Genomic DNA, 57671 nt, shown 5'->3' with positions numbered 1-57671 from the left:
CGGCAGGCTTACAGTAGTTCGAACGATCCTTGTTTAACGCGAGCGGAATCCACGCCGATAAAGACGTTGAACTTGCCGGGTTCCGCGTCATATTTCATCTGCTGATTCCAGAACTTCAACGCCTCGATATCAATCGGGAAACTCACGGTTTTACGTTCGCCGGGTTTGAGGGTGATTTTTTCAAAGCCTTTTAATTGCTTCACCGGGCGGCTCATTGACGCCGTGACATCCTGTAAGTACATCTGGATGACCGTTGCCCCTTCGCGTTTACCGGTGTTCGTGACCTCTACGCTGGCCGTGACTTTGCCGTCGCGTTGCATTGTCGGTGAGGAGAGCGTGACGTCAGACACCGTAAATGTGGTGTAGCTCAGACCGTAACCAAACGGATAGAGCGGGCCATTCGCTTCGTCAAAATAGCGTGAGGTATATTTGTTTGGCTTTTCAGGATTATACGGGCGTCCCGTATTGAGATGGCTGTAATAGACCGGAATTTGTCCCACCGAACGCGGGAAAGATATCGGCAGTTTCCCTGACGGGTTGTAATCGCCAAACAGCACATCGGCAATGGCGTTACCGCCTTCCGTCCCGGCAAACCAGGTCTCCAGAATCGCATCGGCCTGTTGATCTTCTTTTACCAGCGCCAGCGGTCTGCCGTTCATTAATACCAGTACCAGCGGCTTACCGGTGGCTTTCAGAGCGGTGATTAAGTCGCGCTGACTCTGCGGAATGGTGATATTGGTACGGCTGGAGGCTTCATGCGCCATCCCCTGCGACTCGCCTACCACTGCGACCACCACATCGGCCTGTTTCGCCGCCTGTACGGCCTCATCAATCATCGCCTGCGGTGAGCGCGGATCGATTTTCACCGCCTCTTCATACAGGTTTAAGAAATCGACGATGTCTTTATCGTTAGTGATATTCGCCCCTTTGGCATAGAGGATCTTCGCCCCGTCGCCGACGGCATTTTGAATACCCGCCAGCACCGTCACCGACTGATTCGCAACCCCAGCAGCAGACCAGCTCCCCATGACATCACGTTGACTGTCGGCCAGCGGCCCAACAACGGCAATGGTGCCCGATTTTTTCAGCGGCAGCGTTTCCAGCCGGTTTTTCAGCAGTACCACACTTTCCCGCGCCACTTCCCGCGCCTCTTTACGATGCAGGCGGCTTTCGGCATTGGTGTCCACCGGGTCGCTCTCTTTCGGCCCCAGATGGCTATAGGGGTCGTTAAACAATCCCATGTCATATTTTACGTTGAGCACATGGCGCGTCGCGTCGTCCAGTTCCGCCATCGTCACTTTGCCCGATTTAATCAGACCCGGCAGATATTTGCTGTAATACTCATCCGCCATGCTCATATCCACCCCTGCCTTTAGCGCCACGCGCACCGCATCTTCCGGGTCGGCCGCGGTACCGTGTTTAATCAGTTCTTTAATAGCGCCGTGGTCGGAAACGGTAATTCCCTTAAAGCCCCACTCATCGCGCAGGACATCTTTCAATAGCCAGGAATCTGACGTCGCAGGCGTACCGTTCAGCGAGTTCAGCGCCACCATCACCGCACCGCTCCCCGCATCCAGCCCCGCTTTGTACGGCGGCATGTAGTCATTAAACAGACGCTGGGAACTCATATCCACGGTGTTGTATTCTTTACCGCCTTCAACGGCGCCATAGGCGGCAAAATGTTTCACGCTGGTCATCACCGAATAGCGATCCGCCGGACTTTTGCCCTGCATCGCTTTCACCATGGTTTCGCCCATGATGGAGGTTAAATATGTATCTTCGCCAAAGCCTTCGGAGGCGCGTCCCCAACGCGGATCGCGGGAGACATCCACCATCGGTGCCCAGGTCATATTCAGACCGTCGTCCGCCGCTTCATACGCCGATACGCGTCCTACGGTTCTTACCGCATCCAGATTAAAAGAAGAAGCCAGACCGAGGCTTATTGGGAAGACGGTTCGCTGGCCGTGTACCACGTCATAGGCAAAAAAGAGAGGAATTTTCAGGCGGCTCAATGCCATCACCTGATCCTGCATTTGACGGATATCCTGGCGGGTGACGGTATTGAAAATCGCCCCTACCTGCCCGTCTTTGATCATCTCGCGGATCGCTTCTTTCGGGTTATCAGGGCCGACGCTAATCAGACGTAACTGACCAATTTTTTCATCGACAGTCATTTTCTTGAGTAAATCCGTGACGAACGCGTCGCGCGCTTCGGGCGTCAGCGGGTGATTGCCAAACAGGTTTTCCGCCAATGCTGGCTGCATCGCCAGACTCACAGCAACACCTACTGAACATAACCATTTCATGTTGAGTCTCTCTTTATCTTTATCCCGACGAGGCGGTAAAAACAGAATAAAAACCGCAGTTTGCCATAAGCCTAAACGCGAGAGGAGAAGAAAGCGAAGGTTATTCTCCTAATTTTCCGCACAGTCGAATACGCAACCGCCAGCAAATGGTATCAAGGCGGCAAATGAATACTACCAACACAGAGACAATTTGAATGAGAAAGCGTATTGTCATACAAAGCGCTATGCTTAACGCTGATATTTTGTCCCACCACAAGGAGTGGAGAATGTCTTCCATAACAATGACTGATAATAAAACGTTCCTGAATGAGCTGGCCCGCCTGGTAGGCCATTCTCACCTGCTGACAGACCCCGCCAAAACCGCCCGCTATCGCAAGGGTTTCCGTTCCGGTCAGGGCGACGCGCTGGCCGTTGTTTTCCCGGGTTCATTACTGGAACTGTGGCGTGTGCTCAACGCCTGCGTTAACGCTGACAAAATTATTCTGATGCAGGCCGCCAACACCGGTCTGACGGAAGGCTCCACGCCGAACGGCAACGACTACGATCGCGATATTGTGATTATCAGCACCCAGCGGCTGGATAAGCTGCACTTACTGGATAACGGCCAACAGGTTCTGGCCTGGCCCGGTACGACGCTCTATGCGCTGGAAAAAGCGCTTAAACCGCTGGGCCGTGAACCGCACTCGGTGATTGGTTCGTCGTGTATCGGCGCGTCGGTCATCGGCGGCATCTGTAATAACTCCGGCGGCTCGCTGGTGCAGCGCGGCCCGGCCTATACCGAGATGTCGCTCTTTGCCCGTATTGACGAGCAAGGCAAACTGCAACTGGTCAATCATCTGGGTATCGATCTTGGGCATACGCCGGAGCAGATCCTGAGCAAGCTGGATGACGAACGGATTAAAGATGAGGATGTGCGTCACGATGGTCGTCATGCGCACGATCACGACTACGTGACGCGGGTACGAGATATCAACGCCGATACGCCCGCCCGCTATAACGCCGACCCGGACCGTTTGTTTGAATCTTCCGGCTGCGCCGGAAAACTGGCGGTTTTTGCCGTTCGCCTTGATACCTTTGCAGCGGAAAAAAATCAGCAGGTTTTTTATATCGGCACCAATCAGCCCGCGGTACTGACTGAAATCCGTCGGCATATTCTGGCGAACTTCGACAATCTGCCAGTGGCGGGAGAATATATGCATCGCGATATCTACGATATTGCGGAGCAGTACGGTAAAGATACCTTTCTGATGATCGATAAACTCGGCACCGACAAGATGCCATTCTTTTTCACGCTAAAAGGCCGAACCGATGCGATGCTGGAAAAAGTAAAATTTTTCCGTCCGCATTTCACCGACCGCGCGATGCAGAAATTCGGCCATCTGTTTCCCAGCCATCTGCCGCCGCGAATGAAAAACTGGCGCGATAAATATGAGCATCATCTGCTGTTAAAAATGGCGGGAGACGGCGTCGCAGAAGCGCAACGCTGGCTGAATGAATTTTTTAAATCCGCTGAGGGCGGTTTCTTCACCTGTACGCCGGAAGAAGGCAGCAAAGCCTTCCTGCACCGCTTCGCCGCTGCTGGCGCGGCGATTCGTTATCAGGCCGTACACTCTGATGAAGTGGAAGATATCCTGGCGCTGGATATCGCTCTGCGCCGCAACGATACCGACTGGTTCGAGCATCTGCCGCCGGAAATCGACAGCCAACTGGTACATAAACTCTATTACGGTCACTTTATATGCCACGTTTTTCATCAGGACTATATCGTGAAGAAAGGCGTCGACGTCCATGCGCTGAAAGCGCAAATGCTGGAGCTATTGCAGGCGCGCGGGGCGCAGTACCCGGCGGAGCACAACGTGGGACATCTGTATAAAGCGCCGGAAACGCTGACGCGTTTTTATCGGCAAAATGACCCGACCAACAGTATGAACCCCGGTATCGGCAAAACGAGTAAGCGGAAATTCTGGCAGGAAAATACGCCCGACGAAGCGCATTAACACCGTGCGGTTTACCGTGAATGCCCGGCGGCGCGATGCCTGCCGGGCCTACGGCGATTTAATCGTTCTGTGCGGTTTGCGCCCCGGCACTGGCGCTGGCTGCCGCCATTTGCGCGGCTTTTTGCTTTTTATAGCTCAGCGCGGCAGCCGGAACGGGCATGACTTTACCGGTTTCAATCCATGTACGCAGGCGACTGGCGTCCGCAAAGTGGGTATATTTGCCGAACGCGTCCATGACCACCAGCGCGACCGGTTTGTTATTGATCACGGTACGCATCACCAGGCAATGCCCCGCCGCATTGGTAAAGCCGGTTTTCGTTAACTGGATATTCCAGTTATCACGGTAGACCAAATGGTTGGTATTGCGAAACGGCAGCGTATACGCCGGATGCGAGAATGTCGCCATGTCTTCGCGCGTGGTGCTTAGCTGGCCAATCAGCGGGTATTGCTTCGTGGCAATCAGCAGTTTTGTTAAATCCCGCGCGGTCGAGACGTTATGAATCGACAGCCCCGTCGGCTCAACGAAGCGGGTATGCGTCATGCCCAGCGCTTTCGCCTTCGCATTCATCGCTTTAATAAACGCGTTATAACCGCCAGGATAATAGTGTGCCAGGCTTGCCGCCGCACGGTTTTCGGATGACATCAACGCCAGCAGCAACATATTTTTGCGACTAATTTCGCTGTTCAGGCGCACGCGGGAGTAAACCCCTTTCATTTCCGGCGTCTGGCTGATATCGACCTTCAGTATTTCATCCAGCGGCAATCGCGCGTCGAGCACGACCATCGCCGTCATTAATTTGGTTATTGAGGCAATCGGACGCACCAGATCCGGGTGGTTCGAATAGATCACTTTATTGGTGTTGAGATCAACAATCATTGCGCTACCGGAGGCAATCTCAGGTTGAGACGCCGCGGTTGTCGCTGCCGTTTTCGCCACGGCCTGCGAGGCAAAAGGTACGGCCAACATCAGAGCAAGGCTCAGGAATGAAGCTCGGAATTTCAGCATGATGAGATTTCTGATAATGATTCACGCGCGTCGTAACGCACACCGCCTGAGCTAAGATTATACTCAAGCTAGCAGTGGCATCATAGCGGCACGCCAGCGTTGCCGCTACAGAAGAATCGTCAGCAAATGCTGCATTGCTGGCTTTTGCGCCAGCCCTTTTTCGCATCAGAACAGGCGGTAGCCGTATCCCCACAGGATCACGGTGATCGCCAGTAGCACCTCCAGGACCAGCACGCCGATAGCGAGCGTCGAACTGGAGAAGCTTAATCCTTCCTCTCTATTAATGTTAAGGAAAGTCGGAATACCCAAATACAGCAAATAGCCGGTGTAAAAGAGCGCGACAGCGCCGACCAAAGCGCATAGCCATACCAGGGGATAGAGCGCCACCAGACCACTTAAAAACAGCGGCGTCGCGACATAGCCGGCAAAAACCATACAGCGCGCAAGCGATGGCCGTTGCGGATAGTTTCGCGCCATCCACCAGATGACGCGTCCCATCACCGCGACGCCCGCCAGCATCACGCCGTAGAACAAGACCGCCAGCGCAAAAGCGGTAAACAGCGAGAGTTGTAACACGTTGCCGTCGCCAAAATTCCAGCCGATTTGCGTCGTGCCGATAAAGGCGCAGACGACGGGAATCGCCGCCATCAGCAAAACATGGTGCGTATAGTGATGCGAAACGGTTTCGTTTTCGCTTTTGATCACCTGCATTTCCCGATCGGGATGGGAAAAAAGCCCCCATACATGGTTCATACTACCCCCTTCTGCTGCCTCAGATGCCAGTATGTTCAAGTATAATTCAGTTTCTGGTTATTTTATGAGCAATGGCAAAATAGTCTTCGGCAAAACGTCGGCTTTGCCGCGCACGCCTCTTGCCAGGGTGTATGCTTAATGCCGGAGGTGGTTTACGCATGGATATCAACACGCTTATTACGCATTATGGCTATGCGGCGCTGGTTATCGGCAGTATGGCCGAAGGTGAAACCGTTACCCTGTTGGGGGGCGTCGCGGCGCATCAGGGATTGCTCAAGTTTCCGCTGGTGGCGGCGGCCGTCGCGCTGGGAGGGATGATGGGCGATCAGCTACTTTACCTGTTAGGACGATGCTATGGCGGGAAGATCCTGCGTCGTTTCCCGCGTTATCATACGAAGATTCGTCGCGCGCAGAAAATGATCCAACGCCATCCGTATCTGTTTGTGATCGGCACGCGTTTTATGTATGGCTTCCGGGTGGTTGGCCCGTTGCTGATTGGCGCCAGCCGCCTGCCGCCTAAAATTTTTCTGCCGCTGAATATTATAGGCGCGCTGGTCTGGGCGCTGCTGTTTACCACGCTGGGATATCTTGGCGGCGAGGTGATCGCGCCATGGCTGCACGACCTCGATCAGCATCTCAGGCACGGGGTCTGGCTGATTCTGGCCATCGTCCTGGTGGTGGGCGTGCGCTGGTGGCTGAAAAGACGCGGCAAAGCGGAGGCCCGTTAAACCCGATGGTATCCGGATGGCATAACGCCGCCATCCGGCACCCGGCGTTTATTTTGCGTTGAATTGCGGATTTGCCAGCATAAACCCGCCGTCGACAATCAGCGACTGACCGGTGGTATAGCTTGCTCCTTCCGAACACAGCCAGGCGACGAGGCTGGCTATTTCATGCGTAGAACCCGGTCGGGCGATAGGGATCGAGGGTTCCGATCCCGGCTCAATATCGCTGTCATCCATATCATTCATCGGCGTGGCGATAGCGCCTGGCGCGACGGCGTTGACCAAAATATGATGCTCAATCAGTTCCAGCGCCATGGATTTAGTCAATCCGCCCAGCGCATGTTTCGCCGCGGTATAGGCGCTGGCTTGCGGAAGCGGCGTATGCTCATGGACGGAGGTGATGTTGATAATGCGCCCTCCCTCTCCTTGTTTAATCATATGCCGGGCGGCGATCTGCGCGCAGAGAAACGCGCCGTCGACATCCACAGTAAAAATTTGCCGCCACTGCGTAAACGGCATATCAATAAACGCGGATTTGGTCATCGCCCCGGCATTATTGACCAGCACGTCAACGCGCCCCAGGCGCTGAATAAGATGTTCAATGGCCTGCGCGCCCTCGGGTAACTGGCTCAGGTCAAGATGAATGGTCTCTGCCCGCACACCAAACTGCGCCGCTTTTTTCGCCGTCTCCTGCGCGCCGCGTTCATCGGAATGCCAGGTGATACCAATATCAAAACCGTTTTGTGCTAATAACAACGCACACGCTTTGCCAATTCCCGAATCTGATGCCGTTACAATTGCGACTTTGGTCATATTCCTCTCCGGATGATTCATACACAGCCTAAGTATAGGAACCCTGTCTGAATCATTCGGAAAAATCAGGAATGATAACCGCCGCCCAGCGCGCTGGTAAGCTGAATAGAGGCATCCAGCCACTGGCCCTGCAACAGCAAGCCGTTACACTGCTCGCGCAGTGCCGGGATTTTGGCCTCGCTCACGCGGGAACCCGCAATAATGCCGGCATTAAAGCGCGCTTGCGCCAGACCGACCACACGCTGCGCATCATGCTCAATCTGCTTCTGATGCTGGTTTTTCTGCGCCAGCGTCTCTACCTGACTGGCGGCGCGCGCCACATCATTAACCGCATCTACCACCGCTTTGTTGTAGTTGGCGATAGAAAGGTTGCTTTGCGCTTTGGCGATATCGAGGTTGGCATTCAGCCTGCCGCTGTCGAAAATCGGCAGCGTCAGCCCGCCGGTAATGCCATATTGCTGTGCGGAATGGCGGAACAGATCGCTCAGATGTAACGCATCCTGCTGTAAAAAAGCCATCAGATTGATATCGGGATAAAACGCGGCCTTCGCGGCGTCAATGCTGCTCAACGAGGATTCAATGTACCAGTGCGCGGCCTGTAGATCCGCCCGGCGCGCCAGCAACGAATACCCCAGTTGCGACGGTAACTGGCTTTCAACGGCGGGGAGACTCACCTGACGCAGCTTGAGCGCCGCCGATTGCGTATTGGTTAACGCGCTGAGCCGCGCTTCAATCACCTTCATTTTACCGTTAACGTCATTCAACTGCTGTTGGGTTTTGCTGGCGTCGATATCGGTCTCGACCCCTTCAACAGAAGAAGTAATACCGTGTTGATACAGCTCCCGGTTTACCGTCACCACGTTTTGCTGCTCTTGCTCGATTTGCATCAGCACATTTTTCAGCGCCGCCTGCGTCTGCCACTCCCAGTAGAGTCGCGCCACGCCGCTTGCCAGCAATTGTCGGGTCTGCTCCTGCTCCGCTTCGCGCGCTTTGACCGCCCCGATCCGCGCGGTAACTTCAGCGCGGTTTTTCCCCCATAAATCCAGATCCCAGCCCGCCGTCAGGCCGAATGTACCGTTGGTATACCACGGCCCGGTCGTTCCCGCCGCGGGGTCGGTAATCGCGAATGGCCCCATCAGTCCTTCCGCGGACATTCGCTGGCGCTCAATGTCGGCAGAAAAGTCGAGCTGCGGGCCGTCCTGCGCCTCAACCGCTTTCGCCTGCGCTTCCGCCAGTTGAATACGCTGTTCAGCCACCTGCATATCCGGCGAATGCTGTATGGCATTATCAATCAGCGCGTCAAGCTGCGCATCGTGATACGCCTTCCACCACTGGCTATCCGGCCAACCGTTTTTCAATGCCGCCGGCAGGCTGGAATCAACATGAGAAGAGGGCGTCTGCTGAGTCAGCGACTGGCGGGTATCGTGCATGGGGGCGCAGCCCGCCAGCAAAATAAAAAGCGGTAAGCTCGCTGTCGCGGCAAGGAAAGAATTACGATTCATGGAGGTGTTCTGATAAAAAAAGGTGCGCAGAGAGTACGTCTTACGACGATCTATTTTTTAGTTACGCGTGGCAATACATCATCAGACAACAAAAGACATATTTTGAAATTTATATGATTAGCAAATAATTTCATCTGATACATTTTTTGATGTAATGATTCAATGTAAAGTCCCATTAACCCGTTAATAAATGAACGATTTTGCTGCAATACCCGCCAGCAGCCTTCATGAGTTAAACGTCGCCGCGCCCAACAAGGCAGCAAATGGCTTAATACTTTCCTATACTTTGTTTGTATTTACCAATAAAGGGACAAACAATGAAAATTCTTCTATGGGCAATCTTAATTATTTTTCTGATTGGGCTGTTGGTGGTAACGAGCGTGTTTAAGATGATTTTCTGATTCCTGCGCCGGGCAGCGATAGTATCTGTCCGGCACACGTTCTGGACGCTATAGAGATTAGATTTTAATAGCCTGAATCGCCCGCGCAATCTCGGACGAACGGTTTAACGCCCGAATCGACTGAAAGAGCTCCGTCGCCTCAATATATTCCTTACGTAAATATCCCAACCACTGTTTAATACGCGCGACATGGTATAAACCGGTATCGCCCTGCTTTTCCAGTCGGGTATATTTTTGTAATAATGCAACCACTTCCGGCCACGGCATACGCGGATCGTTATACTTCACCACCCGGCTCAGGTTAGGAATATTTAACGCCCCACGGCCAATCATCACCGCATCGCAGCCGCTGGCCGCCATACATGCCTGCGCGCTCTGCCAGTCCCAGATTTCGCCATTCGCGATAACCGGAATAGTCAGACGCTGGCGTATTTCGCCGATCGCCTGCCAGTCGATATGCTCGGCGCGGTAGCCCTGCGCTTTAGTACGGCCATGCACCACCAGTTCACTGGCGCCGGCCTGCTGCACCGCATCGGCGATTTCAAATTTTCTATCGCCGCTATCCCAGCCGAGACGCACTTTTACCGTCACCGGCAGATGCGACGGTACCGCGGCCCGCATCGCTTTCGCGCCCTGATAGATGAGTTCGGGATCTTTGAGCAATGTCGCGCCGCCGCCGCTGCCGTTCACCACTTTTGACGGACAGCCGCAGTTCAGGTCCACGCCATACGATCCCAACGCCGTCGCCCGCGCGGCGTTTTCCGCCAGCCACTGCGGGTGCTGGCCCAGAAGCTGAATACGCACCGGCGTGCCGGACGGCGTGCGGCTGGCGTGATGCAACTCCGGGCAGATGCGATGAAACACTTTTACCGGCAGCAGCTGATCCACCACGCGCACAAATTCAGTGATGCAGAGATCGTAATCATTCACTTCGGTCAGCAGCTCGCGCACTAACGCGTCGAGCACGCCTTCCATCGGCGCCAGTAAAACACGCATATCGGTATCCACAGCAAAAAAAGAGGCGCTATCATAACGCCTCTCTGCGATGAGCAAAACTTTTTGCCGGGTGGCGGCACAAACGCCACGCTACGTCACGTAAAGTGCTCAACGCGGCTCAAGACAGTTATCTTCTTTCCAGCCGTACAGCCATTCGATACCGCGATAAAACGCCTCCTGCGATTTCCCTTTCCACAACAGATTACGCACCTGACGCTCCACCCCGGCGGCGTGATAGAGACGCCCCATCTCGCGGGTAGACCAGACGATACGCGCCGTGCGGGGAATACGCACCGACTCATACAGCGCAAATGCCTGCTGCGCGTCGCCGTCGCAGCGTTCCAGCGCTTTGCCTAGCGTGACGGCGTCTTCCAGCGCCATACAGGCGCCCTGGGCCATATATTGCGCCACCGGATGCGCGGCGTCGCCCACCAGAGTGATACGCTCGGTTCCCCATTTCGCGACCGGCTCGCGATCGGCGGTCGACCAGCGGCGCCAGGAGGTCGGCTTATCCAGCATCTGGCGCGGGCGGGGATGAATGCCGGCAAAATAAGAGAGCACCTCTTCTTTACTGCCGTCTTTCACGCCCCACTCTTCTTGCTGGCGGCTGTGGAATGTCACCACCAGATTGTACTGTTGGCCTCCGCGCAGCGGATAATGAACCAGGTGACAATGCGGGCCTGCCCACAGCACCGGTGCGTTAATACGTAAATCGTCCGGCATATCGTCGCAATCAATCACCGCCCGATAGACTACATGCCCCGTTACGCGCGGCGCGTCGCCGAGTAAACTTTGCCGCACGACCGATTTAACGCCGTCGCAGCCCACGAGAATATCCGCCGTCCAGCTATTTCCCTGCTCATCAAACACCGTAACGTCATCCGGCGTCTGGCGGATATCGACAATATGGGTCGAGGTACGATACTCCACGCCAGGGTGCGTCAGCACCGCTTCCCATACCGTTGCATGAATATCTACCCGGTGAATTACCGCATACGGCCCGCCAAAATGGTCGCGGAACGCCTGCCCGGTTTCAATGCATACCACTTCTTCGGCATTCACGGCATCCATCATGGTAATGTGATCGGTAAACACCGCACGCTGGCGGGCAACATCGCCCACACCGAGACTATCCAGCGCCGAAAAAGCGTTCGGCCCAAGCTGAATACCCGCGCCAATCTCGCCAATTTCGTGCGCTTTTTCCAGCAGCATGACTTTTATTCCCTGGCGCGCCAGCGACAGCGCAGTCGCCGCGCCGCCGATTCCGCCACCTACAATAATTGCGCTTGTCACGTGAGTCATGGTCATTCTCCTTTTCAGGCCGGGATTTTATCTTGTTGATTTTCCGGCGCGGCGGCAATAAACGCCGGTAGCTGTACGCAGGCGTCATAAACGGCTTTACAGCGCGGATAGCCTGATAAATCGCAGTCCATCCTGAGCGCATTCGCCCACTGAGGAATCAGGCAGCAGTCCGCAAGGCCTGGCGCGTCGCCCACGCAGAATCGGCCGGACTGACTTTTACGCAATAGCTGCTCTACCGCGCTTAACCCTTGCTGTATCCAGTGGGCGTACCAGCGTTTTTTATCCTCTTCGCTAACCTTCAGCTCATCGGTCAGGTAGCGCAACACGCGCATGTTATTGATTGGGTGTATATCGCAGGCGATAGCGTAAACAATTTCCAGCGCCTGGCTGCGCGCCGGGTCGCTCGTCGGCAGCAGCGGCGTTTGCGGAAAATGTCGGTCCAGCCAGTCGACGATGGCCAGCGATTGCCCCAACGATTCGCCGTCATCAGTGACCAGCGTCGGCACCAGGCCTACCGGATTCATCCGTCGGTAGGCCAGCTCATTCTGCTGGCCGATACGAATATTGACGCCCACCGTCTGGTAATCAATCCCCTTTAACGCCAGCGCAATACGTACACGATAAGACGCCGAACTATTAAAGAAACTGTACAGCTTCATCGTTCACCTCAGACAATTTTCACAGCAATCGGCGTCAGACCTTCTACGTTCCCGGTGATGACATCCCCTTTCACCACGGCGCCCACCCCCTCTGGCGTACCGGTGAAAATCAAATCGCCTGGCTGCAATTCAAAAAAGCCGGACAAATAGCTGATGGTTTCATTCACCGACCAAATCAGATGACGAATATCGCTGCGCTGATGGTCTTCGCCGTTAACCTGTAGCCAAATAGGGGCGTTATCCACATTATGCGTTTCAGCGGCTTTGTGTAATGGCGCAATGGGCGCGGAGAGATCGAACGCTTTGCCAATTTCCCACGGGCGTCCCATCTGACGCATTTCCATCTGACGATCGCGACGCGTCATGTCCAGACCGGTGGCGTATCCCCAGACATATTCATGGGCTTTTTCCAGCGGGATATCGCTCCCCTTTTTACCAATCGCCACCACCAGCTCAATTTCATAATGGTAGTTATCGGTCTGCGCCGGATACGGCAGTTCCAGGGTATCCCCCGCCACTACCGGGACGACAGCGTCCGCTGGTTTACAAAAGAAGAACGGCGGTTCGCGATCGGGATCAAAGCCCATTTCACGGGCATGGGCGGCATAGTTGCGACCCACGCAGTAAACGCGACGTACCGGAAACTGCTCATCACTGCCCGCCACTGGTACTGTCACCGGGGCCTGCGGCTGGAATACATATTTGGTCATGTTCTCTCTCCCTAATTAATAACGTGCTTCGCGGAACAGCCCCAGGGCTTCCTGAACCGGCTTGTCCGAAAAGCTGAATAACACCGTGTCTTCGCTGCTACGAAACGACACCTCATGCCAGGTCGGCGCCACAAAAATGTCTTTTGCGGAAAAATGAAAAGTTCCGTTGCCGATAGTGACCTGCCCTGCCCCTTCAACGACGTGGTAGATAGTGCTGTCGGTGCTCCGCGCCACACGCGAGGCAAAGCCTTTTGGCAGCAGTTGCAGGAACGCGCCCATTGACGGCATCGGATAACCGCCGGTGACGGGATTAACGTAACGCAGCTTGTAACCTTCCCACTCATCCGGATCGCCCATACGGGTCAGATCGTGCAGCGCCTCGCGACTGCGGTCGTAACGGTAGTTGAAAATCGGCGACGAATTCCCGCGCTGGTGGCGCAGCGGCAGCATATTCGCTGCATAGCGCGGCAGATAATCGCCCTCTTTTCGCGTTACCGGCTGCTGATCTTCGGGATAGTCTTCCGCAAACCCACAGCCCAGGAGGTTGACTAACGGCAGATCCAGACCATCCAGCCATACCACCGGCTCTGACCCCGGATTACCATGATCGTGCCAGCGCCACTGCGGCGTCAGGATAAAATCGCCGGTATGCATTGGCGTGCGCTCGCCGTCCACCGCGGTAAATGCGCCTTTACCTTCGACGATAAAACGCAGCGCCGACTGGTTATGGCGATGACTCGGCGCGACTTCGCCGGGCAGGATCAGCTGTAAACCAGCGTATAAGGTCGCCGTGATCGACGACTGACCGCGCAATGCCGGATTTTCCAGCACCAGCACCCGGCGGATCGCCTCTTTCGCGCCAATGACATTGCCGCTTTCCATCAGTAGCGGACGAATTTCCTGATAATTCCAGTAGGCCGGCGCGCAGTTGGCGTTTGGCGTCTGCGGTACCAGGTGATGTAACGATTCCCACAGCGGCGTCAGATTCTGCCCAGAAATATGCTGGTAATACTGCTGACGGCTATCTTTTACGTTCTGATTTATTTCAGACATGGAGATTCTCCTTATTCGTTTACGACGCTGGCACGCGGCAGGTCGTCAGGTACAGAAATCGAAAGGCGGACAACCACCGTCAGCAGGGTAAGCATTACCGCGCTGATAGCCGCCGGAATAGCAATGACAAAAAACAACGTATCGAAAGAGAAATTGAGGGCCATCATCATGCCGCCGGAGAGCGAACCGACAATCGCCCCGCAGCGTCCAATGGCGTTCGACCAGCTCACGCCCGTCGCCCGGCTTTGGGTGGGGTACAGCGTCGCCGTCAGAGCATTCAGCCCTACCTGGGAACCGCTAATACCGATGCCAGTACCAAAAATCGCCAGCGCCATCAGCCAAAGGCCGTTTTCGCTCAGGCCTATCATGACAATGCAAACCGCGCCCAGCGCATAGCTCACCGCCAGTACCCGGAACGGGTTAAGCCGGTCCATCAACACGCCGAGTAACAGCGCGCCAAGCGTGCCGCCAACCTGGAATGCGGCAGTCACCCACGACGCCTGTTGCAGATCAATACCGCGATGGTTAAGTAACGTCGGCATCCAGCTGGAAAGCAGATAGATAATGAGCAGGCTCATAAAGAACACCACCCATAACATCAGGGTAATGACAAGCTGTCGCCCGGCAAAAAGCTGGCGAATACTGCCTTTGGCGACGGCTGCCGTCTCATGCAGAAAGAATTGCGTATCGTGATAGCGCTCGCCGGTAATGGCGCTGACCGTCCGGGCGACAACGGCTTGCGGTAGTTGGCGACGTACCTGCCAGCGGGGAGATTCCGGCAGCGCGAACAGCAGGCCGAAAAACAGCATCAAAGGCAAGATGCCGCCTAGCGCCAGAATTCCGTGCCAGCCAATCAGCGGCACCAGTTGCGCGCTCACAATCCCACCCATCGCCGACCCCAGGGTAAAACCGCAGAACATCAGCGTGACCAGCGCTCCGCGTCGACGAGCGGGAAGGTATTCCGACGTCATGGTGATGGTATTCGGCATCGCTCCACCCAGTCCCAGACCGGTTAAGAAGCGCAGCAACACCAGGGTTTCTATATCCGGCGAGAAAGCGGAAAGCAGGCTCAATGCGCCGAATAGCGCCACGCAAAGCTCAATGACCCGCTTGCGGCCAAAGCGATCCGCCAGCGGTCCGCATAGCAGCGCGCCGGCTGTAAGCCCCAGCAGCCCTGCGCCAAACAGCGGCGCAAGTTCGCTGGCGCTTAGCTGCCAGTGAGTACGAATATCCGGGGCGATGAAGCCAATCGCGGCGGTGTCAAAACCGTCGAGCATAACCACCAGAAAACAGCAGATGATAACGCGCCACTGCATTTTGCCGACGGGCGCGGCATCAATAAGGGCTTGTAGATCACGTCGTTGAGTCATAGCTAATGCCTCAGTGCAGGGAGATAGATGTTGTTTTTATGTTTGCTATGTTACGAGTTTGTAGAGTGAGCGATAAAATGTACAATGGCTTTTCAGGCAGAGACATAACCTGGAGGTTATAGCGAATGGCGAACTGGGCGCAGAAATTGAAATTACATCACCTGCAAACGCTGGTTGCGCTGGGCGAACAGGGCAACCTGACGCACGTCGCCCGGATGATGAATATCTCCCAGCCGGCGCTATCGAAGTGGTTATCTCAACTCGAAGATGAGATAGGCATCACGCTTTTTGAGCGCCACAGTAAAGGGCTACGCCCCTCAGAAGGCGGTAAATTACTGCTCCAGCACGCCCAGCGCCTAATTAACGATCTGGAGCGTTCACAGTATGAAATCGCCCGTTTCAAGCAGGGCGGCCTGGTTGGCAGCCTGAAGATCGGCTGTTCGCCCGTGGCGACTGACTGCGTATCACAGGCGATTCTGAGCCTGCTTAACGAAATGCCGACGCTGCATCTGAATATTGAAGAGAAGGTAATGACGCCGCTGCTGCACGATTTGCTTGCCGGTCAGGTGGATGTGGTGGTAGGGCGTGTCGGCGGCCGCGCCCTGCAACTGCCGCTTAATTATCAGGTACTTTATACCGAACCGGTCTGCTTTGTGGCGCGTCCGCACCATCCGCTGGCCGCGCGAGCGCAGATCGCCTGGAGCGATCTGGCGCACTGGCGGTGGATAGTCTGGCCAACCGGCACCCCTATTCGCATCAGTATTGATAACGCCCTCGTCGATAACGGCGTCATGCTCCCGGAAAACACCATTGAATCGGCGTCAATGAACGTCAGCACCAATTTGCTGCAAAGCAGCGATATGATCTCTATTCTTTCTTTACGGCTGGCGCAACGCTATGCCAGCCAGGGGCAACTGGCGATTTTAAACTTGCCAAAAATTGAGCAAAAAGGCAGCGTAGGGATGTTCTGGCGTAAGAATGAGACGCCGTCTTTGGCCCTGAGTCGCTTTTTGTATTTTTTAGCCCAGGTTTAACGCCGCCGACCAGGGGCATTGCCCGATGTTCCTGCTGTCTATACCCACTATGCTAAGAATTCATGATGTGATCGGTAGCACGTTTTAACGTTTAATTGTATGATGAATCCATCTCATCAAGGGCTTTAAACATGAGTAAGTCACTGAATATTATCTGGCAATATATACGCGCTTTTGTATTGATTTATGCCTGTTTGTACGCAGGCATTTTTCTTGCATCACTGCTTCCTATCACTATTCCCGGCAGCATTATCGGGATGTTAATTCTGTTTGTGTTGCTGGCGCTGCAAATTCTGCCGGCAAAGTGGGTTAACCCCGGCTGTTATGTGCTGATTCGTTATATGGCGTTGCTGTTTGTGCCGATTGGCGTTGGGGTCATGCAATATTTTGACTTACTGCGCGCGCAATTCGGCCCGGTGGTGGTCTCTTGCGCTATCAGTACGCTGGTCGTTTTTGTGGTCGTAAGCTGGAGTTCACATCTGATACACGGTGAGCGTAAAGTGGTTGGGCAGAAGGGAACGAAAAAATGATGACATATATCTGGTGGTCGTTACCGCTGACGCTGGCGGTATTTTTCGCCGCCCGCAGACTGGCGGCGCATTTTAAAATGCCGTTGCTGAATCCGCTGCTGGTGGCAATGGTAGTCATTATTCCTTTTCTGTTGCTGACCGGTATTCCCTACGAGCACTACTTCAAAGGCAGCGAAGTACTTAACGATCTGCTGCAACCGGCGGTGGTGGCGCTGGCCTATCCCCTTTATGAACAGTTGCACCAGATTCGCGCGCGTTGGAAATCCATTATTAGCATCTGTTTTGTCGGCAGTCTGGTAGCGATGATTACCGGGACATCCGTTGCCTTGCTGATGGGCGCAACGCCTGAAATCGCGGCATCGGTACTGCCTAAATCCGTGACTACGCCTATCGCGATGGCGGTGGGCGGCAGCATCGGCGGCATCCCTGCGATCAGCGCGGTATGCGTAATTTTTGTCGGTATTCTGGGCGCGGTGTTTGGCCACACGCTGTTAAACGCGATGCACATCCGTACTAAGGCCGCACGCGGGCTGGCAATGGGGACCGCCTCACATGCGCTCGGTACTGCGCGCTGCGCCGAGCTGGATTACCAGGAAGGCGCGTTTAGCTCCCTGGCGCTGGTGATCTGCGGCATTATTACCTCGCTGGTAGCGCCCTTTTTGTTTCCGCTCATTCTGGCGGTAATGCGCTAACGACGGGACAAAAGACCGGGTTAAAATTTGCGATACGTCGCGCATTTTTCATTTAAGTTTCACAAGTTGCATAAGCAATGAGATTTAGATCACATATTAAGACATAGCAGGCCCGTAAACTACGGTTCCATTACATTGTTATGAGGCAACGCCATGCATCCACGTTTTCAAACTGCTTTTGCCCAGCTTGCGGATAATTTGCAATCAGCGCTGGCCCCTATCCTGGCGGACCACCATTTTCCCGCCATGCTAACCGCAGAGCAGGTCTCGACGCTTAAAAATACGGCGGGACTGGACGAAGACGCGCTGGCTTTCGCACTGTTACCTCTGGCGGCGGCCTGCGCCCGTACCGATTTGTCCCATTTTAACGTCGGCGCGATTGCGCGCGGCGTTAGCGGCAACTGGTATTTCGGCGCGAATATGGAGTTCCTGGGCGCCACCATGCAACAAACTGTGCATGCTGAACAAAGCACGATTAGCCATGCCTGGCTACGCGGCGAAAAAGGGCTCGCCGCCGTCACCGTTAACTACACGCCTTGCGGCCACTGTCGCCAGTTTATGAACGAGCTGAACAGCGGTCTGGATCTGCGCATTCATCTGCCGGGCCGCGCGCCGCATACGTTACGCGATTATCTGCCTGACGCTTTCGGGCCAAAAGATCTGGAGATCAAAACGCTGCTGATGGACGAGCAGGATCATGGCTTTACGTTAACGGGCGATACGCTAACGCAAGCGGCGATTACGGCAGCCAATAAGAGCCATATGCCTTATAGCCACTCACCGAGCGGCGTGGCGCTGGAATGTAAAGATGGCCGTATTTTCACCGGCAGCTATGCGGAAAACGCCGCCTTTAACCCTACGCTTCCCCCACTGCAAGGCGCGCTAAACCTGCTGAGTCTCAATGGCTATGACTATGCGGATATTCAGCGCGCGATTCTGGCGGAAAAAGGCGATGCGGCATTAATTCAATGGGATGCCACCGCCGCAACGCTGAAAGCGTTAGGTTGCCATAATATTGACCGCGTGCTTCTCGGCTAAGCAAATGTGCCGGATAGCGACGCCCTGGCGTCTTATCCGGCCTGACTCTCCTCTCCCGCGACCCGATACAAGGGAAATCATGCTGAAAATCTCCGCAATCAGACGGCGGTTTCTTGCGCTACGTCTTCGGGTACAGTAGCCTGATCGTACTTTCATCCTGGTATCGAGTTTCCTGCATGTTAAAGCGCGTGTTTTACAGCCTGTTGGTCCTGGTAGGCTTGCTGCTGTTGACGGTGCTTGGCCTCGATCGGTGGATGAGCTGGAAAACAGCGCCCTATATCTATGACGAGCTACAGGATCTCCCCTACCGCCAGGTTGGCGTCGTGTTAGGGACAGCCAAATACTATCGCAAGGGTGTCATTAATCAGTACTATCGTTATCGTATCCAGGGCGCGTTAAACGCTTACAATAGCGGTAAAGTCAATTACCTGCTGCTCAGCGGCGACAATGCCCTGCAAAGCTATAACGAACCGATGACCATGCGCAAAGACCTTATCGCGGCGGGCGTCGATCCTGCGGACATTGTGCTTGATTACGCTGGCTTCCGTACGCTTGACTCCATTGTGCGTACCCGCAAAGTGTTTGATACCAACGACTTTATTATCATCACTCAGCGCTTCCACTGCGAGCGCGCCTTGTTTATTGCGTTGCATATGGGCATTCAGGCGCAGTGTTACGCGGTACCTTCGCCCAAAAATATGCTGACAGTGCGCCTGCGCGAATTTGGCGCCCGCTTTAGCGCGCTGGCGGATCTCTATATTTTTAAACGCGAACCGCGTTTTTTAGGCCCGCTGGTACCTATCCCCACGCAGCATCAGGTGCCAAATGACGCCCAGGGGTATCCGGCAGTTACGCCGGAACAATTGCTTGAACTGGAAAAGAAAAAAGGGAAATGATCATGGATGTACAGACGATATTTGTCATATTAGCCTTTCTGCTACTCCCGCTTTTTTGCTTCCGTGAGGCCTGGAAAGGCTGGCGAACCGGCGCGGTAGATAAAGTTGTCAAAAATGCGCGAAAACCGGTTTATGTTTATCGCCATGCCGATCCCGTACAATATTGGTCTTATCTTTTTCTTTATACCGGTTGCGGTTTTTTATTTACTGGAATGATTATTTATCTTCTTGTTTATCGTTAATCTATTTATTATCCCTTTAAAATTGAGAATAGTTATTATTATGATATAAGGAACAAATGCTGTTTTGCATTCTGGTTTCATTTTTTTGTGAATTCTTTCACAGAATACCCTTCTTTCAATGCTTAGGCTGGCGGTAGATTTTAGATCATTAAAACGCGTTATTTGCGTTTCGCCTTAATTTATTCAAGCATTAAGGAAGATTATATGCCGCAACAAAATTATCTGGATGAACTCACGCCTGGTTTTACGCCATTACTGGCAATAAAAGAGGCTTCACGTTGTTTATTATGTCACGATGCGCCCTGTAGTCAGGCTTGCCCGGCGCAAACCGATCCGGGGAAATTTATTCGTTCTATTTACTTTCGCAATTTTAAAGGCGCAGCGGAAACTATCCGGGAAAATAACGCGCTTGGCGCCGTCTGCGCCAGAGTCTGTCCGACGGAAAAATTGTGCCAGCGCGGATGTACACGTTCCGGAATAGATAAACCTATTGATATTGCACGCCTGCAACGTTTTATTACCGATTTTGAACAGCAGACTGCCATGCAGATTTATCAGCCCGGGAGTAAAACACGCGGGAAAGTCGCGATTATTGGCGCGGGTCCGGCAGGTTTGCAGGCAAGCGTGACGCTCACGCATTTAGGCTATGACGTCACCATTTACGAAAAACAGCCGCAGCCCGGCGGATGGCTGCGTCACGGCATCCCGGCATTTCGTCTGCCGCAAAGCGTACTCGATCAGGAAATTGCCCGCATTGTAGAAATGGGCGTCAATATTAAATGTAATTGTGAGGTGGGCGGGTCGCTATCGCTTGCGCAACTCAAAGCCGAATATCGCGCCGTGCTGATGACCGTCGGGATGTCCTGTGGTTCTGATTTACCGTTATTTGAGCAAGCCAGTCACGTAGAGATTGCCGTTGATTTTTTACAGCGCGCCCGTCAGGCCGACGGCGATATTAGCGTTCCGCGTAGCGCATTAATTATTGGCGGCGGCGACGTAGCGATGGATGTCGCCAGTACGTTAAAAATTCTCGGCTGTCCTTCCGTCACCTGCGTGGCGCGGGAAGAATTAGCCGAATTCCCCGCCAGCGAAAAAGAATTTACCAGCACGCAGGCATTAGACGTATCGATTATTGATGGTTTTACGCCTGTCGCCGTCAGCGGAAATAAAGTGACCTTCCACCATGTACGCCACTCAGGAGAACTGACGCTGGAAGCGGAAAATATTATTTTGGCCGTGGGTCAGCACGCGCGACTGGATACCTTTGCGGAGATAAAAGCGCAGCATAATATTATCGACACGCACAATTATCAAACCGACGACCCGGCGATCTTTGCCGCTGGCGATATTGTTAAAGGCGATAAGACCGTCGTTTATGCGGTAAAAACCGGAAAAGAAGCCGCTCAGGCTATTCATCATTATTTAGAGGAGGCCTGCTCATGTTAACAAAAGATTTGTCTGTTACCTTTTGCGGCGTTAAGTTTCCCAATCCGTTTTGTCTTTCTTCTTCTCCGGTAGGCAATTGTTATGAGATGTGCGCCAAAGCCTATGATACCGGCTGGGGCGGGATCGTTTTTAAAACCATTGGTTTTTTTATTGCCAACGAAGTCTCTCCACGTTTTGACCACCTGACGAAAGAAGATACCGGTTTTATTGGTTTCAAAAACATGGAGCAAATTGCTGAGCATCCGCTGGAAGAGAACCTGGCCGCCATTCGACGGCTAAAACAGGATTATCCGGATAAGGTGCTGATTGCTTCCATCATGGGGGAAAATGAGCAGCAGTGGCAGGAACTGGCGCGTCTGGTTGAAGAAGCCGGCGCGGATATGATTGAGTGTAACTTCTCTTGCCCGCAGATGACCTCGCACGCCATGGGAAGCGATGTAGGGCAAAGCCCGGAGCTGGTTGAAAAATACTGCCGCGCCGTAAAACGCGGTTCATCTTTGCCAATGCTGGCGAAAATGACGCCGAATATTGGCGATATGTGCGAAGTCGCGCTGGCCGCCAAACGCGGCGGAGCCGACGGTATCGCCACCATCAACACCGTGAAATCCATTACTAACATCGACCTGAACCGCAAAATCGGGATGCCGGTGGTTAACGGTAAATCCAGCATCTCCGGTTATTCAGGAAAAGCGGTGAAACCCATTGCGCTGCGTTTTATCCAGCAGTTGCGAATGCACCCTGAACTGCGCGATTTCCCGATTAGCGGTATCGGCGGCATTGAAACCTGGGAAGACGCTGCCGAATTTCTGCTGCTGGGCGCGGCGACCCTACAGGTGACGACAGGCATTATGCAATACGGTTACCGCATTGTAGAAGATATGGCGAGCGGCCTCAGCCACTATCTGGCCGATCAGGGATTTGCCTCATTACAGGAGATGATCGGGCTGGCGAATGGCAATATTATCCCGGCGGAAGACCTGGATCGCAGCTATATCGTCTATCCGCGGATTAATCAGGAGAAATGCGTCGGCTGCGGACGTTGCTATATCTCCTGCTATGACGGCGGTCATCAGGCGATGGAGTGGGATGAACACAGCCGCACGCCGCATTGCAATACGGAAAAATGCGTCGGTTGTCTGCTGTGCGGTCATGTCTGCCCGGTCGCCTGTATTGATTTAGGCGAGGTCAAATTTAAAAAAGGCGAAAAAGAGCACGCGTTAACGCTGTAGCTCGCGGTATGAAGCCCGGCGCGCAGTTTCGCTGCGCCGGGTTATCTGATAAGCAAGGCAATAGGTCTGGATAACTACTTCTTACGCGCGTATTTCAGCGAGTCCAGCGCCACGGCGAAAATGATAATGCCGCCTTTGATAATGTACTGCCAGTACGGGTTTACCCCGATATAGGTCAGGCCGTAGTTGATGACGGTAAAGATAATGACGCCGGTCACCACGCCGAAGACCGTACCCACTCCGCCGCTAAACGATACGCCCCCGACAACGCACGCGGCAATCGCATCCAGTTCATACATAAAGCCGAGGTTGTTGGTGGCAGAACCAATACGCCCAGCTTCCAGTAAGCCGCCGAAAGCATAAAACACGCCGGAGAGCGCATAAATCATCAGCAGGTTCAGCGCCACGTTTACTCCAGAAACTTTTGCCGCTTCCGGGTTGCCGCCAATAGCAAAAATGTTTTTACCAAAACGGGTCTTATTCCACAGCACCCAGACAAACGCTACCGCAATCAGGGCGTAAAAAGTGATGTAGGAGAGCCGGAAACTGCCCATCGCCACAAAGCCCTGCGCAAAGGTGGAAAAGCCGCTGTCAAAGCCGGAAATGGGCGAAGCGCCGACAAAGTCATAGTAAAGGGAGTTGATCCCATAAACGATAATCATCGTGCCAAGCGTGGTAATAAACGGTGTCACGTTCAGGTAAGCAATGATGATGCCGTTCACCAGGCCAATCACCGCGCCAATCGCGCAGACAATCAGGATGACCAGCGCAATCGGCATGGTCGCCATTTCCGGAAACACTTTATTGGCGTTTTCCATTGATTGCAGTAATGTTGCCGCCACGACCGCCGCCAGCCCTACCTGACGCCCCGCCGACAGGTCTGTCCCCTGGGTGACGATGAGTCCCGCCACGCCCAGCGCGATAATAATACGTACCGAAGATTGCGTCAGAATATTACTTAAATTCAGCAAACTTAAAAAAGTCGGGTCCTGGAAAATAATAATCGCCAGCAACACTAAAAGAACGACGTAAATTCCGCCCTCTTTCAGCCAGGTCAAAAAGCTTTTCTTGTTTAACGCACTCATAAGGAGCCCCTGATCTTAAAGGTGCAAAGAAGCAAGACGCAAAATTTCGTTTTGCGTTGTTGTTTTAGTATCGACAATGCCAGAAACGAGACCGTTACTCATCACCAGGATACGATCGGTAATCCCTAACAGCTCCGGCATTTCAGAAGAGATAATGATGATCCCCTTGCCTTTTTTCGCCAGTTCCGCAATAAGCTGATAAATTTCAAACTTTGCGCCGACATCAATGCCACGGGTCGGTTCATCCAGCATTAATATTTCCGGCTGCGTTAATAGCCAACGACCAATGATCACCTTTTGCTGATTGCCGCCGGAAAGCGAACCAATTTGCGTGCGATGCCCCGGCGTTTTTACCCGCATGGAGTCAATGACCCATTGGGTGTCGCTTTTCATCCGGGAATTATCCAATAACCCCACTTTATTTTTATAATTACGGATATTCGAAATTAATGAGTTAAATCCGATATCCAGATAGGCGTAAATTCCGGTGGAACGACGTTCTTCCGTCACCAGCGCAAAACCGTGGTTAATCGCTTCGTTCGCAGTGTGATTATTAATTTTCTTGCCATGTAAAGTGATTGTCCCGGACGACTTCTCACGAATGCCAAACAGCGTTTCGACGATATCGGTACGCTTTGCCCCAACCAGGCCGGCAATGCCCAGAATTTCGCCCTTGTGCAAATCAAAGGAGACATCGCGAATGGAAGGCTGGCGCAGCGAGGTCAGGTGACGGACCTCCAGAATCACATCGCCCGGCTTATTTTCTTTATCCGGAAAGCGCTGGTTCAGGGAACGCCCGACCATCATCGCAATGATCTTATCCATATCCAGCCCTTCCAGCGGCTGGGTGGCAATCCATTGACCGTCGCGCAAAATAGTAATTTCATCGCACAATTGAAAAATTTCTTCCATTTTATGCGAGATATAAACAATTCCGCAGCCGCGTTCTTTCAGCTTGCGAATAATGGTGAACAGATGATTAACCTCTTTCTCAGTTAACGATGAGGTCGGTTCATCCATAATAACGATCTTAGCGTTATAGGAAAACGCCTTCGCAATTTCGATCATCTGCATTTGCGAAACGGATAACGTTCCCACGCGCGCGCGCGGGTCAATATCGATATCCAGCTCATCAAATATCGCTTTGGTATCCTGGTACATTTTATCCTGGTCGACAAACATACCTTTGGTGGGATAACGCCCCAGCCACATGTTATCCATGACCGAACGTTGCAATACCAGATTTAACTCCTGGTGTACCATCGAAATCCCATTCTCCAGCGCTTCTTTCGCCGAATGGAAGTCCACTTCCTTTCCCTGAAATATAATGCTGCCGGAGTCTTTTTGATAAATACCGAAAAGACATTTTAATAACGTTGATTTGCCTGCGCCGTTTTCGCCCATTAATGCATGAATAGAGTGCGGACGAACGTTTAAGTTGACATTATCAAGCGCTTTCACGCCGGGAAATGATTTGTTAATGCCACGCATTTCCAACAAATATTCACCCGACGACGGAGAAATCGTGCTGCCCATAATGATACCCTGTCGGCCTTTTTAATTATGACTATCCGCGCCGGATGGCAAAAGAAATACGTTATCCGGTCTGCGACGCGTCACCCTTCCACGGTTTCAGGGCGCAACAAAATTGCGCCCACAGACGGAAAAGTTATTTTTGGGTAAATTCGCTCAGATTGTCTTTGTCCACGCCGACATAAGGCACGCGCACGATTTTATTCTCAATCTTCCAGCTGGTGCCGTCAGCCGCGCCCTTGCCTTCGGCGAGGTTTTTCGCCAGATCGAATGTCGCTTTCGCCTGATTGTTGGCGTCATTCAGTACCGTACCGGCCATCGCGCCCGATTTCACCAGCGCCAAAGCTTCCGGTAACGCATCGACGCCAAAGACCGGAATCGACGATTTATTATGCGCTTTCAGCGCCTCTACCGCGCCCATCGCCATCGCATCGTTATTCGCGATAACCACTTCAATCTTGTTAGCGTTCGGGCCAGACAGCCAGGCATCCATCTTATCTTTTGCCTGCGCGGTATCCCACATGGCGGTGTCTAACGCCAGTTGCTCGGTCTGAATACCTTTAGCATTTAACTCTTTCACCACATACGTCGTACGGGCTTCCGCATCCGGGTGCCCCGGCTCGCCTTTCAGCAGAACATACTGAATTTTACCGTCTTTATTCAGATCCCAACCCTGATTCGCCTGCCAGTGTTTGGCAATCAAGTCGCCCTGAATCACACCCGATTCTTTAGAGTCAGTCCCGACATAATACGCCTTGTCATAGCTGTCCAGCGCTTTGCGGGAAGGCTCTTTGTTAAAGAACACCACCGGCACATTTTGCCCGCGCGCTTTCTCAATCACCGTACCGGCGGCTGCCGGGTCGACCAGGTTAATCGCCAGAGCTTTAACCCCTTTCGCCAATAAAACGTCAATTTGATCATTCTGTTTAGATTGATCGTTTTGCGAGTCATTCATCAGTAGCTGAACATCCGGCGCGGATTTGCCATCTTTTTCAATAGCCTTACGCACCACGGACATAAAGTTATCGTCATATTTATAAATCGTCACGCCAATACGAGTATCAGCCGCGTGCGCGTGCGCGCCGAATAACAGACTTGCCATCACGGCAGAAAGGGTCAGTACCTTCTTATTCATGGTAGCTCCGGTTTTATTATGTAGGGTATAGCGTAAAAAAATGCCCGGCTGTTCAGCACGTTAACGCGTGTTACTGAACGCCGAAGCGTATTTAGAGCCTATCCCACCAGGCGTTATTGGCGCAGCCAGTTTGGACACGGACATCGCGCAAAAACCGGAGCGTACACGTAGTACGTGAGGTTTGACTCGCTACGCTCGCCCTTCGGGCCGCCGCTAGCGGCGTTCAAAACGCTAACGCGTTTTGGCGAGCACTGCCCAGGTCCAAAATGGCAAGTAAAATAGCCCTAATGGGATAGGCTCTTATTCAACTCTTTATTTTTGTCCGGTAGTCGCGGGATATTGTGATAACGGTTTTTATAAGCGAAATACCCCAGCAAAACTGACAACTAACTGTTACACATTAGTTACAGTGCGACAAACGTTGTCATCATAGCTATCACAATGTTAATAAACTGTGAATTTACTCACAGATTGAAAACGGTTACATGCGGGGCGTAATCAGTTAGTGATCAGTACCGCATTCTGTCGCCACGCCACCGAATGGCGCCGCACCAGGGTCGGCATAAAGCAGTGCGTCGCCGTGATATCCAGCGTGCCTGCAGCCCCCTGTAACGCCAGCTCGGTCGCGATTTTCGCCATAGAAGCAATAGGATAGCGCACGGTAGTCAACTGAGGATCGGTATAACGAGCAATAGGGATATCATCGAAACCGATGACAGACAGATGCAAGGGAATGGCGATGCCGTTATCTTTTAACGCCGTCAGCGCGCCCGCCGCCATGTTATCGTTATAGGCAAATACCGCCGTCAGTTGCAGATTGCGTCCCAGCAACTCAACCATTGCCGACTCGCCGCCCTGCATGTCCGGCGTGCCGGTGCCTATCCAGCTCTCCGACGCAGCAATCCCCTGCTCTTGCAGCGCGTGTAACCACCCTTCTCTGCGCATCGCGTCATCTTCAATACGGTGGCTGGAGGCCAGGTAGCCGATGCGTTGATGTCCATTATTCAGCAACATTCGGGTCGCCATTCTGGCGCCGCTCACATTGTCGAGACAAACACAACGATGCGCATAACCCGGCACGATACGGTTAATCAGCACCATACCAGGGATCTGATCCATAAAGTCGCTCAGCTCGCGATCGGTTAAGGCTTTTGAGTGAACAATCAATGCATTACAACGCTGACGGATCAAGACTTCAATCGCATGGCGCTCTTTTTCCGCCTCATGATAACTGTTGCCAATGAGAACATATTTCTGGTGCTGCTGCGCGACCAGATCTACGGCTTTCACCAGAGCGCCGAAAAAGGCATCGGAAACATCCATGACCACGACGCCGATAGTATCGCTCACCTGGGTGGCCAGCGCTTGCGCATTCGCATTTGGCCGATATCCCAGCAGAGTGACGGCCTGCATAACGGCGTCACGGGTGTCGGGACTGACCAACGCGCTGTTATTCAGTACGCGGGAAACGGTCGCTACAGACACGCCAGCCTGGCGCGCTACATCACGAATGGTGATCATATTCACTGCCCTGTTTGAGTTCAAAAATGCTCACAAATGCCCCGTTAGCAGGCGGCTATTTTGTCAGCACCCTGCCCAGGGCTGCGTGAGAAACATCACAGGGATGGAAACGGTTACAGCCATTTTGTTAATGAATGTGATCCAGATCGTTATCTGAACGATCCTGACGCGCGCAACGTGAGTTGACGCCATAACCACTCGACCGGTCCCTGTCGCCAGAAACGTAGCCAGATGACGGAAAAGAGAAGGTTTATTGCCCATACCGGAACGACAAAGAACAAGAGTTCCAGTCGATTGAATTCCATAAATAAGCCAAACTGATAAAACAGCGTGGTACAGATGATCGTCTGCAGCAGATAATTGGTCAGCGCCATTCGCCCTACGCAGGCAATGGCAAGCGTCAGTCTGCATCGGCTAAGCTGCGGCCAGAAGCCAAACATCAGCGCGGCATAGCCCAGCGTTTGCAACGGCGCGCTCAGTTCGCGCGGCGCCTGCAATAAGAAGGCGCACCAGCGGTACGCCCAGTCCAGCCGCCATTGTAAGATGACCGCAGGCAGGTTGATCATTAGCCCTAACGCCACCAGCAGAATCCCGGTACGGCGATAGTGCCGCAGACTGTACTGACCTTTCAGCCAGCCGCTACGCATTAGCGCGGCGCCCAGCAGCATCATACCCGCCAGTTGCCAGCCATACTGCGCGCCGAGCGCCAGTAAACTATTCGACAGCATCTCTGCCCGGTTGCTGATAGCCTCCATGCCGCCGTTCAGCTTCCAGTATTTTTCATACAATATTGCCGACGCATCCGGCGTCCAGGCGCGGCTGGTTTCGCTACTCGATGCTACGCCCAGCAGCAGTAGCACGCCAATCCCGACCAGATAAAGGAGTATGCCGGTATTGAACAGGCTTTTTACCGAAGGCGCGTCGCGTACCAGTCGCCAGCAAATTAACCCGACCAGACCGTAGGCCAGCAGAATGTCGCCGTCCCAAAAGAATAACGCATGGATAAAACCTAACAGTACCAATAGCGTTAAGCGCGACTGAATCCACTGTTTACCACGCGGAAGCAGCATTTGTAGCCCCGCGCCAAACAACAACGCGAACAGCGTAAGAAACTTAGCCTGCGCCACAATATCGAGAATCGCCCAGGACCAGGCGTCTTCGGGAACGATCGCGCCGTACCAGGCGGGATTGAGATAAGCCGCCTTCGGCAATCCAAAGGCGCTAATGTTAAGAAGCAGGATACCGAGGATGGCGACGCCACGTACAAAATCCAGCGTGACATTACGCTCCATCGTCTCCGCCTTAATCATGGATGATGGCGAACGGCACGCAGAAACTCCTGGCGCGTATTCTGGCTGGACTTAAACAATCCGCCCAGCGATGTCGTCGTCGTGGCGCTGGTTGCGTCACGAATACCGCGCGCTTTCACGCAGTAATGCACCGCATCAATCGATACCGCTACATTATTGGTGCCGAGCAAGGTTTGCAGCGCCGTCAGAATTTGTTGGGTCAAACGTTCCTGAACCTGCGGACGCTGGGCGAAGAATTGCACGATACGGTTAATTTTCGACAGGCCGATCACGGAATCTTTGGGGATATACGCGACAGTCGCTTTGCCATCAATGGTCACGAAGTGATGTTCACAGGTGCTGGTCAGCGTGATATCGCGGACGGTGACCATTTCATCCACCTTCATTTTATTTTCAATGAGGGTAATTTTCGGGAAATTGGCGTAGTCGAGGCCGGCGAAAATCTCGTCAACGTACATCTTAGCGATACGATGCGGCGTTTCCATCAGACTGTCATCGCTCAAATCGAGATTCAGCAACTGCATAATCTCAGTCATATGCCCTGCGATAAGGCTTTTTCGCGTTTCATTATCCAGTTCATCCATAGGCGGGCGCAGCGGCGTTTCCAGCCCCCGGGCAACCAGCGCGTCATGAACCAGGGCCGCTTCTTTACTGAGTGATGGCATTAATCGTGTTCTCCTGCAGGTGTGGCGCCTCTGCCCTGCATGGGGCAAAGTTTGTCAATATTGTGACAGTGTGATTATTGTGCGTGAGGTAGCGCACATAATCCAGTATTCACGCCCATAATTGTTGAAATTGTCGCTGCCTTTCATGACATCTTTTCCGGTGCGGGAATGATGGCAGGACAAAGGGCATATTTGTTAACGCAACGTTATTTAAATGATGAAGCATGTTTATGTATTACGGAAGTGAAAGTTACTCACAACGCGGTGAATAATCTGTATTATGAAGAATCTGCATACCTTATCAGGTTCACTATAAAAGGAGCCCCCGCATGGAAATGCTCGAAGAGCACCGATGTTTTGGCGGCTGGCAGCAGCGCTGGCGTCATCATGCCGCCACGCTAAACTGCGCCATGACATTCAGCATTTTTCTTCCGCCGACTCAGGATAATGAACCGCCTCCGGTACTGTACTGGTTGTCCGGGTTGACCTGCAATGATGAGAACTTTACCACCAAAGCAGGCGCGCAGCGTATCGCAGCAGAACTGGGCATTGTATTGGTGATGCCGGATACCAGTCCACGCGGTGAACAGGTCGCCGACGATAGCGGATACGATTTAGGCCACGGCGCCGGGTTTTATCTCAATGCCACACAGCCGCCCTGGGCCAGCCATTATCGCATGTACGATTACCTGCGCGATGAGCTTCCGGCGCTCATCCAGACACAGTTTAACGTCAGCGACCGTTGCGCCATCAGCGGGCACTCGATGGGCGGCCACGGCGCGTTAATCATGGCGCTGAAAAATCCGGGCAAATATACCAGCGTCTCTGCTTTTGCGCCCATCGTCAACCCCAGCCGCGTGCCGTGGGGAATCAAAGCGCTTACCGCTTATCTCGGCGAAGATGAATCAGCCTGGACTGAGTGGGATAGCTGCGAATTAATGCTGGCCAGCCAGCCGCAGGACGCCATTCCTGTGCTCATCGATCAGGGCGACAGCGATCAGTTCCTCGCCGATCAGCTTCAGCCCGCCGTACTGGCGGAAGCCGCGCGGCAAACCGCCTGGCCGATGACGCTACGAATCCAGCCCGGTTACGATCATAGCTATTATTTTATTGCGTCCTTCATCGAGGACCATCTGCGCTTTCATGCCCGGTATTTACGGGGCGAGCGTGAGACGTCACCAACATAATGAATTTTCCAGCGCCGCGCTGTAATTCACCTCCTCCGACTGCGGCGCGGAAGATTTATTATTTAAATCCGCGGCCTGCTGGCGTACCTGAAGGCGGCCGCTGCCCTCTCCGCCTTCATAACTTTCGTGAAAATTACGCAGCTCGGATTCAAACAGCACCGCATCAAGATTATGCAACTTATCCAGCGCCCGCAGGAGAGAAATTAACGTATCAAGATTGAGCCCTCCCCCCTTCTCGATACGCTTGATGGTGGCGATGCCAACGTGCGCGCGATCGGCAAGCTGCTGCTGGGTCATCGAAAGAGACAGACGCGTCTCCTTTAAGCGAGCGCACAACGACAGGATAATCTCGTCGTTATTCATCGTATTGTATTTCACGCTGTTACCCTCTCTTGCGCGGCTGAATTTTCCCCAGCGAACCATGATACGTTTCACGGTATTTAGCGCTCATGTCTTTACCGGTCTCGTACATCGCAGCAATGATCTCATCGAGCGAAATACAGGGTTCGCTTACGCGACTCATCGCCATCGTCGCCGCGTTTATCGCTTTCACGGCAGAGATGGCATTTCTCTCTATGCAGGGAATTTGTACCTGTCCGCCCAGCGGATCGCAGGTCAATCCCAGATGATGTTCCATGGCAATTTCAGCGGCGCTCAGCGTTTGCTCCACGGATGCGCCCATCAGTTCAGCCAGGCCCGCCGCCGCCATTGAGCATGCCACGCCGATTTCCCCCTGACAGCCAACTTCAGATCCCAGAATAGAGGCGTTTTGTTTAAACAACATCGCGATAGCGGCGGCGGTCAGGAAGAAACGGGTCAGAGCACCGGGCTCCAGCGGCGTGACAAATTTATCATACCAGCAGAGCGCTGCCGGAATGATGCCGCACGCGCCATTGGTTGGCGCGGTAACAATCTGTCCGCCGCTGGCATTTTCTTCGCTTACCGCAATCGCGAAGGCATTGACCCAGTTCAGCGCGGTTAAAAAATCGCTGGCGGAACGGTTAGCCTGTAACGTCTTATGTAACGCACAGGCGCGCCGCGGTACCTGATAGGGACCGGGTAATACCCCCTCAGTATGCAGGCCGCGATAAACCGCCTGCTGCATCACGTCCCATATTTGCGCCAGATAATTCTGCAACGTCTGTGGCGAGTGGCGGCACAGCTCATTTTTCATCATCAGCGCCGCCACGGACAGGCCATTACGCCGGCACAGCGCCAGCAACTGCGCGGCATGACTAAATTCAAAGGGCGACACTGTACGCAAAGGAAGCGATGGCGTCAGCGGCTCGCCATGTTTGCGAACCTGTCCGGCGCCGGTCGAAAACCAGGTCTCTTCATACACCGTGAAATAATCATCTCTGGCGCGAAACGTCATGGCATAAGGATGGCCTGGATGCGCCTGGTGATTGGCGATAATCTTGACTTTTATCGTGATTCCGCCCGCGTCGGAGAGCGGGAGTTCGATTTTGTTTTCATTTTCCGCACGCTTAATCACCGCCATATGCGAACGGAGATCGACATTCTCCGGCTGGCAACCCAGCAGCCCAAGATACAGGGCGGTATCCACATTGTGGCACTTGCGGCTTAACGATAACGCGCCATACAGCTCGATTTCTATTTCCCGAATTAGCGGCAACGTCTCTTGTTCTCTGAGCAATGAAATAAAGTGACAGGCGGCGCGCATCGGCCCTACGGTACGTGAGCTGGATGGACCTATTACTATTTTGAATATATCAAGGCAACTCTCCATCGTTATATCAATCCTTTCAGTGTCATTCGCGTTCAGTAATAAATAACATCCTCGCACAGTTGGCATATCAAAAGTGATACCTTTTGTGTCTGAACTTTACCTGGTATCAAAAACAACGCTTTTTTAGCCCTTTTCTGGCTGTGATATCTGTGATAGCACAAGATTCCACGTCGCAAAAGAGCCATTATAATACCCGTAAATTAAGGGAGTTATCATATGAGCATTATTTATTTTATTACCACACAGGATATCGATACGTTTCAGAAAAAATTACAGGAAACGTTATTTGATGCCGTCACCATGCCGTTTCCGCTATTATTTGATAAACGTTATGCCGCGCTTATCAATACCGCTTATTTAAAGCTTACGCTGCCAACGGAATGTCTGACGCCTGAATTTTATCGCTATTTACGCGAACTCTCATTACAATGGCAGTTTGATTTTTTTATTAAGCCGCAGCCACTGCCTGCTAACGGTATTATCGCGTTTGATATGGACTCGACATTTATTGCGGAAGAAGGCGTGGATGAAATTGCCCGCGCGCTTGGCATGTCGACGCAAATCACCGCCATTACCCAACAGGCGATGGAGGGCAAGCTTGATTTTAACGCCAGTTTTACCCGACGCATCGGAATGTTGAAAGGCACACCGAAAGCAGTGCTGAACGCCGTATGCGATCGCATGACCCTTTCGCCAGGCCTGTTAACTATTCTGCCAGTCATCAAGGCCAAAGGATTTAAAACCGCGATTATCTCCGGGGGACTGGATATATTCACCCAGCGTCTAAAAGCGCGATATCAACTGGATTATGCCTTTTCGAATACAGTTGAAATACGCGATAACGTTCTGACGGATAACATTACCTTACCGATTATGAACGCCGCAAACAAAAAACAGACGCTGGTTGACCTGGCTGCCCGGTTAAATATTGCCACAGAGAACATTATTGCCTGCGGCGATGGCGCCAACGATCTGCCGATGTTAGAACATGCCGGCACCGGTATTGCCTGGAAAGCGAAGCCGGTTGTACGGGAAAAAATCCACCATCAGATTAATTATCACGGTTTCGAATTGCTTCTTTTTCTTATTGAAGATGAATTATAACGCGACTCACCTCGCCGGAAGGGAATTTTAAAATGAGTATAAAAACATTTATTTTCAGCCAGCCCGATAAGCCGATTGTAAAAGAGAAAAAAGAGATAGACCAGACCTATAAAAAATTTCGTTTTGAGATTATCGCCTCGGTCTTTATCTCTTATGCCGTCTTTTATCTTACCCGTAAAAACTTCTCCGCCGCGATGCCGGCCATGCTGACGGAAACGTCGCTGACCGCAGAAGACTTCGCCATTATGTCTTCTATTTTTTACATTCTTTATGGCGCGATGAAGTTTGTCGGCGGGATGCTGGTCGATAAAATTAACCCGAAGGCCATGACCGGCCCGGTGTTGATTGGCGTGGGGATTGTAAATATTCTGTTCGGCTTTTCCGATAGCGTGGCGGCATTCTACGTACTGTACAGCCTCAACGCGATATTACAGGGCACCAGCTTTCCGCCGATGGCGAAAATTATGGCCTCGTGGTTTTCGAAAAACGAACGGGGACGCTGGTGGGCTATCGTTGAAGCGGCGCACAATATCGGCGGCAGCCTCGCGCCGCTGCTGACCAGTTTTGCTATCGCCTTTAGCGGTAGCTGGAAAATGGGGTTTTATGTTCCCGGCGCCATTTCGCTGCTGATGGGGATAGTGGCGCTATTTACCATTAAAGATCGTCCCGGTACGTTAGGTTTGCCCAACGTAGGGCAGTGGCGTAACGACCCGACGGAACTGGCCCAGGTCAAGGCCAGCCCGGTCAACCTGAGCTTCTGGCAGATTTTTGTGAAATATATCCTGACCAATCCACTGGTATGGATCATTATTATCGGTGATATGTCAGTTTATATTGCGCGCACTATTCTTAACGACTGGCCGCAGATTTACTATTCGCAGGTTCACGGCTGGAGTCTGATAAAAGCGAACTCGATTATTTCCTGGTTTGAGGCGGGCGGACTGGCAGGTGGGTTGCTGGCAGGCTACTTGTCTGACTTTATGTTCAAAAGTAACCGCTGGATGACCGGATTAATCTTCGCGTTAGCGCTGTGCATATGCATCGTGCTGGTGCCGCTGGTTCAGGATACCTCTTACACCCTCACCGCGATTCTGTTCACCATCATGGGCTTCGCCTTATACGGACCGCATATGCTTTTTGCCGTCGGCTGTCTGGATGTGACCCATAAGGATGCGGCGGGATCGATTACCGGCTTTCGGGGATTGTTCAGCTATGTCGGCGCGGCAATGGCCGGTGTGCCGGTAATTATGGTGAAAAATAGCTGGGCGTGGTCGGGCGTTTATATCTATGCGGTGATCGCCATTCTGCTAACGACTCTGTCGCTGGCGCTGCTCTCCAGGCTGCATCGGTTATAACATTCTGGCGACAGCGGCAAAACGCGGCTGTCGCCAGTCTCTGTCAGAAACGGTAATCCACCGCCATAAAGTAACGACGTCCGTCTTCGGTGTAACCGTAGTCGTCGCGTTTGAGATCTTTATCGCCCACGTTCAGAACGCCCGCACGCAGTTTAACATTTTTCGTCGCCTGCCATGCCGCGCCGGTATCCCAGACCACGTACCCACCCGGCGTTTTCGCCGTTGCGCTGTCGGCCCGCTTACGCCCGGTATAATTCCCTGATACGTAGAATGACCAGTCTTCGAGCTGCGCCGGTTTCCAGTCCAGCGTACCGTTCGCGGTGTGGAACGGCAGATCGGAAAGCGGCTTGTTCCCGCCATTACTGACGTCGCGTCCGTCGTTATAGGTGTAATTCAACGACAGCTTCCACGCCTCGTTAAACGGAACTTTCAACTCGGTTTCCACACCCTGAATACGCGCTTTATTCACGTTGTAATAACGGAAGACCGGAACGCGCTGTCCCCGACTGTTGGTTTCGAAACCGACAAAGTTGGAATAGCCGGGCGCGGCGTTAACGTCAGCGGTACGGCTAATGCTGATGCGATTGTCCACATCGTTACGGAACGTGGTAACGCTCGCTTCCACGCCCTCCAGTATGCCTTCTTCGCCACGGTAATAAAGGCCGAGCTCCCAGCTTTCACTGGTTTCAGGTTTCAGATCCGGGCTACCGATAATGCGGCATCCTCCACGGCAGGAGTTGGTCGCCCAGTCCGGACTTAATTGCAATAGCGACGGCGCTTTAAAGGCCGTGGCCCACCCACCTTTCACCGTCAGGGTATCCGTTGCGTTATAAACCAGATAAGCACGCGGGCTCCAGTGATCGCCATAGGTTTCATGGTCATCCATACGAATACCGGTGGTCAGCGCCAGCGGTTCGAAGATGCGCCACTCATCTTCAAGGAACAGAGCATACTGGCTGGCGGAGGTTTTAGTACTGGAACCGCCGGTCAGGTTGACTGCATCGCTCAGTTTATCGTGACGCCATTCGCCGCCGAAGGTGAGGAACTGGTTGACAGACGCTAACGGCAGAACGTATTTCCCGTCAATCGAATTGCTTTCTGACGTGATAGGGCTACTGTTGCCGGGGTTTTTGTTTTCCACTTTTTCGCCGTAGAACTTGAGCTCGCTGTTACCGAGATCCCAACGTCCGTTATGGCTCAACGCGTAGTTTTGCCGTTCCAGACGGTTTTTATCCAGCGAGTCGGAGTCCCGGTCCTGGCGATCAAAACCGTAGCCTGCGGTAACGTCATGATTTTCGTTTGGTGTCCAGGCAAACTCGACGTTTCCATCCCGGCTGGTAAATCCTTCAATGCGCGGAGTTTCACCCGTAGCGGTGGTGGCGGAACTCTGCTGCTCGTCTTTTTCGCGTTTCGCCAGGCTACCGTAGGCTTTCATTCCCAGCACGCCGTCGATCAGCGGACCGCTGGTAAAGAACTGGCCGTTATAGGTATCGCCACGGTCGCGATGTTCCTGAATAGTGGAATCAACCGTGACGCTGCCGTGCCATTTCTGACCAATTTTTTTGGTGATAATGTTGACCACGCCGCCCAGCGCATCGGAGCCATACAGCGAGGACATGGGGCCACGCACCACTTCAATGCGTTCGATAGCGTCAACCGGTATCCAGTTCAGATCAAAATCATTATGGCGGAAGACCGCGTTACGGGAGTTAACGCGCTTACCGTCGATCAGGATCAGTGTATAACTGCTGTCCAGACCACGAATACTCACGCCTTTACGGTTATCCCCTTCGTTAGTGAGCTGTACGCCCGGCACCTCTTTCAGGACATCTTTCAGGTTTTGCACGGGCCTGCGCTGTAAATCTTGCTGGGTAATGACGCTGATACTTGCTGGCGCATCTTTCAGATTTTGTTCGATGGCGGACGCGGTAACGACCATGGTTTCACCATCATCCGTTGCCGCGGCAACCGGCCAGGCCAACGTAACTGCGGACATACAAAGCCCTACCCGAACGAAAGGGTTAAACCTAAACATTCCATTTCTCCATGAGGTAAATACGACAAAAAAATCGGTTATCGCTCACAACGCATTACGTTTCGCCTGCGATAACGGTTATCACGGCGAACTCTTTTTATGCAGGCGAGTCGGGCTCATTAGTGACGGTCGCGCCCGAATCTTCATCCTTTCTGATTTCGAGCGTAACGATAAAGCAAACGATAATAATTATCAATTTAATTGTTAATAATTATGTCATTTGAACCAATAATGAAGAAAAAACAAAAAACCCTCTCGAATGAGAGGGTTAGAAGAGTCAGGTTCAGGCAGTCAGTGCCGGATAGCGGTATAAAGCCTTATCCGGCCATGACGAGAATACCGCGTTACTTTTTAACGCGTTCCGGGAAGTGCATTTCGCTATAGCGCACGAAATGCGTGCCTTTTATCAGCTTGTAGCCGAACCAGATAAGCAGGAACAGCGGAATACCGATATAGGTCGCCGCGACGCCGCCCCAGTCGATGGTATCTTTCAGGAACGCTTCATAGTTCTGCCCCAACGTAATAATCAGGCACAGTACAAAGGCGAAAATCGGCCCCAGCGGGAAGAACCCGGAACGGTACGGCAAATCATTCACATCATACCCTTGTATCACGTAACCGCGACGGAAGCGATAATGGCTAATGGCAATCCCCAGCCAGGCGATGAAGCCCGTCATACCGGAGGTGTTCAACAGCCACAGATAGACCGTCTGGTTGCCGAACATTGAGGTCAAAAAGCAAAGACCGGCAATCACGGTGGTGGCATAAAGCGCATTGCGCGGTACGCCGCCGCGGGACAATTTCGCAAAAATACGCGGGGCCTTACCGTCACAGGCCAGGGTGTAGAGCATACGGGTCGAGGCATACATTCCGGAGTTGCCCGCAGACAGTACCGCCGTCAGGATAACCGCATTCATTATCGCCGCCGCAGACAACAAGCCCGCATGCTGGAACACTAAGGTAAACGGACTGACGCTAATGTCTTTGACGTCGTTACGCAGCAGGTTTGGATCGGTATAAGGAATGATCAGGCTGATAATCAAAATCGCGAAAACATAAAACAGCAGAATACGCCAGAACACCTGACGCACCGCGCGCGGAATATTCTTCTCCGGGTTTTCAGATTCCCCGGCGGCAATACCAATCAGCTCAGTTCCCTGGAAAGAGAAGCCCACGATCATCGCGACGCCAATCATTGCCGCAAAACCGCCAGCAAAAGGCGCATCGCCCGTCGTCCAGTTGCTCCAGCCGACCGGCTCAACACCTTTAAAGATGCCGATAATCATCGCTACGCCAACGATGATGAAGATAATAACGGTCGCGACTTTAATTAACGAGAACCAGTACTCCGCCTCGCCAAAACCGCGTACGGAAATGTAGTTCAGCAAGAAAATGACGCAGAGGAATAGCGCGCTCCAGATCCAGCCCGGCGTGTCCGGGAACCACCAGCCCATCACTAATTGCGCGGCAACCAGGTCAACAGCGATAGTCACCGCCCAGTTGTACCAGTAGTTCCAGCCCAGCGCGAAACCAAAGCCTTCTTCCACATAGTTCTGACCATATGTCGCAAACGAGCCAGATACCGGCATATAGGCCGCCAGCTCGCCAAGACTGGTCATCAGGAAGTAGACCATCAAACCAATCAGAATATAAGAAAACAGCGCGCCGCCTGGCCCCGCCTGAGAAATTGTCGCACCAGATGCAACGAAAAGACCTGTCCCGATGGAGCCGCCAATGGCAATCATCGTCAGGTGACGCGCCTTTAATTCGCGACGTAGCGCGGGCGCTTCTGTGGTTTTAGTTTTGGAACCCATGTGAAAATGCTATCCATCCAAAAAATGAGGCGCGATTGTAACAGACGAAATACTATCCTTCCGACACAAATGCGCGGTTATAAGAGACCTTCATGACCGGCCACGGATTATAAGTAAAGCAGAGAATAACGTATACGTAAGCGGATACTAAAAATGGCGATGCCGCCCGGGCAGCCCTCCTCTTCACCTTTATTCACAGTAACTCAAAAAACGCTGCAACGCGTTAGAAAGATGTTTCTGCCGATGATGAACACGCCACAACGTGCGCACCAGGCGCGGTAACGGCACCGCGACTTCGCCCAGGGTTCCCGCCTGGAGTTGTTCAGCAATCACCCGGCGCGATAAACAGCTTATCCCCAGTCCGTGACGCACCGCATGTTTGATCGCTTCTGAATTCCCCAACTCCATCGCCATATGAAAGCGCGGCAAATGCGACAACAGCAAATAATCGACAATTTCCCGCGTACCGGAACCGCGCTCGCGTAAAATCCATGGGGATGCCGCAAGCTGTTCCAGCGTCACCGGCCCCTGCGTCAGCGGCGAGGACGGCGCGGCAAAGACCACCAGCTCATCTTCCAGCCACGGCTCAGAGATAATCTCTGTACTGTGACATGGTCCTTCAATCAGGCCGATATCAACCCGAAAATCCAGCACCGCGTTAATCACGTCCTGGCTGTTTCCCACGCTGAGTTCCAGCGGTAAGGCCGGATAATGCTGGCGATAGCGGGCAATCATGGCGGGTAAAATGTAATTGCCGATGGTGCTACTGGCATAAACCCGTATCGCGCCGTTATCTTCACGAAATAGCTGCTCAATTTCTACCGCTTGCTCCAGCAATGCCAGCGCGCGCGGATATAACAAGCGCCCATGTTCGTTGACCACCAGCCGTTTCCCCACCCGATCAAACAACTGTACGCCGAGCTGACCTTCCAGATCGGTGAGCGCGGCGCTAACGGCGGACTGCGATAATGACAGCATGACCGACGCCTGGGTTGTTGAACCGCTTTTCAGTACTTCAGCAAACACTTCAAGTTGTCGTAGCGTAATATGCATAGTCGTATCCCACCGATAGCGTTTCACTTACCACTTATAAAGATTAATTATAAATATATAATCAATTTTATTTTTAAACCAGATCACCGTAACCTTATTGTCCATATACAGGAGAAGGTTATGACAGAACTCACCTTGCAGAATCATCGTCGTACAATGTGGCATTTTATACCGGGGCTCGCTCTGAGCGCCGTCATTACAGGAGTCGCCCTGTGGGGCGGCGCTATCCCTGCCGTTGCAGGCGCGGGGTTCAGCGCCCTGACCCTGGCTATCCTGCTGGGTATGGTTATCGGGAATACCGTCTATCCACAAATATGGAAACAATGCGACGGCGGCGTGCTGTTTGCAAAACAACATCTGCTGCGTTTAGGGATTATCCTTTACGGCTTCCGCCTTACCTTTTCACAAATCGCCGATGTGGGCATTAGCGGTATTGTGATTGACGTATTAACGCTTTCCAGCACGTTCATGCTGGCCTGCTTCTTAGGCCAAAAAGTCTTTGGTCTGGACAGGCACACCAGCTGGCTGATTGGCGCCGGTAGCAGTATCTGCGGCGCGGCGGCGGTACTGGCGACAGAACCGGTGGTAAAAGCGGAAGCCAGTAAGGTTACTGTAGCCGTCGCGACTGTCGTTATTTTCGGCACCATCGCTATTTTCCTTTACCCGGCAATGTATCCGCTGCTGGCGCACTGGTTCAGCCCGGAAACTTACGGCATCTATATCGGCTCAACCATGCATGAAGTCGCGCAAGTGGTCGCAGCGGGTCACGCCGTTAGCCCGGATGCGGAAAATGCGGCAGTTATCGCTAAGATGCTGCGTGTCATGATGCTGGCGCCGTTCCTGATCATTCTGGCGGCACGCGTTAAACAGCTTTCACCGGCGACCGGCGCGGAAAAAAGCAAAATTACCATTCCGTGGTTTGCTATTTTCTTCATCGTAGTGGCGATCTTCAACTCTTTCCACCTGCTGCCGAAAGCCGTGGTGGATATGCTGGTGACGCTGGACACGGTACTGCTGGCGATGGCGATGGCGGCGTTGGGTCTGACCACTCACGTTAGCGCATTGAAAAAAGCGGGGGCGAAACCGCTGCTGATGGCGCTGGCATTATTCGCCTGGCTGATTATTGGCGGTGGCGCCATTAACGTCCTAATCCATAGCCTTATCGCATAAATTATTACGTTTCACGCCTGTTAACCCGTTATCATAGCGTTCGTAATGAACCGTTAGCGGGTTTAACAGGAGTCTTTTATGAAATACATCGGAGCGCACGTCAGCGCTGCTGGCGGTCTGGCTAACGCCCCTGCCCGCGCGGCTGAAATTGGCGCAACGGCCTTTGCGCTTTTCACAAAAAACCAGCGTCAGTGGCGTGCCGCCCCCCTTACTCCCCAGGTCATTGATGACTTTAAAATCGCCTGTGAAAAGTATCATTTCTCGGCGGCGCAAATTCTTCCCCACGATAGTTACCTGATTAATCTGGGCCATCCGGTCAGTGAAGCACTGGAAAAATCACGTGATGCCTTTCTCGATGAAATGCAACGCTGTGAACAACTCGGCTTAACCTTGCTTAATTTTCATCCCGGTAGCCATTTGATGCAGATTGCACAGGAGGATTGCCTGGCGCGGATCGCGGAATCCATCAATATTGCCCTCGCGCAGACCGAGGGCGTTACGGCGGTTATCGAAAATACAGCCGGTCAGGGCAGTAATCTGGGGTTTGAGTTTGAACAGTTAGCCGCCATCATCGACGGCGTGGAAGATAAGTCGCGCGTTGGCGTCTGTATCGATACCTGCCATGCCTTTGCCGCCGGATATGATCTGCGTACGCCAGAGGCGTGCGAAAAAACGTTCGCCGGATTCGGGAAAATTGTCGGATTTCAGTATTTGCGCGGAATGCACCTGAACGACGCCAAAAGCGCCTTCGGTAGCCGCGTTGACCGCCATCACAGTCTGGGTGAAGGCAATATCGGCCACGATGCGTTTCGTTGGATTATGCAGGATGCGCGTTTTGACGGTATTCCGCTGATACTGGAGACCATCAATCCTGATATCTGGGCGGAAGAGATTGCGTGGTTAAAAGCCCAGCAAATTGCCGAAGCGGTGGCCTGACGCTCAATGTTCTTCAGGCAATAAAAAAGGCAGAGCGCGCTCTGCCTTTTTTAGCGTGTTTCTCTTACGCCGCTTTTGCCGCGACTTCCGTCTCCGGACGTTTCAGGACGGCATAAGCCAGCCCTGCCACCAGCGTACCGGCCACAATTGCCAGCAGATATCCCAATACCGGCGTAATTGCGCCTGGGATAAGCAGAACAAACAGACCGCCATGCGGCGCCATCAATTTTGCGCCTACCGCCATAGAAATGGCCCCGGTCAACGCGCCGCCAACGATACAGCACGGCAGTACACGCATCGGGTCGCGCGCCGCAAACGGAATAGCGCCTTCAGTGATAAAGCACAGCCCCAGCACCAACGCCGCTTTACCGCCTTCCTGCTGCGCTTTGTCGAATTTACGACGCGCCACCATCGTCGCCAGACCCAGCGCTAACGGCGGTACCATACCTGCGGCCATGATCGCCGCCATCGGCGCGTAAGTTTGCGTACTCAGCAGACCAACGCCAAACGCATACGCCGCTTTGTTCACCGGGCCGCCCATGTCGGTACACATCATCCCGCCGAGAATCGCGCCCAGCAGCACCGCATTTGCCGTCCCCATCGTTTGCAGCCAGTGGGTGAGCCCTTCCAGAATCCCGGCAACCGGTTTACCGATCAGGTAAATCATCGCCAGCCCCACCACCAGACTGGAAATTAACGGGATGATCAGGATTGGCTTCAGCGCTTCCATACTTTGCGGAAGTTTCAGTTTGGTACTGATAAGCTTCGCCATATACCCGGCAAGGAAGCCGGCAATGATCCCGCCGATAAAACCGGAACCGGTGCTAACCGCCAGCATACCGCCAATCAGACCTGGCGTAAGGCCTGGGCGATCCGCGATGGAGAAAGCGATATAACCCGCCAGTACCGGCACCATCAGCGCAAACGCCGAACCGCCGCCAATCTGCATCAGCGCCGCCGCTAGCGTGTCCGGCACCTTAAAGGCTTCAATACCAAAAGCGAAGGAAAGCGCAATACACAGTCCCCCGGCAACCACCATAGGCAGCATGTAAGAAACACCCGTCAACAGATGCCGGTATGCGCCAGCGCTCTCTTTCTTCCCTTCGGTCGCCGCTTGCGATGCCTTACCCGCCGGTTGATACGGCGTCGCTTCCACTACGGCTTTATCCAGCTCCTGCGCCGTCTTTTTCAGCGCCAGGCCGGTCGACGTGCGGTACATCGGGAGACCGGCAAACTTCGCCAGATCCACTTCGATATCCGCCGCCACAATCACTAAATCCGCTTCCGCCACCTCTTCCGGGGTGATGGCATTGCCGGCCCCCACGGAGCCGCGCGTTTCGACTTTTACCCACCAGCCGCGTTTTTTCGCTTCGGTTTCAATGGCTTCAGCCGCCATAAAAGTATGGGCGACGCCGGTCGGGCAGGCCGTTACCGCGACCACGCGTTTCGGACCGCCGCTCGCCGCAGGAGCAACCGCAGCAGGAGCGCTGTAAGGGGTCGCATGGCTTTTGGCTTCACTCAGAAACAGTTCCGGATGCGCGACGGCGCGACCAATATCCCCCAGCCAAACCTTTTTGCCGTTCAGAGCATTGTCGTTCGGCAGAGATTCGCCCAGCACGATCGCCAGCTCAGCATCATTCGGATTGTCGATAATTTCCAGATTTGCTTTATGCGCCGCCGCTCCAAGCAGGGTTTTCGCCATGTAAGCGCGAGCCTGGCCGAGATTAGCGTCAATTATCAGCAGCGTTTTCATTATGCCTCTCCTGCTGTCAGTTAAACGGTTGTAAGTCGACACGCGCCATCATTGCGGCCAACTGAGGACGATCGGTAATACCCACATTGCTCTGGCTGACCGCCAGCGCGGCAACCGCCGTCGCCAGACGCAGCGTATGTTCGCTGGACTCGCGCATCAGCAGGCCGTAAATCAATCCGCCAACCATGGAATCGCCTGCGCCGACGGTACTTACCACGTCAACTGCCGGTGGTTTAGCGATCCATTCTCCTGAGGCGTTAACCCACAGCGCGCCTTCCGCCCCCAGCGAAATCACCACATGGGCGATACCCTGTTCGCGTAACGCGTGCGCCGCATCAATCACATCTTTCATTTCCGGGAGCTTACGACCCGCCCAAATTTCCAGTTCGCGGCGATTCGGTTTCACCAGCCACGGCGCAGCTTTAAGACCGGCGACTAACGCTTCACGGCTACTATCAAAGATAATGCATGGACACTGGCTGCGCAGACGCGTCATCCAGTCGGTGAACGCTTCCGGACTCACGCCAGCCGGTAAGCTACCGCTGACGCAGACCATATCGAACTGACCCAGCCAGCTCAGGGAGTCGTTAACAAAGCGTTCCCAGTCTGCGGGGGTCACGTCAAAGCCGGAAAAGTTGAAGTCGGTCACTTCGCCATCTTTTTCCGTCAGCTTCACGTTGATGCGGGTCCGGCCCTGAACCACCTGAAAGCGGTTAGCGATGCCCAGTTCGCTGAACAATTGCTGAAAACCGTCCTGGTTATCTTTACCGAGAAAACCGCCGACGGTGACGTCGATGCCTAAGTCTTTCAGCACCTTGGCAACGTTAATGCCTTTGCCCGCCGCGTGCAGACCCGTGGTTTTCACCAGGTTCACTTCGCCGCGTTCGATTTCAGGGCAAAACCCAACCAGATCGTAAGCCGGATTAAGGGTAATGGTGGCAACACGCCTGCTCATTATGCGCCCTCCCCGAGACCGGCGGCGATCGCATCGCCAATCGCTTTCAGCGCCTGTTCAGCATCTTCACCCTGCGCGGTAAAGCGCAGACGATGGCCTTTCTTCACGCCTAATGCCACCACTTTCATCAGACTACGTCCGTTTGCCGGTTTGCCGGTTCCATCAAGGTTTGTCACGGTAATTTCACTGTTAAATTGTTTAATCGTATTCACCAGCATGGTGCCCGGACGGGCATGGAGACCATGCTCATTACGCACTACAAATTCCGCGCTCAGTACGTCATCCGTCAGCGCATCATCACTGGTCAGCAACGCCAGCAGCGTCGCGGCGTCGGCGCTCAGCAGACGATCGGCTTTATTGTTCAGCAACAGGTCGCCGAGGCGTTTTAGCACGGCAATCGGCTGCTCGTCGTTCATCGCGACAGTGACTAATAAGGCTGCTTTTTCACCCTCTACGTCAAACGCCTGAGTCGCACGGCTTACCGCAACAGCGCTGCGCAAATTGCCTTCCGCGCTGTCGTTCAGCCAGATACCTTGTCCCAGATTCATCGGACTGTCGTTAATCGTTTTTGCGACGAACGCCGCATCAACCGCTCCCGCCTCTTTCAGACGCGCCGCATTTAGCGCCTGCAATGTGACCAGCGAGCTGGCGATGACATCCAGCGTCATCGTCTCGTTATCAAGTTTTAATTGTTCACTTTGCTTCTCGCCCATCAGCAATGCGCGCAGCTCTTCCGCCGTTGTCGCGGATTTCAGCTGTTCAGCCACGGAGTCATCGCTCAGCACATGCGTCAACTGACGCAGCAGGCCGAGGTGTTCGTCCGAACTGGCGGCAATACCAATCGCCACATAGGCGACCTGGCCTTCTCCCCAGGTAACGCCCTGCGGGAATTGAAAGACCTGGACGCCGGTTTTCAGCACCTGATCGCGCGTGTCTGTTGTGCCATGGGGAATCGCAATACCATTGCCAAGAAAGGTCGAGGTTTGCTGTTCGCGCGCCAGCATACCGTCAACATAGCCGCCCGCCACATTCCCCGCCTGCGCTAACGCGGCGGCGATTTGCCGAATGGCCTCTTCTTTATTTCCGGCCTGCTCGCCCGGATGAATGTCCTGAACCGATAACTGGAACATGTGTCTCCTCTCCTGCTGAATTGAAACGATTCAGCCACTATGAGAAAAAAAGCGCCAATCTGAGTTATCAAAAAAACCAGATCGCGCTGAAACGTTTCAAGAAGTCTGGATCTTTCTGCTTCAGCACGCAAGAAAAGTTACCGGTTTTGTAGCAATTTTTTGAGGTGAAGCACATTTTTTCTCCAACAGCCCCTCAATAGCTGACGCATAAAAGGCTTCAGCTTTTTTCTTTCAGCTTGCGTCAGCACGCCCTGGTAACAAATTGGAATGCTATTTTGATTTTTCGTGTCGATTTTGATTCAGACGCCTGTTTATTTTCTGACGGGCAGCGTAAACTCCGCCTCTCTTCACACCACTGATATAGAAACATGCACAACAGTCCCGCCGCCGCTGCGCCTAAATCATTTGACCTGACGTCTACCGCCTTTTTGATCGTCGCTTTTCTCACCGGTATTGCCGGTGCGTTACAGACGCCGACGCTCAGTATTTTTCTGACGGATGAGGTTCACGCCCGTCCCGGCATGGTGGGATTCTTTTTTACCGGCAGCGCGGTTATCGGCATTATCGTGAGCCAGTTTCTGGCGGGTCGCTCAGATAAAAAAGGCGATCGCAAAAAACTGATCGTTTTCTGTTGCGTGCTGGGCATGTTGGCCTGCGTGTTGTTTGCCTGGAACCGCAACTACTTTATTTTGCTGTTCATCGGCGTCTTTCTCAGTAGCTTCGGCTCTACCGCCAACCCGCAGATGTTTGCGCTGGCCCGTGAACATGCCGATCGTACAGGTCGTGAAGCGGTGATGTTCAGCTCAATCCTCCGCGCCCAGGTCTCATTGGCCTGGGTCATTGGGCCGCCGCTGGCCTATGCGCTGGCGATGGGTTTTAGCTTTACGGTGATGTATTTGAGCGCGGCGGTAGCTTTTATCGTCTGCAGCGTCATGGTGTGGTTCTTTTTACCGTCAATGCGCAAAGATGCGCCGCTGGCAACCGGTACGCTGGAAGCACCGCGTCGTAATCGCCGCGATACGCTGTTGTTGTTTGTCATCTGTACGTTAATGTGGGGAACTAACAGCCTGTATATCATTAATATGCCGCTGTTTATCATCAATGAGCTGCATCTTCCGGAAAAACTTGCAGGCGTGATGATGGGCACCGCCGCCGGGCTGGAGATTCCCACAATGCTGATTGCAGGTTACTTCGCCAAACGGTTGGGAAAACGCCTGTTAATGTGCATCGCCGTTGTCGCCGGACTGTGCTTTTATGCGGGTATGTTGCTGGCGCACGCACCGGCGACGTTGCTCGGCTTGCAGTTGCTGAACGCGATTTACATCGGCATTCTTGGCGGGATTGGCATGCTCTATTTTCAGGATCTCATGCCAGGCCAGGCGGGTTCAGCCACCACGCTGTATACCAATACCATTCGCGTCGGCTGGATCATTGCCGGTTCGTTGGCGGGAATCGCCGCAGAAATCTGGAATTATCATGCGGTCTTCTGGTTTGCGTTAGTCATGATTGTCGCCACCATGTTCTGCCTGGCGCGTATTAAAGATGTTTAACTTGCAAGCCTGATACTTTTACTCTTCGACACATTTCAGCGCAGAGTTTATCTCTGCGTAATGTTCATGCGCGGTCATTCATTGTCTTTTTCTCAATACGATATTCTGTTAGCGCCCTCCTACATAAAAGACCGGTTATTGAGAAAATTACGCCCATCAGTCCGCAAAGGACTAACACCAGCCGCATCTTATATTTTGGTGTAACAGCAACATCTATCACTTCAATGTTAGCATTATTTTTAACCGCCTCCGACAACAATGATAGCTTTGCATATGTTTCCGTTTTTAACATATTTTTATGCACGCCATAACGTTTAATGTCACCATCATCGATATACCATGCTGCCATTTTATCGACACTATTTTTCAGGGTGGAAATAATATTATTGACGCTTTCTTCCCTCCCCTGCGCCTTAAAAAAGACAAGCTGATTTTTCGCGTCAAAACTTATTTTATTTTTATATTCCGCAGGCAAGAAACGGCTAAACTGGTTAAGGATAACCGTTGTTTTACATTGAATATCATTAGTATAGCCACATAACGCATAGGTAGCAGGCGTATCCAGATTAGGTTTGATTGTCATACTCACAACCTTTGTATCATGCTGCACGCTCACAAAAACATAGCCAATGGCAACAAAAATAAAGGTAGCGATCATGATACTTAGCCATTTTCTTATAAGGAATAAGGAAACGTCGACTAAATCAATTTCACTATTTTCTCCCCGCATTTCACATCCCTTTTAAAACGCTAATAGTCAACCCGAATACTGAAATAACAAAAAGCAACACCAGCGTAAAAATAAACGCCCTGGCTGCGAACGTATATTTCTTCATAAGATAAAACCCACACATAAGAATTCGAGTATTTTAAAGGAAAATAACAACACATTCACACTGGTTATATCGATCGGTAAATACATCAATGATAGATATAAACTATCAAATTCATGATATCGATCGTTATAAATAATTAAAATCGATCAAAATTCCTCTTTTTAATAGATAAAAGCTATCATATAAATAAAATTGATCGTTTTTGTTTTATGTGACGGTTTGTTCGGTACACATTCAGGCACCAACGGGGTTGGGCGGCGGCATCTACCGCTTCAGAAGCCACGAAATAAGGTAATCATGTATTACGCTATTTAATGATAAAAGGAGGTAATTTGAGGCGCAGCTTTTGCAGACTATTTCGGGATATAACATAAGCCCCTACGCATTTATCAAAAGCGGCTTAGCTCATGGTAAAGTTTTCTGTTCGAGTTCCAGCAAATAAATAATGGCCTCTTCCCGGGTCGTTAAACACATGTCCCCTGTCGGTTGCAAACCAGAGCACACTTTTGGGCGTAAAGGCGAGCCAAAGATAAGGCACAAGTTATCTTCCGAAAGCTGCGCGCATCTGGTATTCATCGGCTTGCCATTCGGCATTCCGGGTATCGGCGACGAAATTGAAGGCGCAATACAGCAAGCGCCACAACCGCTACGACAGTCCATGCTCAGCCCTCTATTTATAACCAAATGAAAGATAACAGAATTTGTCCAAAGAAAAATCCAGATTTAAAATGTGGACGTCATCATGATCAGGCCTGCCCTCAGACATTCCGAAGACAAGGCTGGAAACAGAAGGGACAACACAGCACACTTCCCCCCTCCGGGCGACATGCCATCGCGTATTCTCGTTGAACGCGGAGCGGAAAGCGGGCGAACAGTATCACCTTTTTTGCACCAGCAAAAGTGACAATTCCACTTGCCTGGACGGCCCGGCGCGAGTAGTTTTACGCGATATTTTAGATAATCTCTACAACAGGATCTCCTCGATGCCAAGAGCGAACGAAATCAAAAAAGGTATGGTACTGAACTACAACGGCAAATTGCTGATTGTGAAAGATATCGACATTCAGTCGCCTACCGCCCGTGGCGCCGCCACACTGTATAAAATGCGTTTTTCTGATGTCCGCACCGGTCTGAAAGTGGAAGAACGTTTCAAAGGCGACGATATCGTTGATACCGTCACCCTGAGCCGTCGCGGCGTTGACTTTTCTTATGTCGATGGCAACGAATATGTGTTCATGGATAAAGAAGACTATACGCCGTATACCTTCACCAAAGATCAGATTGAAGAAGAGTTGCTGTTTATGCCTGAAGGCGGAATGCCGGATATGCAGGTTCTGACCTGGGACGGCCAACTGCTGGCGCTAGAGCTTCCGCAGACCGTGGATCTGGAAATCGTCGAAACCGCGCCGGGTATTAAAGGAGCGTCCGCCAGCGCACGTAACAAACCCGCGACATTAAGCACCGGTCTGGTGATTCAGGTTCCCGAATACCTGAGCGCAGGTGAGAAAATCCGCATTCATATCGAAGAGCGCCGTTATATGGGGCGCGCGGATTAAGTTTCGCATTTTTCGGCTGCGCCCTGGGGCGCAGCCTGACCCTTTTCTTTATTGACTGTTCTGCGCCAGGAAAGAGAAACGTTAAAAATTTAACATTTTCTGCTCTTAAGATGGCAGAAGCACGACTTCGTCAACTCAGCGCTTCTCTTTTTCACGTTTATTCGCCAGGATTATTAAAGTTGTTATGTTGTATCAATATTCTGGAGCTGACGTGACCAAAACCAATCTTATTACTGGATTTCTCGGTAGCGGAAAAACCACCTCTATCCTTCATTTATTAGCCCATAAAGATCCGGCTGAAAAGTGGGCCGTCCTGGTTAATGAATTTGGCGAAGTGGGTATTGACGGCGCGCTGCTTGCCGACAGCGGCGCACTGCTAAAAGAGATCCCCGGCGGCTGCATGTGCTGCGTCAACGGATTGCCTATGCAGGTGGGGCTCAACACGCTGCTACGCCAGGGCAAACCTGACCGGTTGCTGATTGAACCAACCGGACTGGGGCACCCAAAACAGATTCTGGATTTATTAACTGCGCCGGTTTATGAGCCGTGGATTGATTTACGCGCTACGCTCTGCATCCTTGACCCTCGCCTGCTACTGGACCAACAGAGCGTCGCCAATGAAAATTTCCGCGATCAGCTCGCCTCAGCCGATATTATCATCGCCAATAAAACCGATCGCGCCACGGCGCAGAGCGATGCCGCCCTGCAACAGTGGTGGCGACAGTACGGCGGCGATCGCCAACTGATTCATGCCGAACATGGACAGATAGACGGTAAGCTTCTGGATTTACCGCGACAAAATCTGGCGGAACTGCCAGCCAGCGCCGCGCATTCTCACACTCATGCCAGTAAAAAAGGACTCGCCGCGCTAAATCTGCCCGCACAGCAGCGCTGGCGACGCAGCCTCAATAGCGGACAAGGTCATCAGGCCTGCGGCTGGATTTTCGATGCCGATACCGTGTTTGACACCATTGGCCTCCTCGAATGGGCTCGTCTGGCGCCGGTGGGCCGGGTGAAAGGCGTTATGCGCATACAAGAGGGGCTGGTACGCATCAATCGCCAGGGCGATGACCTGCACATCGAAACACAGAGTGTCGCGCCGCCGGATAGCCGGGTTGAACTTATCTCAAGCACAGAAACCGACTGGAATACGTTACAGACGGCCTTGTTGAAGCTTCGTTTAGCGACGCACGCGTAAGGTTGCCACCGTTTAAAAACTATGGCGAAATGACGATGAAAACCCGCTATTCCTTGATAATTCTGCTTAATGCCGCCGGTCTGGCGCTGTTTTTGTCATGGTATCTCCCCGTCAATCACGGTTTCTGGTTCACCATTGATTCCGGCATATTCCACTTCTTTAACCAGAAACTGGTGGAAAGCCACGCGTTCCTCTGGTGGGTCGCTATTACCAATAATCGGGCGTTTGATGGGTGTTCGCTGCTGGCGATGGGCGGACTGATGCTCAGTTTCTGGCTAAAAGAAGACGCATCGGGCCGGCGGCGCATTGTGATAATCGGATTGGTCATGCTGCTAACAGCGGTGGTGCTTAACCAACTCGGTCAGGCGCTGATCCCCGTCAAGCGCGCCAGCCCAACGCTCTCTTTTGAGCATATTTATCGCGTCAGCGAGTTGCTGCACATCCCGACAAAAGACGCGTCAAAAGACAGTTTCCCAGGCGATCACGGTATGATGCTGCTGATATTTTCCGCCTTTATGCTGCGTTATTTCGGCAAAACGGCGGGGATTATCGCCCTTATTATATTTGTGGTTTTCGCGTTTCCGCGCGTTATGATTGGCGCTCACTGGTTCACCGATATTGTGGTCGGGTCGCTCACGGTTATTTTGATTGGCCTCCCCTGGTGGCTGATGACCCCGCTCAGCGACCGGGCGATAGCGCTTTTTGAGAATTATCTCCCGGGCGGAAATAAACAAATTTTAAACAAATAACCCATGTAATTAACATTACCTTCAGCGATAGTTTTACATCGTTGAAGGTAATTTATGATGATATTCCCCCAGCCCATCATTTTTCGGTCATATTATTCCTCTGCAAAATGAACAGGTTGCACGATTTTTAAACGATCTGCGCTTAATTTGACCCTTGCTGATAGTTCACTTTTCGTATCATAAATTCTTATAAAAAATCACGCGAAATCGCTCGCAATGACAGCAACAATCGGGTAATCTCAAACTCGTTTTGCCTCGCCAGATAATTATTCTCATTGCGAATAAATTTGTGCGTTCCGCCACAGATTTGTGCACAAAGAATTGTCTCAAGCTGTGCAGGTAATTAGTCTCATCACGTTTGGCATTTTTATAACGATATTTATCGTTAAGGACTTCAAGGGAAAACAAACAACATGGTCAAATCTCAACCGATTTTGAGATATATTTTGCGCGGGATTCCTGCGATTGCAGTTGCGGTTCTGCTTTCTGCTTGTAGCACAACCACCAATACCGCAAAGAATATGCATTCTGAGACGCATGCTGTGGGCAATAGCGATAGCTCTTCACTGCAAGCCTCTCAGGATGAATTTGAAAATATGGTGCGTAACCTCGACGTTAAGTCGCGGATTATGGATCAGTATGCTGACTGGAAAGGCGTGCGTTACCGCCTGGGCGGCAGCACTAAGAAAGGCGTCGACTGTTCCAGCTTTGTACAGCGCACCTTCCGTGAACAGTTTGGTTTAGAGCTTCCGCGTTCAACCTATGAACAGCAGGAAATGGGCAAAGCAGTTTCACGCAATAACCTGCGTACGGGCGATCTGGTTCTGTTCCGCGCCGGTTCCACTGGTCGTCATGTCGGTATTTATATCGGCAATAACCAGTTTGTCCATGCGTCTACCAGTAGCGGCGTCATTATCTCCAGTATGAACGAACCGTACTGGAAAAAACGCTACAATGAAGCGCGTCGAGTTCTGAGCCGCAGTTAATATTCATCAGGCAGCACCTCCCTTGGCTTACCTGATGAGACGACATAAAAAGCACTGTTTCGGCAGTGCTTTTGCTTATTATCCCTTCTGAACCCATTTTGCCGAATAGCGACGTGTGGCCTCTTATCCAGCCTACCACACACGAACGTAGGCCTGATAAACATAGTGCCATCAGGCATTCAGGTCGTTTCCCCCAACGGCTACTGCGACAATACGCTTTCCTGCGCATCACAGAAAAGCATGACTATCCGGGGTAATCCAGGCTATAGTCTTATAAATCAACCAGATTAACCGGCATCCGCCTTTTCAGGTCACACCAGGAATTATGCTTACACGCGACTCCTCTTCCGGTCGGAAAATCCTGCTTACCTGTATCATTACGGGGATGGCAGCAGCATTACTTATTGGTAGCCTGCAATTTTTCCTGTCGTGGCATAAACGGGATGTTAAATACAATACGCTCCTTTCTGATGTACAACATTACCTGGCCAGCTATTTCGCCGACTTGAAAGCCACCACCGATATTCTTCAGCCGTTGACGATCAACACCTGTCAGCAGGTTGGCGCAGAACTTACCTCAAGAGCCGCTTTTAGCCTTAATGTCCGTGCCTTCTTATTGATTAAAGATAAAAAAGTGTTTTGCTCTTCCGCCACTGGCGCCATGAATATGCCGCTTCAGCAACTGGTACCGGATATAGATATCCGCAAAGACGTTGCTATGGCGATTCTGCCCGGCACGCCAATGATGCCCAACAAACCGACAATGGTGATTTGGTATCGGAACCCATTATTAAATGACAGCGGCGTATTCACATCGCTGAATATTAACCTGACACCCTACTTACTCTATACCACGCGCCAGGACGATTTTAACGGCATCGCGCTGATTGTCGGCAATACCGCGCTGTCGACTTTTTCTTCGCGTCTGCTGACCGTCGCGGAGCTGCCGGGTACGCCATCACGACAGACAACTATCAACGGCCTGCCGCTTAAAATACAGCTTTATGCCGATAGCTGGACCTACAATGACTTGTGGTATGCGTTGATGCTGGGCTGCATTAGCGGCATCGTAGCAGGGTTTATCTGTTACTTTATCTATGCCCTCCGGACGCGACCGGGCAAAGAGATTTTAACGGCGATCAAACACGAGCAGTTTTATGTGGTTTATCAGCCCGTCGTCGATACTCGTACGCTGAGCGTCACCGGGCTTGAAGTCTTACTGCGCTGGCGTCACCCTACGGCAGGCGAGATTCCGCCGGATGCCTTTATCCACTATGCCGAAGCGCAGCAACTTATCGTACCGTTAACGCAGCATCTGTTCGAGCTGATCGCCCGCGACGCGCCCACGCTACAGAAGGTGATGCCCGTCGGTGCCAAATTTGGCATTAACATCGCGCCGGAACATCTGCACAGCGACAGTTTTAAAGAGGATATGCACCGGCTCAGGGACGCCCTGCCCGCGCACCATTTTCATATCGTGCTGGAAATCACTGAACGCGATATGCTTCAGCAGTATGAAGCGGCCAAACTGTTCGAATGGCTGCATTCCGCCGGGTTTGAAATCGCTATAGATGATTTCGGTACAGGCCATAGCGCCCTGATTTATCTGGAGCGATTTACTTTAGATTATCTGAAAATCGATCGCGGCTTTATCCAGGCGATCGGCACGGAAACCGTCACGTCGCCGGTTCTGGATACCGTGCTGACGCTCTCCAGACGCCTGAATATGCTGACGGTGGCCGAGGGCGTTGAAACGCCGGAGCAGGCCCGTTGGCTACGCGATCACGGTGTTAATTACTTGCAGGGGTACTGGATTAGCCGTCCTTTACCCCTAAAAGATTTCGTGCTGTGGATGTCGGCGCCTTCCGTGCCTGAATGGTAGTCCCCTTACGGTTTTAACGGATTCACATCAGACGCAACGTCACTTATTATTCAGCGAAACGCCTGCCGGTTTGCAGCGGGCAATACGATAAGGAAACCGCCTTCAGATGATTGCGCGCGTAATGCTTCTGCTTGTCGCACTGGTTAGCGCTGGCGCCCAGGCCCAGGAAATCAAAGAAAGCTACGCTTTCGCCGTACTCGGCGAACCTAAGTATGCTTTTAACTTTGATCACTTTGATTATGTGAATCCTGCTGCGCCGAAAGGCGGTCAGATGACGCTTTCCGCCATTGGTACGTTCGATAATTTCAATCGCTATTCGCTGCGCGGCAATCCCGGCGTACGTACCGAAGCCCTTTACGATACGCTTTTTACCACCTCGGATGATGAACCCGGAAGCTATTATCCGCTGATTGCCGACCATGCCCGCTATGCCGCCGACTATTCCTGGGTGGAAATCTCGATTAATCCCCGTGCTCGTTTTCACGATGGCACGCCCATTACCGCCCGCGATGTGGCCTTTACCTTTCATAAGTTTATGACCGAAGGCGTACCGCAGTTCCGTCTGGTCTATAAAGGTACTACCGTGAAGGCGATTGCGCCTTTAACCGTGCGAATTGAGCTGGCGAAGCCTGGTAAAGAAGACATGCTTAGTCTGTTTTCACTACCGATCATGCCCGAAAAATTCTGGAAAAATCACAAACTCAGCGATCCGCTTTCAACGCCGCCCTTAGCCAGCGGGCCATACCGGATTACTCAGTGGAAAATGGGCCAGTACATTGTCTATTCACGCGTCAAAAACTACTGGGCGGCTAATCTGCCGGTCAATCGTGGACGTTTTAACCTCGACACTATCCGCTACGATTACTACCTTGATGACAATGTCGCTTTCGAGGCGTTTAAAGCGGGCGCATTTGATCTACGGCTGGAAAACGACGCTAAAAACTGGGCAACGCGCTACATCGGTAAAAATTTCGATAATCATTACATCATTAAAGAAGAGCAGAAAAACGAGTCGGCGCAGGACACACGCTGGCTGGCCTTTAATATTCAGCGCCCGGTATTTAAAGACCGGCGGGTACGTGAAGCTGTCACCCTGGCTTTCGATTTTGAGTGGATGAATAAAGCGCTGTTCTATAATGCCTGGAGCCGAACCAACAGTTACTTCCAGAATACCGAGTACGCCGCCAGAAATTATCCTGACGCCGATGAGCTGGTATTACTCGCGCCGATGAAAAAAGATCTTCCTCCTGAAGTCTTCACTCAGATCTATCAGCCGCCGGTCTCTAACGGCGACGGCTACGATCGCGAAAATCTTCTTAAAGCTGACGCCTTGTTGACGCAGGCCGGATGGGTGATCAACGGACAGCAACGGGTCAATAGCGTCACCGGTAAGCCTCTGACGTTTGAACTTCTCCTTCCTGCCAGCAGTAATAGCCAGTGGGTTCTGCCCTTCCAGCATAATCTTCAGCGTCTGGGCATTACGATGACTATCCGTCAGGTTGATAATTCTCAACTCACCAACCGGATGCGTAGCCGCGACTATGACATGATGCCGAGGCTATGGCGGGCGATGCCCTGGCCCAGCTCCGATCTACAAATCTCATGGGCGTCGGAATACATTGACTCCAGTTATAACGCTCCCGGCGTACAAAGCCCGGTGGTGGATAAACTGATCGCGCAAATTATCGCAGCGCAGGGTGATAAAGCGAAACTGGTGCCGCTGGGACGGGCGCTGGATCGCGTGCTGACCTGGAACTATTACATGCTGCCGATGTGGTATATGGCGCAAGACAGGCTCGCCTGGTGGGATAAATTCTCCCATCCGGCGATTCGCCCGGTATATACCATCGGGTTAGATACCTGGTGGTATGATGTCAACAAAGCCGCCAAACTACCGGCAGCCAGGAGGTAGTAAGAATCAATGGGCGCCTATCTTATCCGCCGTCTGTTACTGGTGATCCCCACGCTATGGGCCATTATTACCATTAACTTTTTTATCGTGCAGATCGCTCCCGGCGGCCCTGTCGATCAAGCGATTGCCGCGATTGAATTTGGTCAGGGCGGCGCGTTGCCCGGCGCCAGCGGCGAAGGCGTTCGCGCCAGTCATGCGCAAACCGGCGTCGGCAATATCAGCGACAGCCATTATCGCGGCGGCCGGGGACTCGATCCGGAGGTGATCGCGGAGATCACCCATCGCTACGGCTTCGACAAACCGCTGCATGAGCGTTATTTCAAGATGCTACGGGACTATCTCTCTTTTGACTTCGGCGACAGTCTGTTTCGCAGCGCATCCGTACTGACGCTAATCAAAGACAGCCTTCCCGTCTCCATTACCCTGGGATTATGGAGCACGCTGATTATTTATCTGGTGTCTATCCCGCTGGGGATTCGCAAAGCCGTCCATAACGGCAGTCGCTTTGATGTGTGGAGCAGCGCGTTTATCATTATCGGTTATGCGATCCCCGCCTTTCTGTTTGCTATTTTATTAATCGTCTTTTTTGCCGGCGGCAGCTACTACGATATTTTTCCGCTACGTGGCCTGGTCTCCGCCAACTTTGACACATTACCGTGGTACCAGAAAATCACCGATTATTTGTGGCATATTACGCTGCCGGTGTTGGCGACCGTCATCGGCGGTTTTGCCGCCCTGACGATGCTGACGAAAAATTCGTTTCTCGACGAGGTGCGTAAACAGTATGTCGTTACCGCTCGCGCTAAAGGCG

At 52.6% G+C, this 57671-nt stretch carries 52 protein-coding genes (1 of these 52 only partly in view); 24 read left to right on the top strand and 28 right to left on the bottom strand.

Going from position 1 to position 57671, the window contains the following annotated elements:
- Window positions 1-8: 8 nt before the first annotated feature.
- Window positions 9-2306, bottom strand: coding sequence for a beta-glucosidase BglX (bglX, locus tag LCS67_RS07900; protein WP_000871554.1), 2298 nt, complete (start codon window positions 2304-2306; stop codon window positions 9-11).
- A gap of 266 nt (window positions 2307-2572) precedes the next feature.
- Between bglX and dld the strand changes: the two genes are divergently transcribed.
- Window positions 2573-4303: a D-lactate dehydrogenase gene (gene dld, locus LCS67_RS07895; RefSeq protein ID WP_080183812.1), complete on the top strand. Its 1731-nt coding sequence runs from the start codon at window positions 2573-2575 to the stop codon at window positions 4301-4303.
- A 58-nt stretch (window positions 4304-4361) separates the two neighbouring features.
- Here the strand turns inward: dld and pbpG are convergent, their stop codons facing one another.
- Both pbpG and LCS67_RS07885 read right to left on the bottom strand, forming a co-directional pair.
- Window positions 4362-5309, bottom strand: coding sequence for a D-alanyl-D-alanine endopeptidase (gene pbpG, locus LCS67_RS07890; protein WP_023207583.1), 948 nt, complete (start codon window positions 5307-5309; stop codon window positions 4362-4364).
- Between the two features lie 165 nt (window positions 5310-5474).
- Window positions 5475-6062: a Yip1 family protein gene (locus LCS67_RS07885; RefSeq protein WP_001017057.1), complete on the bottom strand. Its 588-nt coding sequence runs from the start codon at window positions 6060-6062 to the stop codon at window positions 5475-5477.
- A 158-nt stretch (window positions 6063-6220) separates the two neighbouring features.
- Here LCS67_RS07885 and LCS67_RS07880 point away from each other — a divergent pair, with 158 nt between their 5' ends.
- Window positions 6221-6790, top strand: a complete 570-nt coding sequence (locus LCS67_RS07880) for a DedA family protein (protein ID WP_001550002.1) — start codon at window positions 6221-6223, stop codon at window positions 6788-6790.
- Window positions 6791-6838: 48 nt separating this feature from the next.
- On the opposite strand, the gene LCS67_RS07875 is transcribed toward LCS67_RS07880, so the two are convergent.
- Complete coding sequence (locus LCS67_RS07875) at window positions 6839-7600, bottom strand: SDR family oxidoreductase (protein ID WP_000169608.1); 762 nt, start codon at window positions 7598-7600, stop codon at window positions 6839-6841.
- A 65-nt stretch (window positions 7601-7665) separates the two neighbouring features.
- Window positions 7666-9102, bottom strand: coding sequence for a multidrug resistance outer membrane protein MdtQ (mdtQ, locus tag LCS67_RS07870; protein WP_001081462.1), 1437 nt, complete (start codon window positions 9100-9102; stop codon window positions 7666-7668).
- Window positions 9103-9419: 317 nt separating this feature from the next.
- On the opposite strand from mdtQ, the gene yohP reads away from it, so the two are divergent.
- Window positions 9420-9503 carry a small membrane protein YohP gene (yohP, locus tag LCS67_RS22800; protein WP_129331657.1) on the top strand — a complete coding sequence of 28 codons (84 nt, stop codon included), beginning with the start codon at window positions 9420-9422 and terminating at the stop codon, window positions 9501-9503.
- A gap of 57 nt (window positions 9504-9560) precedes the next feature.
- Here yohP and dusC read toward each other — a convergent pair whose 3' ends face one another.
- The 6 genes from dusC to LCS67_RS07835 form a co-directional block, all read right to left on the bottom strand.
- Entirely contained in the window at window positions 9561-10499 is a 939-nt protein-coding gene (dusC, locus tag LCS67_RS07860; RefSeq protein WP_001264833.1) for a tRNA dihydrouridine(16) synthase DusC, read from the bottom strand.
- Between the two features lie 108 nt (window positions 10500-10607).
- Window positions 10608-11801, bottom strand: coding sequence for a 3-hydroxybenzoate 6-monooxygenase (locus tag LCS67_RS07855; protein WP_000150103.1), 1194 nt, complete (start codon window positions 11799-11801; stop codon window positions 10608-10610).
- Window positions 11802-11815: 14 nt separating this feature from the next.
- Window positions 11816-12460: a maleylacetoacetate isomerase gene (gene maiA, locus LCS67_RS07850; protein WP_001629956.1), complete on the bottom strand. Its 645-nt coding sequence runs from the start codon at window positions 12458-12460 to the stop codon at window positions 11816-11818.
- A gap of 8 nt (window positions 12461-12468) precedes the next feature.
- Window positions 12469-13170 (bottom strand): fumarylacetoacetate hydrolase family protein, encoded by a 702-nt coding sequence (locus tag LCS67_RS07845; RefSeq protein WP_000170627.1) that lies wholly within the window; start codon window positions 13168-13170, stop codon window positions 12469-12471.
- 15 nt (window positions 13171-13185) lie between these two features.
- Window positions 13186-14223 (bottom strand): gentisate 1,2-dioxygenase, encoded by a 1038-nt coding sequence (gtdA, locus tag LCS67_RS07840; protein WP_031567751.1) that lies wholly within the window; start codon window positions 14221-14223, stop codon window positions 13186-13188.
- Window positions 14224-14234: 11 nt separating this feature from the next.
- Window positions 14235-15593: an MFS transporter gene (locus LCS67_RS07835; RefSeq protein WP_000194222.1), complete on the bottom strand. Its 1359-nt coding sequence runs from the start codon at window positions 15591-15593 to the stop codon at window positions 14235-14237.
- Between the two features lie 125 nt (window positions 15594-15718).
- Here LCS67_RS07835 and LCS67_RS07830 point away from each other — a divergent pair, with 125 nt between their 5' ends.
- The 8 genes from LCS67_RS07830 (at window position 15719) to preA (ending at window position 22700) form a co-directional block, all read left to right on the top strand.
- Window positions 15719-16627: a LysR substrate-binding domain-containing protein gene (locus LCS67_RS07830; RefSeq protein WP_000024658.1), complete on the top strand. Its 909-nt coding sequence runs from the start codon at window positions 15719-15721 to the stop codon at window positions 16625-16627.
- A gap of 131 nt (window positions 16628-16758) precedes the next feature.
- Complete coding sequence (locus LCS67_RS07825) at window positions 16759-17157, top strand: CidA/LrgA family protein (RefSeq protein ID WP_000045719.1); 399 nt, start codon at window positions 16759-16761, stop codon at window positions 17155-17157.
- Window positions 17154-17849, top strand: a complete 696-nt coding sequence (locus LCS67_RS07820) for a CidB/LrgB family autolysis modulator (RefSeq protein ID WP_000989296.1) — start codon at window positions 17154-17156, stop codon at window positions 17847-17849. The genes LCS67_RS07825 and LCS67_RS07820 overlap by 4 nt, the downstream gene beginning before the upstream one ends.
- 153 nt (window positions 17850-18002) lie before the next feature.
- On the top strand, window positions 18003-18887 hold the full coding sequence (gene cdd, locus LCS67_RS07815) for a cytidine deaminase (RefSeq protein ID WP_080102151.1): 885 nt from the start codon (window positions 18003-18005) through the stop codon (window positions 18885-18887).
- Between the two features lie 176 nt (window positions 18888-19063).
- Window positions 19064-19783: an outer membrane permeability protein SanA gene (gene sanA, locus LCS67_RS07810; protein WP_000920081.1), complete on the top strand. Its 720-nt coding sequence runs from the start codon at window positions 19064-19066 to the stop codon at window positions 19781-19783.
- Window positions 19780-20025, top strand: a complete 246-nt coding sequence (locus tag LCS67_RS07805; RefSeq protein ID WP_077916011.1) for a DUF2542 family protein — start codon at window positions 19780-19782, stop codon at window positions 20023-20025. Before sanA ends, LCS67_RS07805 begins: the two co-directional genes overlap by 4 nt.
- 204 nt (window positions 20026-20229) lie before the next feature.
- Window positions 20230-21471, top strand: a complete 1242-nt coding sequence (locus LCS67_RS07800; protein ID WP_031567738.1) for an NAD(P)-dependent oxidoreductase — start codon at window positions 20230-20232, stop codon at window positions 21469-21471.
- Window positions 21465-22700 (top strand): NAD-dependent dihydropyrimidine dehydrogenase subunit PreA, encoded by a 1236-nt coding sequence (gene preA / locus LCS67_RS07795; protein WP_000956095.1) that lies wholly within the window; start codon window positions 21465-21467, stop codon window positions 22698-22700. The genes LCS67_RS07800 and preA overlap by 7 nt, the downstream gene beginning before the upstream one ends.
- Window positions 22701-22774: 74 nt before the next feature.
- On the opposite strand, the gene mglC is transcribed toward preA, so the two are convergent.
- From mglC to folE, 6 genes are all read right to left on the bottom strand, one after another.
- Complete coding sequence (gene mglC, locus LCS67_RS07790) at window positions 22775-23785, bottom strand: galactose/methyl galactoside ABC transporter permease MglC (RefSeq protein WP_001275101.1); 1011 nt, start codon at window positions 23783-23785, stop codon at window positions 22775-22777.
- 15 nt (window positions 23786-23800) lie between these two features.
- A complete protein-coding gene (gene mglA, locus LCS67_RS07785) occupies window positions 23801-25321 on the bottom strand; it encodes a galactose/methyl galactoside ABC transporter ATP-binding protein MglA (protein ID WP_023215249.1) in 1521 nt (506 codons plus the stop codon).
- A gap of 133 nt (window positions 25322-25454) precedes the next feature.
- Window positions 25455-26453, bottom strand: a complete 999-nt coding sequence (gene mglB / locus LCS67_RS07780) for a galactose/glucose ABC transporter substrate-binding protein MglB (protein WP_001036938.1) — start codon at window positions 26451-26453, stop codon at window positions 25455-25457.
- A gap of 498 nt (window positions 26454-26951) precedes the next feature.
- Window positions 26952-27974, bottom strand: coding sequence for an HTH-type transcriptional regulator GalS (gene galS / locus LCS67_RS07775; protein ID WP_000628631.1), 1023 nt, complete (start codon window positions 27972-27974; stop codon window positions 26952-26954).
- Window positions 27975-28123: 149 nt separating this feature from the next.
- Entirely contained in the window at window positions 28124-29266 is a 1143-nt protein-coding gene (gene yeiB, locus LCS67_RS07770; protein ID WP_001528497.1) for a DUF418 domain-containing protein YeiB, read from the bottom strand.
- A 14-nt stretch (window positions 29267-29280) separates the two neighbouring features.
- Window positions 29281-29949: a GTP cyclohydrolase I FolE gene (gene folE, locus LCS67_RS07765; RefSeq protein ID WP_001139611.1), complete on the bottom strand. Its 669-nt coding sequence runs from the start codon at window positions 29947-29949 to the stop codon at window positions 29281-29283.
- Window positions 29950-30278: 329 nt separating this feature from the next.
- On the opposite strand from folE, the gene fghA reads away from it, so the two are divergent.
- On the top strand, window positions 30279-31136 hold the full coding sequence (gene fghA, locus LCS67_RS07760) for an S-formylglutathione hydrolase (protein ID WP_000425490.1): 858 nt from the start codon (window positions 30279-30281) through the stop codon (window positions 31134-31136).
- On the opposite strand, the gene LCS67_RS07755 is transcribed toward fghA, so the two are convergent.
- Both LCS67_RS07755 and LCS67_RS07750 read right to left on the bottom strand, forming a co-directional pair.
- A complete protein-coding gene (locus LCS67_RS07755) occupies window positions 31125-31514 on the bottom strand; it encodes a helix-turn-helix domain-containing protein (RefSeq protein WP_000876817.1) in 390 nt (129 codons plus the stop codon). The two genes, fghA and LCS67_RS07755, sit on opposite strands and share 12 nt — an antisense overlap.
- Before the next feature lie 4 nt (window positions 31515-31518).
- Window positions 31519-32886 carry an L-serine ammonia-lyase gene (locus tag LCS67_RS07750; RefSeq protein ID WP_021000519.1) on the bottom strand — a complete coding sequence of 456 codons (1368 nt, stop codon included), beginning with the start codon at window positions 32884-32886 and terminating at the stop codon, window positions 31519-31521.
- A 216-nt stretch (window positions 32887-33102) separates the two neighbouring features.
- Here LCS67_RS07750 and serB point away from each other — a divergent pair, with 216 nt between their 5' ends.
- Together serB and LCS67_RS07740 are read left to right on the top strand one after the other, a co-directional pair.
- Window positions 33103-33990 (top strand): phosphoserine phosphatase SerB, encoded by an 888-nt coding sequence (serB, locus tag LCS67_RS07745; RefSeq protein WP_031567719.1) that lies wholly within the window; start codon window positions 33103-33105, stop codon window positions 33988-33990.
- A gap of 32 nt (window positions 33991-34022) precedes the next feature.
- A complete protein-coding gene (locus LCS67_RS07740) occupies window positions 34023-35345 on the top strand; it encodes an MFS transporter (protein WP_000023807.1) in 1323 nt (440 codons plus the stop codon).
- A gap of 43 nt (window positions 35346-35388) precedes the next feature.
- Here LCS67_RS07740 and cirA read toward each other — a convergent pair whose 3' ends face one another.
- From cirA to yieE, 3 genes are all read right to left on the bottom strand, one after another.
- Window positions 35389-37380: a catecholate siderophore receptor CirA gene (gene cirA / locus LCS67_RS07735; protein WP_023213880.1), complete on the bottom strand. Its 1992-nt coding sequence runs from the start codon at window positions 37378-37380 to the stop codon at window positions 35389-35391.
- A 344-nt stretch (window positions 37381-37724) separates the two neighbouring features.
- Window positions 37725-39194 carry a lysine-specific permease gene (gene lysP / locus LCS67_RS07730; protein WP_000534999.1) on the bottom strand — a complete coding sequence of 490 codons (1470 nt, stop codon included), beginning with the start codon at window positions 39192-39194 and terminating at the stop codon, window positions 37725-37727.
- A 189-nt stretch (window positions 39195-39383) separates the two neighbouring features.
- Window positions 39384-40247 (bottom strand): DNA-binding transcriptional regulator YeiE, encoded by an 864-nt coding sequence (gene yieE / locus LCS67_RS07725; RefSeq protein ID WP_000548316.1) that lies wholly within the window; start codon window positions 40245-40247, stop codon window positions 39384-39386.
- 120 nt (window positions 40248-40367) lie between these two features.
- Between yieE and LCS67_RS07720 the strand changes: the two genes are divergently transcribed.
- On the top strand, window positions 40368-41417 hold the full coding sequence (locus LCS67_RS07720) for a YeiH family protein (protein WP_000137966.1): 1050 nt from the start codon (window positions 40368-40370) through the stop codon (window positions 41415-41417).
- Between the two features lie 78 nt (window positions 41418-41495).
- Window positions 41496-42353, top strand: coding sequence for a deoxyribonuclease IV (gene nfo, locus LCS67_RS07715; RefSeq protein WP_000873912.1), 858 nt, complete (start codon window positions 41496-41498; stop codon window positions 42351-42353).
- Window positions 42354-42417: 64 nt separating this feature from the next.
- On the opposite strand, the gene fruA is transcribed toward nfo, so the two are convergent.
- Genes fruA through fruB form a run of 3 tightly spaced genes read right to left on the bottom strand, consistent with a single transcriptional unit; the run spans window position 42418 to window position 46191 of the window.
- Window positions 42418-44106, bottom strand: coding sequence for a PTS fructose transporter subunit IIBC (fruA, locus tag LCS67_RS07710; RefSeq protein WP_023215251.1), 1689 nt, complete (start codon window positions 44104-44106; stop codon window positions 42418-42420).
- Window positions 44107-44122: 16 nt separating this feature from the next.
- The gene (gene fruK, locus LCS67_RS07705; protein ID WP_000091249.1) at window positions 44123-45061 is read right to left on the bottom strand and encodes a 1-phosphofructokinase; all 939 of its coding nucleotides are present in this window, start codon (window positions 45059-45061) and stop codon (window positions 44123-44125) included.
- Entirely contained in the window at window positions 45061-46191 is a 1131-nt protein-coding gene (fruB, locus tag LCS67_RS07700; RefSeq protein WP_000487287.1) for a fused PTS fructose transporter subunit IIA/HPr protein, read from the bottom strand. The genes fruK and fruB overlap by 1 nt, the downstream gene beginning before the upstream one ends.
- A gap of 368 nt (window positions 46192-46559) precedes the next feature.
- On the opposite strand from fruB, the gene setB reads away from it, so the two are divergent.
- A complete protein-coding gene (gene setB, locus LCS67_RS07695) occupies window positions 46560-47741 on the top strand; it encodes a sugar efflux transporter SetB (RefSeq protein ID WP_000551942.1) in 1182 nt (393 codons plus the stop codon).
- Between the two features lie 64 nt (window positions 47742-47805).
- Here the strand turns inward: setB and LCS67_RS07690 are convergent, their stop codons facing one another.
- The 3 genes from LCS67_RS07690 to LCS67_RS07680 form a co-directional block, all read right to left on the bottom strand.
- Window positions 47806-48471, bottom strand: coding sequence for a GNVR domain-containing protein (locus LCS67_RS07690; protein WP_001213881.1), 666 nt, complete (start codon window positions 48469-48471; stop codon window positions 47806-47808).
- A gap of 1 nt (window position 48472) precedes the next feature.
- Window positions 48473-48595: a membrane protein gene (locus tag LCS67_RS07685; RefSeq protein WP_001519564.1), complete on the bottom strand. Its 123-nt coding sequence runs from the start codon at window positions 48593-48595 to the stop codon at window positions 48473-48475.
- 387 nt (window positions 48596-48982) lie between these two features.
- On the bottom strand, window positions 48983-49237 hold the full coding sequence (locus tag LCS67_RS07680; protein ID WP_001528509.1) for a YkgJ family cysteine cluster protein: 255 nt from the start codon (window positions 49235-49237) through the stop codon (window positions 48983-48985).
- A gap of 323 nt (window positions 49238-49560) precedes the next feature.
- On the opposite strand from LCS67_RS07680, the gene yeiP reads away from it, so the two are divergent.
- From yeiP to LCS67_RS07645, 7 genes are all read left to right on the top strand, one after another.
- A complete protein-coding gene (gene yeiP / locus LCS67_RS07675) occupies window positions 49561-50133 on the top strand; it encodes an elongation factor P-like protein YeiP (RefSeq protein WP_001136822.1) in 573 nt (190 codons plus the stop codon).
- A gap of 211 nt (window positions 50134-50344) precedes the next feature.
- Window positions 50345-51331 (top strand): CobW family GTP-binding protein, encoded by a 987-nt coding sequence (locus tag LCS67_RS07670; RefSeq protein ID WP_000169351.1) that lies wholly within the window; start codon window positions 50345-50347, stop codon window positions 51329-51331.
- A gap of 29 nt (window positions 51332-51360) precedes the next feature.
- Window positions 51361-52080, top strand: a complete 720-nt coding sequence (locus LCS67_RS07665; protein ID WP_000178091.1) for a phosphatase PAP2 family protein — start codon at window positions 51361-51363, stop codon at window positions 52078-52080.
- Between the two features lie 413 nt (window positions 52081-52493).
- A complete protein-coding gene (mepS, locus tag LCS67_RS07660) occupies window positions 52494-53066 on the top strand; it encodes a bifunctional murein DD-endopeptidase/murein LD-carboxypeptidase (protein ID WP_000241015.1) in 573 nt (190 codons plus the stop codon).
- 325 nt (window positions 53067-53391) lie between these two features.
- A complete protein-coding gene (locus LCS67_RS07655; protein WP_000957765.1) occupies window positions 53392-54948 on the top strand; it encodes a cyclic di-GMP phosphodiesterase in 1557 nt (518 codons plus the stop codon).
- A 106-nt stretch (window positions 54949-55054) separates the two neighbouring features.
- The gene (locus LCS67_RS07650) at window positions 55055-56860 is read left to right on the top strand and encodes an extracellular solute-binding protein (protein ID WP_000561742.1); all 1806 of its coding nucleotides are present in this window, start codon (window positions 55055-55057) and stop codon (window positions 56858-56860) included.
- A gap of 9 nt (window positions 56861-56869) precedes the next feature.
- On the top strand, window positions 56870-57671 hold the 5' portion of the coding sequence (locus LCS67_RS07645; protein ID WP_000501623.1) for a microcin C ABC transporter permease YejB. Its footprint extends 293 nt past the window's final position; 802 of the gene's 1095 nt are visible here — the first part of the coding sequence; the start codon lies at window positions 56870-56872; its stop codon lies beyond the right edge, outside the window.

This window comes from Salmonella sp. A7 (assembly GCF_020181675.1).
Lineage (GTDB): Bacteria > Pseudomonadota > Gammaproteobacteria > Enterobacterales > Enterobacteriaceae > Salmonella > Salmonella enterica.
This window is presented reverse-complemented; position numbering and strand designations above follow the sequence as displayed.

Excerpts from the sequence above, each read along its gene's own strand:
- bglX (WP_000871554.1), bottom strand. The coding sequence starts at position 2,306 with ATGAAATGGTTATGTTCAGTAGGTGTTGCTGTGAGTCTGGCGATGCAG.
- dld (WP_080183812.1), top strand. The coding sequence starts at position 2,573 with ATGTCTTCCATAACAATGACTGATAATAAAACGTTCCTGAATGAGCTG.
- pbpG (WP_023207583.1), bottom strand. The coding sequence starts at position 5,309 with ATGCTGAAATTCCGAGCTTCATTCCTGAGCCTTGCTCTGATGTTGGCC.
- LCS67_RS07885 (WP_001017057.1), bottom strand. The coding sequence starts at position 6,062 with ATGAACCATGTATGGGGGCTTTTTTCCCATCCCGATCGGGAAATGCAG.
- LCS67_RS07880 (WP_001550002.1), top strand. The coding sequence starts at position 6,221 with ATGGATATCAACACGCTTATTACGCATTATGGCTATGCGGCGCTGGTT.
- LCS67_RS07875 (WP_000169608.1), bottom strand. The coding sequence starts at position 7,600 with ATGACCAAAGTCGCAATTGTAACGGCATCAGATTCGGGAATTGGCAAA.
- mdtQ (WP_001081462.1), bottom strand. The coding sequence starts at position 9,102 with ATGAATCGTAATTCTTTCCTTGCCGCGACAGCGAGCTTACCGCTTTTT.
- yohP (WP_129331657.1), top strand. The coding sequence starts at position 9,420 with ATGAAAATTCTTCTATGGGCAATCTTAATTATTTTTCTGATTGGGCTG.
- dusC (WP_001264833.1), bottom strand. The coding sequence starts at position 10,499 with ATGCGTGTTTTACTGGCGCCGATGGAAGGCGTGCTCGACGCGTTAGTG.
- LCS67_RS07855 (WP_000150103.1), bottom strand. The coding sequence starts at position 11,801 with ATGACTCACGTGACAAGCGCAATTATTGTAGGTGGCGGAATCGGCGGC.
- maiA (WP_001629956.1), bottom strand. The coding sequence starts at position 12,460 with ATGAAGCTGTACAGTTTCTTTAATAGTTCGGCGTCTTATCGTGTACGT.
- LCS67_RS07845 (WP_000170627.1), bottom strand. The coding sequence starts at position 13,170 with ATGACCAAATATGTATTCCAGCCGCAGGCCCCGGTGACAGTACCAGTG.
- gtdA (WP_031567751.1), bottom strand. The coding sequence starts at position 14,223 with ATGTCTGAAATAAATCAGAACGTAAAAGATAGCCGTCAGCAGTATTAC.
- LCS67_RS07835 (WP_000194222.1), bottom strand. The coding sequence starts at position 15,593 with ATGACTCAACGACGTGATCTACAAGCCCTTATTGATGCCGCGCCCGTC.
- LCS67_RS07830 (WP_000024658.1), top strand. The coding sequence starts at position 15,719 with ATGGCGAACTGGGCGCAGAAATTGAAATTACATCACCTGCAAACGCTG.
- LCS67_RS07825 (WP_000045719.1), top strand. The coding sequence starts at position 16,759 with ATGAGTAAGTCACTGAATATTATCTGGCAATATATACGCGCTTTTGTA.
- LCS67_RS07820 (WP_000989296.1), top strand. The coding sequence starts at position 17,154 with ATGATGACATATATCTGGTGGTCGTTACCGCTGACGCTGGCGGTATTT.
- cdd (WP_080102151.1), top strand. The coding sequence starts at position 18,003 with ATGCATCCACGTTTTCAAACTGCTTTTGCCCAGCTTGCGGATAATTTG.
- sanA (WP_000920081.1), top strand. The coding sequence starts at position 19,064 with ATGTTAAAGCGCGTGTTTTACAGCCTGTTGGTCCTGGTAGGCTTGCTG.
- LCS67_RS07805 (WP_077916011.1), top strand. The coding sequence starts at position 19,780 with ATGATCATGGATGTACAGACGATATTTGTCATATTAGCCTTTCTGCTA.
- LCS67_RS07800 (WP_031567738.1), top strand. The coding sequence starts at position 20,230 with ATGCCGCAACAAAATTATCTGGATGAACTCACGCCTGGTTTTACGCCA.
- preA (WP_000956095.1), top strand. The coding sequence starts at position 21,465 with ATGTTAACAAAAGATTTGTCTGTTACCTTTTGCGGCGTTAAGTTTCCC.
- mglC (WP_001275101.1), bottom strand. The coding sequence starts at position 23,785 with ATGAGTGCGTTAAACAAGAAAAGCTTTTTGACCTGGCTGAAAGAGGGC.
- mglA (WP_023215249.1), bottom strand. The coding sequence starts at position 25,321 with ATGGGCAGCACGATTTCTCCGTCGTCGGGTGAATATTTGTTGGAAATG.
- mglB (WP_001036938.1), bottom strand. The coding sequence starts at position 26,453 with ATGAATAAGAAGGTACTGACCCTTTCTGCCGTGATGGCAAGTCTGTTA.
- galS (WP_000628631.1), bottom strand. The coding sequence starts at position 27,974 with ATGATCACCATTCGTGATGTAGCGCGCCAGGCTGGCGTGTCTGTAGCG.
- yeiB (WP_001528497.1), bottom strand. The coding sequence starts at position 29,266 with ATGGAGCGTAATGTCACGCTGGATTTTGTACGTGGCGTCGCCATCCTC.
- folE (WP_001139611.1), bottom strand. The coding sequence starts at position 29,949 with ATGCCATCACTCAGTAAAGAAGCGGCCCTGGTTCATGACGCGCTGGTT.
- fghA (WP_000425490.1), top strand. The coding sequence starts at position 30,279 with ATGGAAATGCTCGAAGAGCACCGATGTTTTGGCGGCTGGCAGCAGCGC.
- LCS67_RS07750 (WP_021000519.1), bottom strand. The coding sequence starts at position 32,886 with ATGGAGAGTTGCCTTGATATATTCAAAATAGTAATAGGTCCATCCAGC.
- serB (WP_031567719.1), top strand. The coding sequence starts at position 33,103 with ATGAGCATTATTTATTTTATTACCACACAGGATATCGATACGTTTCAG.
- LCS67_RS07740 (WP_000023807.1), top strand. The coding sequence starts at position 34,023 with ATGAGTATAAAAACATTTATTTTCAGCCAGCCCGATAAGCCGATTGTA.
- cirA (WP_023213880.1), bottom strand. The coding sequence starts at position 37,380 with ATGTTTAGGTTTAACCCTTTCGTTCGGGTAGGGCTTTGTATGTCCGCA.
- lysP (WP_000534999.1), bottom strand. The coding sequence starts at position 39,194 with ATGGGTTCCAAAACTAAAACCACAGAAGCGCCCGCGCTACGTCGCGAA.
- yieE (WP_000548316.1), bottom strand. The coding sequence starts at position 40,247 with ATGCATATTACGCTACGACAACTTGAAGTGTTTGCTGAAGTACTGAAA.
- LCS67_RS07720 (WP_000137966.1), top strand. The coding sequence starts at position 40,368 with ATGACAGAACTCACCTTGCAGAATCATCGTCGTACAATGTGGCATTTT.
- nfo (WP_000873912.1), top strand. The coding sequence starts at position 41,496 with ATGAAATACATCGGAGCGCACGTCAGCGCTGCTGGCGGTCTGGCTAAC.
- fruA (WP_023215251.1), bottom strand. The coding sequence starts at position 44,106 with ATGAAAACGCTGCTGATAATTGACGCTAATCTCGGCCAGGCTCGCGCT.
- fruK (WP_000091249.1), bottom strand. The coding sequence starts at position 45,061 with ATGAGCAGGCGTGTTGCCACCATTACCCTTAATCCGGCTTACGATCTG.
- fruB (WP_000487287.1), bottom strand. The coding sequence starts at position 46,191 with ATGTTCCAGTTATCGGTTCAGGACATTCATCCGGGCGAGCAGGCCGGA.
- setB (WP_000551942.1), top strand. The coding sequence starts at position 46,560 with ATGCACAACAGTCCCGCCGCCGCTGCGCCTAAATCATTTGACCTGACG.
- LCS67_RS07690 (WP_001213881.1), bottom strand. The coding sequence starts at position 48,471 with ATGCGGGGAGAAAATAGTGAAATTGATTTAGTCGACGTTTCCTTATTC.
- LCS67_RS07685 (WP_001519564.1), bottom strand. The coding sequence starts at position 48,595 with ATGTGTGGGTTTTATCTTATGAAGAAATATACGTTCGCAGCCAGGGCG.
- LCS67_RS07680 (WP_001528509.1), bottom strand. The coding sequence starts at position 49,237 with ATGGACTGTCGTAGCGGTTGTGGCGCTTGCTGTATTGCGCCTTCAATT.
- yeiP (WP_001136822.1), top strand. The coding sequence starts at position 49,561 with ATGCCAAGAGCGAACGAAATCAAAAAAGGTATGGTACTGAACTACAAC.
- LCS67_RS07665 (WP_000178091.1), top strand. The coding sequence starts at position 51,361 with ATGACGATGAAAACCCGCTATTCCTTGATAATTCTGCTTAATGCCGCC.
- mepS (WP_000241015.1), top strand. The coding sequence starts at position 52,494 with ATGGTCAAATCTCAACCGATTTTGAGATATATTTTGCGCGGGATTCCT.
- LCS67_RS07655 (WP_000957765.1), top strand. The coding sequence starts at position 53,392 with ATGCTTACACGCGACTCCTCTTCCGGTCGGAAAATCCTGCTTACCTGT.
- LCS67_RS07650 (WP_000561742.1), top strand. The coding sequence starts at position 55,055 with ATGATTGCGCGCGTAATGCTTCTGCTTGTCGCACTGGTTAGCGCTGGC.